General features: G+C 56.5%; 51 protein-coding genes and 4 pseudogenes (1 of these 55 running past the window's edge). 43 read left to right on the top strand and 12 right to left on the bottom strand.

Annotated elements, in window-relative coordinates:
- The 19 genes from NKH30_RS20780 to NKH30_RS20690 form a co-directional block, all read left to right on the top strand.
- Window positions 1-863, top strand: the 3' portion of a protein-coding gene (locus NKH30_RS20780) for a UDP-glucose dehydrogenase family protein (protein WP_352996840.1). The gene continues 457 nt to the left of window position 1, outside the view; 863 of the gene's 1,320 nt are visible here — the last part of the coding sequence; its start codon lies off the left edge, out of view; it ends in the stop codon at window positions 861-863.
- 40 nt (window positions 864-903) lie between these two features.
- Window positions 904-2,181 (top strand): sugar transferase, encoded by a 1,278-nt coding sequence (locus NKH30_RS20775; RefSeq protein WP_352996838.1) that lies wholly within the window; start codon window positions 904-906, stop codon window positions 2,179-2,181.
- Between the two features lie 92 nt (window positions 2,182-2,273).
- Window positions 2,274-3,107, top strand: a complete 834-nt coding sequence (locus NKH30_RS20770) for an FkbM family methyltransferase (protein ID WP_352996836.1) — start codon at window positions 2,274-2,276, stop codon at window positions 3,105-3,107.
- A 61-nt stretch (window positions 3,108-3,168) separates the two neighbouring features.
- Window positions 3,169-4,263: a GDP-mannose 4,6-dehydratase gene (gene gmd, locus NKH30_RS20765; RefSeq protein WP_352996834.1), complete on the top strand. Its 1,095-nt coding sequence runs from the start codon at window positions 3,169-3,171 to the stop codon at window positions 4,261-4,263.
- Entirely contained in the window at window positions 4,208-5,029 is an 822-nt protein-coding gene (locus NKH30_RS20760) for a glycosyltransferase family 2 protein (RefSeq protein ID WP_352996832.1), read from the top strand. The genes gmd and NKH30_RS20760 overlap by 56 nt, the downstream gene beginning before the upstream one ends.
- A 165-nt stretch (window positions 5,030-5,194) precedes the next feature.
- On the top strand, window positions 5,195-6,169 hold the full coding sequence (locus NKH30_RS20755) for a UDP-glucuronic acid decarboxylase family protein (RefSeq protein ID WP_352996830.1): 975 nt from the start codon (window positions 5,195-5,197) through the stop codon (window positions 6,167-6,169).
- Window positions 6,170-6,364: 195 nt separating this feature from the next.
- Window positions 6,365-7,435, top strand: coding sequence for a glycosyltransferase family 4 protein (locus NKH30_RS20750; RefSeq protein ID WP_352996828.1), 1,071 nt, complete (start codon window positions 6,365-6,367; stop codon window positions 7,433-7,435).
- 55 nt (window positions 7,436-7,490) lie between these two features.
- A complete protein-coding gene (locus NKH30_RS20745) occupies window positions 7,491-8,723 on the top strand; it encodes a glycosyltransferase family 4 protein (RefSeq protein WP_352996826.1) in 1,233 nt (410 codons plus the stop codon).
- A gap of 38 nt (window positions 8,724-8,761) precedes the next feature.
- Window positions 8,762-9,760, top strand: a complete 999-nt coding sequence (locus NKH30_RS20740; RefSeq protein WP_352996824.1) for a glycosyltransferase family 2 protein — start codon at window positions 8,762-8,764, stop codon at window positions 9,758-9,760.
- The gene (locus NKH30_RS20735) at window positions 9,757-10,434 is read left to right on the top strand and encodes a class I SAM-dependent methyltransferase (RefSeq protein WP_352996822.1); all 678 of its coding nucleotides are present in this window, start codon (window positions 9,757-9,759) and stop codon (window positions 10,432-10,434) included. Before NKH30_RS20740 ends, NKH30_RS20735 begins: the two co-directional genes overlap by 4 nt.
- Before the next feature lie 104 nt (window positions 10,435-10,538).
- Entirely contained in the window at window positions 10,539-11,465 is a 927-nt protein-coding gene (locus NKH30_RS20730) for a class I SAM-dependent methyltransferase (RefSeq protein ID WP_352996820.1), read from the top strand.
- On the top strand, window positions 11,462-12,538 hold the full coding sequence (locus tag NKH30_RS20725; RefSeq protein WP_352996818.1) for a CgeB family protein: 1,077 nt from the start codon (window positions 11,462-11,464) through the stop codon (window positions 12,536-12,538). Before NKH30_RS20730 ends, NKH30_RS20725 begins: the two co-directional genes overlap by 4 nt.
- A gap of 64 nt (window positions 12,539-12,602) precedes the next feature.
- Window positions 12,603-14,087, top strand: coding sequence for a DUF8712 domain-containing protein (locus NKH30_RS20720; protein WP_352996816.1), 1,485 nt, complete (start codon window positions 12,603-12,605; stop codon window positions 14,085-14,087).
- Window positions 14,084-15,139, top strand: coding sequence for a CgeB family protein (locus NKH30_RS20715; RefSeq protein WP_352996814.1), 1,056 nt, complete (start codon window positions 14,084-14,086; stop codon window positions 15,137-15,139). Before NKH30_RS20720 ends, NKH30_RS20715 begins: the two co-directional genes overlap by 4 nt.
- Complete coding sequence (locus tag NKH30_RS20710) at window positions 15,136-16,659, top strand: lipopolysaccharide biosynthesis protein (RefSeq protein WP_352996812.1); 1,524 nt, start codon at window positions 15,136-15,138, stop codon at window positions 16,657-16,659. The genes NKH30_RS20715 and NKH30_RS20710 overlap by 4 nt, the downstream gene beginning before the upstream one ends.
- On the top strand, window positions 16,660-17,808 hold the full coding sequence (locus NKH30_RS20705; protein WP_352996810.1) for a glycosyltransferase family 4 protein: 1,149 nt from the start codon (window positions 16,660-16,662) through the stop codon (window positions 17,806-17,808). It abuts the gene before it with no gap.
- Between the two features lie 142 nt (window positions 17,809-17,950).
- Window positions 17,951-18,844, top strand: coding sequence for a class I SAM-dependent methyltransferase (locus NKH30_RS20700; protein WP_352996808.1), 894 nt, complete (start codon window positions 17,951-17,953; stop codon window positions 18,842-18,844).
- Complete coding sequence (locus NKH30_RS20695) at window positions 18,780-20,060, top strand: glycosyltransferase (protein ID WP_352996806.1); 1,281 nt, start codon at window positions 18,780-18,782, stop codon at window positions 20,058-20,060. Before NKH30_RS20700 ends, NKH30_RS20695 begins: the two co-directional genes overlap by 65 nt.
- A 546-nt stretch (window positions 20,061-20,606) precedes the next feature.
- Window positions 20,607-21,437, top strand: coding sequence for a glycosyltransferase family 2 protein (locus tag NKH30_RS20690; RefSeq protein ID WP_352996804.1), 831 nt, complete (start codon window positions 20,607-20,609; stop codon window positions 21,435-21,437).
- 46 nt (window positions 21,438-21,483) lie between these two features.
- Here NKH30_RS20690 and NKH30_RS20685 read toward each other — a convergent pair.
- Window positions 21,484-21,626, bottom strand: a pseudogene (locus NKH30_RS20685) (IS66 family transposase); the annotation flags it as partial.
- Window positions 21,627-21,788: 162 nt separating this feature from the next.
- Here NKH30_RS20685 and NKH30_RS20680 point away from each other — a divergent pair.
- From NKH30_RS20680 to NKH30_RS20640, 9 genes and pseudogenes are all read left to right on the top strand, one after another.
- Entirely contained in the window at window positions 21,789-21,998 is a 210-nt protein-coding gene (locus NKH30_RS20680; protein ID WP_352996802.1) for a transposase, read from the top strand.
- A gap of 150 nt (window positions 21,999-22,148) precedes the next feature.
- Window positions 22,149-22,572: pseudogene (locus NKH30_RS20675) on the top strand (transposase domain-containing protein); the annotation flags it as partial.
- A gap of 119 nt (window positions 22,573-22,691) precedes the next feature.
- Window positions 22,692-23,165: a hypothetical protein gene (locus NKH30_RS20670; protein ID WP_352996800.1), complete on the top strand. Its 474-nt coding sequence runs from the start codon at window positions 22,692-22,694 to the stop codon at window positions 23,163-23,165.
- 303 nt (window positions 23,166-23,468) lie between these two features.
- A complete protein-coding gene (locus tag NKH30_RS20665; protein ID WP_352996887.1) occupies window positions 23,469-23,924 on the top strand; it encodes a hypothetical protein in 456 nt (151 codons plus the stop codon).
- Between the two features lie 532 nt (window positions 23,925-24,456).
- Window positions 24,457-25,266, top strand: coding sequence for a tyrosine-protein phosphatase (locus NKH30_RS20660; protein WP_352996798.1), 810 nt, complete (start codon window positions 24,457-24,459; stop codon window positions 25,264-25,266).
- The gene (locus NKH30_RS20655; protein WP_352996796.1) at window positions 25,266-26,051 is read left to right on the top strand and encodes a polysaccharide biosynthesis/export family protein; all 786 of its coding nucleotides are present in this window, start codon (window positions 25,266-25,268) and stop codon (window positions 26,049-26,051) included. Before NKH30_RS20660 ends, NKH30_RS20655 begins: the two co-directional genes overlap by 1 nt.
- Window positions 26,052-26,105: 54 nt before the next feature.
- Window positions 26,106-28,490 (top strand): GumC family protein, encoded by a 2,385-nt coding sequence (locus tag NKH30_RS20650; RefSeq protein WP_352996794.1) that lies wholly within the window; start codon window positions 26,106-26,108, stop codon window positions 28,488-28,490.
- Window positions 28,378-29,637: a tetratricopeptide repeat protein gene (locus NKH30_RS20645; protein WP_352996792.1), complete on the top strand. Its 1,260-nt coding sequence runs from the start codon at window positions 28,378-28,380 to the stop codon at window positions 29,635-29,637. Before NKH30_RS20650 ends, NKH30_RS20645 begins: the two co-directional genes overlap by 113 nt.
- The gene (locus tag NKH30_RS20640; RefSeq protein ID WP_352996790.1) at window positions 29,634-30,953 is read left to right on the top strand and encodes an O-antigen ligase family protein; all 1,320 of its coding nucleotides are present in this window, start codon (window positions 29,634-29,636) and stop codon (window positions 30,951-30,953) included. Before NKH30_RS20645 ends, NKH30_RS20640 begins: the two co-directional genes overlap by 4 nt.
- 222 nt (window positions 30,954-31,175) lie before the next feature.
- On the opposite strand, the gene NKH30_RS20635 is transcribed toward NKH30_RS20640, so the two are convergent.
- The gene (locus NKH30_RS20635; protein WP_352996788.1) at window positions 31,176-31,970 is read right to left on the bottom strand and encodes an FkbM family methyltransferase; all 795 of its coding nucleotides are present in this window, start codon (window positions 31,968-31,970) and stop codon (window positions 31,176-31,178) included.
- Between the two features lie 728 nt (window positions 31,971-32,698).
- A pseudogene (locus NKH30_RS20630) lies at window positions 32,699-33,393 on the bottom strand (ISNCY family transposase); the annotation flags it as partial.
- Between the two features lie 268 nt (window positions 33,394-33,661).
- Here NKH30_RS20630 and rfbA point away from each other — a divergent pair.
- The 8 genes from rfbA (at window position 33,662) to NKH30_RS20590 (ending at window position 41,708) form a co-directional block, all read left to right on the top strand.
- Complete coding sequence (gene rfbA / locus NKH30_RS20625) at window positions 33,662-34,546, top strand: glucose-1-phosphate thymidylyltransferase RfbA (protein WP_352996786.1); 885 nt, start codon at window positions 33,662-33,664, stop codon at window positions 34,544-34,546.
- On the top strand, window positions 34,547-35,101 hold the full coding sequence (gene rfbC / locus NKH30_RS20620) for a dTDP-4-dehydrorhamnose 3,5-epimerase (RefSeq protein ID WP_352996784.1): 555 nt from the start codon (window positions 34,547-34,549) through the stop codon (window positions 35,099-35,101). It abuts the gene before it with no gap.
- A gap of 37 nt (window positions 35,102-35,138) precedes the next feature.
- Window positions 35,139-36,209, top strand: a complete 1,071-nt coding sequence (gene rfbB, locus NKH30_RS20615; RefSeq protein WP_352996782.1) for a dTDP-glucose 4,6-dehydratase — start codon at window positions 35,139-35,141, stop codon at window positions 36,207-36,209.
- A complete protein-coding gene (gene rfbD, locus NKH30_RS20610; protein ID WP_352996780.1) occupies window positions 36,206-37,084 on the top strand; it encodes a dTDP-4-dehydrorhamnose reductase in 879 nt (292 codons plus the stop codon). The genes rfbB and rfbD overlap by 4 nt, the downstream gene beginning before the upstream one ends.
- Before the next feature lie 499 nt (window positions 37,085-37,583).
- Complete coding sequence (gene cysD, locus NKH30_RS20605) at window positions 37,584-38,489, top strand: sulfate adenylyltransferase subunit CysD (RefSeq protein WP_352996778.1); 906 nt, start codon at window positions 37,584-37,586, stop codon at window positions 38,487-38,489.
- Window positions 38,490-38,491: 2 nt separating this feature from the next.
- Window positions 38,492-40,429, top strand: coding sequence for a sulfate adenylyltransferase subunit CysN (cysN, locus tag NKH30_RS20600; RefSeq protein WP_352996776.1), 1,938 nt, complete (start codon window positions 38,492-38,494; stop codon window positions 40,427-40,429).
- Window positions 40,430-40,439: 10 nt separating this feature from the next.
- On the top strand, window positions 40,440-41,228 hold the full coding sequence (cysQ, locus tag NKH30_RS20595) for a 3'(2'),5'-bisphosphate nucleotidase CysQ (RefSeq protein WP_352922116.1): 789 nt from the start codon (window positions 40,440-40,442) through the stop codon (window positions 41,226-41,228).
- 234 nt (window positions 41,229-41,462) lie between these two features.
- Window positions 41,463-41,708 carry a type II toxin-antitoxin system VapB family antitoxin gene (locus tag NKH30_RS20590; RefSeq protein WP_352996774.1) on the top strand — a complete coding sequence of 82 codons (246 nt, stop codon included), beginning with the start codon at window positions 41,463-41,465 and terminating at the stop codon, window positions 41,706-41,708.
- A gap of 144 nt (window positions 41,709-41,852) precedes the next feature.
- Here NKH30_RS20590 and NKH30_RS20585 read toward each other — a convergent pair whose 3' ends face one another.
- Window positions 41,853-43,439, bottom strand: a complete 1,587-nt coding sequence (locus NKH30_RS20585) for an adenylate/guanylate cyclase domain-containing protein (protein ID WP_352749070.1) — start codon at window positions 43,437-43,439, stop codon at window positions 41,853-41,855.
- Window positions 43,440-44,107: 668 nt separating this feature from the next.
- Here NKH30_RS20585 and NKH30_RS20575 point away from each other — a divergent pair.
- Window positions 44,108-44,341: a DUF6429 family protein gene (locus tag NKH30_RS20575; protein WP_352542802.1), complete on the top strand. Its 234-nt coding sequence runs from the start codon at window positions 44,108-44,110 to the stop codon at window positions 44,339-44,341.
- A 130-nt stretch (window positions 44,342-44,471) separates the two neighbouring features.
- On the opposite strand, the gene NKH30_RS20570 is transcribed toward NKH30_RS20575, so the two are convergent.
- Window positions 44,472-44,906 (bottom strand): hypothetical protein, encoded by a 435-nt coding sequence (locus NKH30_RS20570; RefSeq protein ID WP_352996772.1) that lies wholly within the window; start codon window positions 44,904-44,906, stop codon window positions 44,472-44,474.
- A gap of 41 nt (window positions 44,907-44,947) precedes the next feature.
- On the opposite strand from NKH30_RS20570, the gene NKH30_RS20565 reads away from it, so the two are divergent.
- A complete protein-coding gene (locus NKH30_RS20565) occupies window positions 44,948-45,328 on the top strand; it encodes a helix-turn-helix domain-containing protein (protein WP_352542800.1) in 381 nt (126 codons plus the stop codon).
- A gap of 676 nt (window positions 45,329-46,004) precedes the next feature.
- On the opposite strand, the gene NKH30_RS20560 is transcribed toward NKH30_RS20565, so the two are convergent.
- Genes NKH30_RS20560 through NKH30_RS20545 form a run of 4 tightly spaced genes read right to left on the bottom strand, consistent with a single transcriptional unit; the run spans window position 46,005 to window position 50,339 of the window.
- Window positions 46,005-46,829, bottom strand: a complete 825-nt coding sequence (locus NKH30_RS20560; RefSeq protein WP_352996770.1) for an ABC transporter permease — start codon at window positions 46,827-46,829, stop codon at window positions 46,005-46,007.
- 2 nt (window positions 46,830-46,831) lie between these two features.
- The gene (locus tag NKH30_RS20555; protein ID WP_352996768.1) at window positions 46,832-48,112 is read right to left on the bottom strand and encodes an ABC transporter permease; all 1,281 of its coding nucleotides are present in this window, start codon (window positions 48,110-48,112) and stop codon (window positions 46,832-46,834) included.
- Between the two features lie 5 nt (window positions 48,113-48,117).
- A complete protein-coding gene (locus tag NKH30_RS20550; RefSeq protein WP_352996766.1) occupies window positions 48,118-49,167 on the bottom strand; it encodes an ABC transporter substrate-binding protein in 1,050 nt (349 codons plus the stop codon).
- Window positions 49,168-49,172: 5 nt separating this feature from the next.
- Complete coding sequence (locus tag NKH30_RS20545; protein ID WP_502911495.1) at window positions 49,173-50,339, bottom strand: ABC transporter ATP-binding protein; 1,167 nt, start codon at window positions 50,337-50,339, stop codon at window positions 49,173-49,175.
- Between the two features lie 314 nt (window positions 50,340-50,653).
- Between NKH30_RS20545 and NKH30_RS20540 the strand changes: the two genes are divergently transcribed.
- From NKH30_RS20540 to NKH30_RS20525, 4 genes are all read left to right on the top strand, one after another.
- Window positions 50,654-52,042, top strand: coding sequence for an aminotransferase-like domain-containing protein (locus NKH30_RS20540; protein ID WP_352979913.1), 1,389 nt, complete (start codon window positions 50,654-50,656; stop codon window positions 52,040-52,042).
- Between the two features lie 10 nt (window positions 52,043-52,052).
- The gene (locus NKH30_RS20535) at window positions 52,053-53,303 is read left to right on the top strand and encodes an NAD(P)/FAD-dependent oxidoreductase (RefSeq protein ID WP_352996762.1); all 1,251 of its coding nucleotides are present in this window, start codon (window positions 52,053-52,055) and stop codon (window positions 53,301-53,303) included.
- Window positions 53,304-54,068: 765 nt separating this feature from the next.
- The gene (locus NKH30_RS20530) at window positions 54,069-54,236 is read left to right on the top strand and encodes a hypothetical protein (protein ID WP_502911493.1); all 168 of its coding nucleotides are present in this window, start codon (window positions 54,069-54,071) and stop codon (window positions 54,234-54,236) included.
- 253 nt (window positions 54,237-54,489) lie between these two features.
- Window positions 54,490-55,089, top strand: coding sequence for a sulfotransferase family protein (locus NKH30_RS20525; RefSeq protein ID WP_352996760.1), 600 nt, complete (start codon window positions 54,490-54,492; stop codon window positions 55,087-55,089).
- A 310-nt stretch (window positions 55,090-55,399) separates the two neighbouring features.
- On the opposite strand, the pseudogene NKH30_RS20520 reads toward NKH30_RS20525, so the two are convergent.
- Window positions 55,400-55,652 (bottom strand): annotated as a pseudogene (locus tag NKH30_RS20520) (alpha/beta fold hydrolase); the annotation flags it as partial.
- Window positions 55,653-55,974: 322 nt separating this feature from the next.
- Here NKH30_RS20520 and NKH30_RS20515 point away from each other — a divergent pair.
- Window positions 55,975-56,889 carry an alpha/beta fold hydrolase gene (locus NKH30_RS20515; RefSeq protein WP_352996883.1) on the top strand — a complete coding sequence of 305 codons (915 nt, stop codon included), beginning with the start codon at window positions 55,975-55,977 and terminating at the stop codon, window positions 56,887-56,889.
- Window positions 56,890-57,160: 271 nt separating this feature from the next.
- On the opposite strand, the gene NKH30_RS20510 is transcribed toward NKH30_RS20515, so the two are convergent.
- The gene (locus NKH30_RS20510; RefSeq protein WP_352981433.1) at window positions 57,161-57,292 is read right to left on the bottom strand and encodes a hypothetical protein; all 132 of its coding nucleotides are present in this window, start codon (window positions 57,290-57,292) and stop codon (window positions 57,161-57,163) included.
- 5 nt (window positions 57,293-57,297) lie between these two features.
- A partial coding sequence (locus NKH30_RS20505; protein WP_352996758.1) for a hypothetical protein occupies window positions 57,298-57,671 on the bottom strand: 374 nt, incomplete at its 5' end.

Here is a 57,671-nt window from a genome sequence, read left to right as displayed (position 1 = left end):
TTCGCGAAGGATCGGCGATCGAGGACTTCAAGCGGCCCGACCGCATTATTGTCGGGACCGATGCCGAACGGGCAAATGCCGTCATGGGCGAGATCTACCGGCCGCTCTCGCTGAATGCCGCACCGATATTCTATACGAGCCGACGTACGGCGGAGCTCACCAAATATGCCGGCAACGCGTTTCTGGCCATGAAAATCACCTTCATCAACGAAATTGCCGATCTCTGCGAGCGGTTGGGGGCCGATGTGCAGGACGTTGCACGCGGCATCGGCATGGACAATCGCATCGGCGCAAAGTTTCTTCACGCGGGGCCGGGCTATGGCGGCTCCTGTTTCCCGAAAGATACGCTAGCGCTGGTCAAGACCGCGCAGGACGCGGCAAGCCCGGTGCGGCTTATTGAAACGACGGTCTCGATAAACGACCAGCGCAAACGGGCGATGGCCCGCAAGGTAGTCGAGGCCTGCGGCGGCTCGGTTCGTGGCAAGACCATCGGTATCCTCGGCCTTACGTTCAAGCCGAACACCGACGATATGCGCGATGCCCCGTCATTGGCCATCATTCAGGCGCTCAAGGATGCGGGCGCTTCGGTCAAAGCGTATGATCCCGTAGGCATGGAGCAGGCGCGCAAGATGATCGAGGGCATTGCGTTCGGGGATAGCGCCTACGCGGTAGCCGACGGCTCGCATGCGATCGTCATCGTCACCGAGTGGAATGCGTTTCGGTCGTTGGATCTGAAGCGGCTCCGTGCACTCATGGCGACGCCGGTGATGGTTGATCTGCGAAACGTCTACCGCGGCGAGGACGTCGTTAGGGAAGGCATAGCCTATTCGAGCGTCGGCCGAGAGCGGCATCTGGTCAGGTGAATGTATCCGTTTTCATGAAGCCTGCTTGGCGGGATTCACTATGAACACCACCACTATCCATTTACCGAATCGACGACACCTCCTCCTGCGGATGCGGTTTCAGCTACTTGGCGGGTTGACGTTCGCCATTCTGATGCCCGCTGTGTTGCGCCTGTCATTCGACCAGCAAGCAATCTGGTCATCGAATATGCAGGTCACGATTTTTGCAGCGTTTGTCGCTCACACCACAGGTTATCTGTTTTACAAGCGCATTGGCAATTTCCCGGGTGTTGCAGCAGCTGGCTACATCCTGCCTACCTTCGGCTTGACCTACGGCCTGGTGTTCGCGACGATCTTTTTCTTCAGGTTCGACTACAGCCGGTTCCAGGCCGCGGCGAGCTTCATCCAATCGACGTTGTGGTATTTTGGTTTGAGCTTGGCCACGCGGCGCCTCGATGCACACCGGCTGGCGATCATTCCTGGCGGAGACGTCGACCGGCTGGAGAGCATACCGGGTGTGAGCTGGCACAGGATTCAATCGCCTGACAGGGTCGTCGAGTACGCGACCGGCGTGGTGGCCGATCTTCGAGCCGACCTTTCAGATAAGTGGGAGCGGTATATTGCCGACAGCGCACTCTCGGGAACGCCGGTCTATCATGTCAAACAAATAAGCGAGTCGCTCACGGGCAGGGTAGAGATAGAGCATCTTTCTGAAAATACTCTGGGCTCCTTGAATCCAAATCAGGCTTATCTGAAAGTAAAGCAGGCGATAGACGTGGCTTCTGCATTATTTGTGCTTGTCGTTTTCTCCCCATTGCTGCTGTTCGTGGCGATTGGCGTGAAGATCGATTCACCTGGACCGGCGCTATTTAGACAGAAGCGAATGGGCTACAGAGGGCATCCCTACGAGGTCTACAAGTTTCGGACGATGAAGCTCAGCGACACGGCCGTCGACGAGAAGGAAGCGGCCATCACAAAGGCCGGCGACACACGCATCACCCGGTTCGGACAGTTCTTGAGAAAATCCAGGATCGATGAGTTGCCGCAGGCCTTCAACATCCTGCGCGGCGAAATGAGCTGGATCGGCCCGCGGCCGGAAGCACTCGTACTGTCGCGCTGGTATGAGGCGGAACTGCCGTTCTATCGATACCGGCACATCGTTCGGCCTGGCATTACCGGATGGGCGCAAGTCAACCAGGGGCACGTTGCTGCCGTGGATCAGGTTTTAGAAAAACTTCATTACGACTTTTACTATATCAAGAATTTCTCTCCTTGGCTCGACGTGCTGATTGTGTTTCGTACCATCCGAACCATGGTTACAGGATTCGGCGCGAGGTGAGAGTTGACAAAAATGCGCTTAGCTTGGTCTAAAAAGACAGAAGGTTAGAGGCGTGAAATACTGGTGCATAGCAAATGAGAGCCGTTAGGCAAATGGGCCGCTTTTTGGCGGAGCATCCTCTTACCCGAAACTCGCAGCTTCGCGCGTGGCGGAGAGTGTTGCGATGGCAGATCGAAAGTCGACTAAAAGAAGAAGTGATCGTTCCATGGGTTGGTGGTCAGAAGTTGGCGGTCCGTCGTCATATGACGGGTGCAACCGGAAACATCTATGCGGGACTTCACGAGTTTGCGGACATGGGTTTAGTTCTTCACTTTTTGCGGCGTGGTGATCTTTTTTTTGATGTTGGTTCGAACGTTGGAACTTATAGTGTTTTGGCGTCAGGTGTATGTGGAGCTACCACTTGGGCATTTGAACCGCATCCTGAGACTGTACTTCGCCTTGAAAGAAACGTTGCAATAAACCACCTTTCCGATAGGATAAAGATTTACCAGCTCGCGCTTGGTTCAGAAGCCGCTGAGGTATCTTTCACTATTGGACTTGATACTATGAATAAGGTTTCCAATGATGGGACCGGATCTTTGAAAGTAATCCAGAAACCTCTAGACGCCCTGGTCAATGATGCTTTCCCAATCATGATCAAGGTTGACGTTGAAGGCTATGAAGAGGATGTTGTTCGAGGTGCGCTTTCGGTGTTGGCAAATAGCCACCTTAGGGTGGTCGAACTCGAAACGGTGACGCCCTGGACCTTGAAGACGATGAAGGATCACGGTTTCGAGCAGGCTTATTATAACCCAATTTTGAGAACGCTGAGCAGCCAGTCCAATTTTGCCGGTCCCTCGAACACCACCTTTATCAGAGACCCGGATTTCGTTGCCGATCGGGTCAAGTCGGCTGAAGCAATTCAAATTTTTGACAGATTGATCTGAATTATCTCGGAAGTGGTATGCCTCATGGGGGCAGTAATAGCCGATGGAGGGAAGTAGGCAATTGTCTCGTAAGATCGCACTTATTACCGGAGTCACCGGCCAAGATGGAGCGTATCTGGCCGACCTCCTTCTTAAAAAAGGTTATGAGGTTCACGGCATCAAACGACGTTCTTCTTCCTTTAATACCGGCAGAATCGACCATGTTTATCAGGATCCTCACGATTCTGACGTGCGGCTCAAATTGCATTATGGAGACATGACAGACGCGACAAATCTGATTCGTATCGTGCAGGAAGTGCAGCCGGACGAAATTTACAACCTGGCTGCTCAGTCTCACGTTCAGGTGAGTTTCGAGACTGCTGAATATACCGCCAATTCCGACGGGATGGGTGCCCTTCGTTTACTGGAGGCTATCAGACTGCTAGGGCTCACCGCGAAAACGCGCTTCTACCAAGCCTCGACATCCGAACTATTCGGTAAAGTGCAGGAGATTCCCCAGTCCGAGACGACGCGGTTTTATCCGAGGTCGCCTTATGCAGTTGCGAAGCTTTATGCATATTGGATTACGGTGAACTACCGCGAGGCGTACGGCATTCACGCCTCGAACGGGATTTTGTTCAACCATGAAAGCCCAATAAGGGGCGAAACATTTGTAACGCGCAAAATCACCCGAGCGGTGGCGGCAATTTCGTGTGGACTGCAGGAGCAGCTGTTCTTGGGGAATCTGGACGCAGAGCGTGACTGGGGTCATGCCCGTGATTACGTGGAAGGGATGTGGCGCATCGTACAGCAGGATGATGGTGACGATTTTGTGTTGGCCACCGGCATAAAGCGCTCTGTTCGCGAACTTGTGGAACTTGCATTTGCCGAGGTTGGAATCACAATTGCCTGGCAAGGTGCGGGGGTCGATGAGAAGGGACTGGATATCAGCTCCGGAAAAGTCTTGGTAGAAGTGGATCCACGCTATTTCCGTCCTACTGAGGTCGAAATTTTGATTGGCGATCCTGGAAAGGCCGAAAGAGTGTTGGGTTGGACCGCCACGACTTCATTCGGTGAAATGGTGAGCGAGATGGTGCGTGCGGATCTTCAGGCAGTTGTGCGTGAATCTGAGCATCGTAGGCTCGACGAAGAGCATTTCAGGTTTGCTACGCAGTGAACTCCAAAACGTGGTACATCGATTAGTGAAAATCTCCGTTCTCACCGTGTGCAGAAACTCGGCGGCCACTATTCGTCAAGCGCTCGACAGTTTTTTTGCACAAGAACACGCAGAGAAGGAGCTTGTCGTTGTGGACGGAGCTTCTTTTGACGGTACACTCGACATAGTTCGCTCCTATGCAACGGACGGTCTGATCCTCGTCAGCGAGCCCGACAAAGGCATGTATGACGCGCTCAATAAGGCATTGACTATTGCTAGTGGCGACGCTGTCGGCGTTTTGAATTCGGATGACGCGTTTCACGACGATTCAGTGCTCGGCCGGGTCGCCCAAGGTCTGACCTTTTGTGATATTGTCCATGGTCATCTCAATTTTGTCGATGACCATGATAGAAAGCGCGTTTCGCGCAGGTGGCGAGCTGAGCCGAGACCTGCGAACGGGTTTCGCTCCGGTTGGATGCCAGCTCATCCCACCTTCTACGTTCGGCGAAAAGTGGCAGAGATTGTCGGACCATTTGATCTCAGTCTTAAGGTGGCATCGGACTACGATTGGATGCTGCGTGCTGTGGAACTCTATGGTTTCCAAACTGGCTTGATAGATCACGTTATGGTCGACATGATGCTGGGGGGGAAAAGCACCGGTGGTTTACGCTCAAAAATCGAGCACAATATCGAGGCCCTGCGATCTCGCAGGAAATGGCTAAGAGCCGGCACAGTCGACTTTGCGCTAATCGCGAAGCCCGCGCGCAAGCTGACGCAATTCATCTGACGTAGAACAGTTGTTTGACGTGGCCAGAGACGGGGCATCGGCTGTCTGCCTAAGCTAAAGGTAGTGATGTATATCGTTATTTAGTTTAATCCGACCTACTCAAAACGAGGATGGGTCGGTCGAGATCATGATAGTATTTTCCTCTACTCAGCGAGCCGACCGAAAATGACACGTCTGTATGACAGCCGAAAACGCATACTAGTTACGGGAGGCGCTGGCTTTCTCGGTTCGCACTTAACGGATCGGTTGCTTAGTGAAGGTCATGAAGTAATATGTGTTGACAACCTTTTTACCGGTACCAAGAGAAATATCGATCATCTGCACAATCATTCGAGATTTGAGTTTATGCGGCACGACGTGTGCTTTCCACTCTATATCGAAGTGGATGAAATCTACAATCTGGCATGCCCTGCCTCCCCAGTGCATTATCAACATGATCCAGTGCAGACTACAAAAACCTCAGTACATGGTGCGATCAACATGCTGGGGTTGGCAAAACGACTAAAATGCAAAATTCTACAGGCTTCGACGAGCGAAGTGTATGGTGATCCAAGCGTACACCCGCAGACAGAAGACTATTGGGGGAACGTAAATCCAATTGGTCCTCGATCATGCTACGACGAGGGAAAGCGTTGCGCGGAAACGCTGTTTTTCGACTACTACAGACAACACAGCCTTAGAATTAAAGTGATGCGTATTTTTAACACCTACGGCCCTCGTATGCATCCAAACGATGGTCGGGTTGTATCAAATTTCATCATGCAAGCTCTGGGTGGAGAGTCACTTACTTTGTACGGGGATGGAAGCCAAACTCGCGCCTTCTGCTACGTTGATGATCTGGTTGACGGCATGATTCGTTTGATGGACTCTGACGACACAGTCACGGGGCCAATAAATATAGGGAACCCAAGTGAGTTCACGATCAGGGAACTCGCAGAAACCATATTGCGAATGATTGGTCTCAGAGGACAGGGAATTGTTTACCTCCCGCTTCCCGGGGATGATCCTAAGCAGCGTAAACCAGATATTGCGCTAGCGCAGAAGTTGTTGGGATGGACCCCGGGTGTTTCTTTGGGTGAAGGTCTAAAGCCAACGATACGCTATTTTCGGGATTTTCTGCAGAATGGAAATGTAGTTTAGTAACTCTTCTCGCTTGTAGTCTGCATTGGCAGATGGATTGGTATCTAGCCGGTTGTAACGATGGCAGGAGAGAGGGCGTGCACTGTAGTTGGGCGTAGCCAGCCGCCGTAGCGGTACACTCTAAATTAGAGTCATTTTCTTAGTTAGACGTAGACACGGACGCCAAGCCACTTGAGACTAAAACGAAATAATACTGTGCTAGCTCTCGTTGCAGAGGCGTTTGGGGGATATGGGGGCATCGCCCAGTCCACTCAAGATTTACTATCTGCTATTTCGTTCAATCCGGCTATTGATAAAATCGAGGTCCTGCCAAGGATTGTGCGCGATCAAATCGGCGACTTGCCCGAAAAGATCACACAGCATCCGGCGATTTGGAACCGTTTCTCGTATAGCGTTGTTGCCTGGCGGCTGATGTCGTCTACGCGTCCTAAAATCGTCTACTGCGGCCACGTCTTTTTGGCGCCCTTGGCGGCAGCGTTGGCTAGAGCATACGGTGCAAAACTCGTCGTTCACGTACATGGTCTAGAAGTATGGGGGAGACTCAATTTGGCTCGAAGGTGGGCCTTGAGAATGGCGGACATGGCGCTTTGCGTCAGCAACGATACGAGGGACCGATTGGTCGTAAATGCTGGCCTTTCGGCGGAAAGGGCAGAGGTCATATATAACACCTATTCGGATAGATTCGTCCTAGGCGACCGAACCGCTGCAAGGGAGGCTGTCGGCTTCGGTAGTGAGATCGTGCTGCTGACGGTTAGCAGGCTTGATGCGAACCAGAGGCATAAGGGGCATGATCAAGTTATTTCTCAAATTTCTCTCCTCAGGTCACGGGGAAACAATGTTATATACGTAATTGCAGGCGATGGTGATGATAGCTTGCGGCTTCAGCAGGTTGCAAAAAGCCAAGGGGTCGACCAGTATGTAAGGTTTCTGGGGCGTGTACCCGCTGAGCAGTTGCCGTCGCTGTATCTTGCGGCGGATATCTATGTCATGCCCTCCTCGCGCGAGGGATTCGGGATAGCCTTCATTGAGGCTATGGCATGCGGAACACTCGCGATAGGCTTAGCGATAGGCGGAGCGACAGAGGCGCTATGCGCCGGAGAACTGGGCATGGCGGGTTCACCTGAGGACTTTCCAAAGGATCTGGCATTGGCAATCGAGCGCTTACCTATTGATCGTCACCTTTTGGCAAGCAGGACAAAAGCGCGCTTTGGGATCGATGCGTTTCGTTCGAGAGTAAATGTGGCGATGACGAGGTTCATCAAGTGAGTGTGTCGATCCAGAGGAACCGAAAGACGACTAGTTTTGGTACTGCGGGGCGCAGATGATAATTGCTCAAAGATTAGACATTATAGAGCGTTCTGATCCACCACCGATTGCCTATCGGGTGGCCTTCGTCTGTACTCATCCAGTTCAATACGTAGCTCCCCTTTTTGCATATCTCTCAAAATACGCAAACATCGAAGTCACCGCTCTCTATCTCTCTGACTTTTCAATTCGCGGGGAGCATGATCGGGGCTTCGGACAATCTATAAAATGGGATATAGACTTGCTTCAAGGATATAAATCGCAATTCCTGGGATCAGCAGCCGCACGAAGAAAGATCGGCGGTTTCTTTTCAATGGTCGGTCCTCAATTGTGGGGTGCGATTCGAGGAGGCGAGTTCGACGCCGTTGTAATTCATGGCCATAATCTGGCCGCGCATCACGTCGCACTTATGGCTGCGAAATCCACGAAGTGCCTCACTTTCGCGCGGGCCGAGACCCATCTCGGTTTGAAACGCTCCGCGTGGCGCGGGCTACTACGGACTCCATTGCTAAAGATGTGGTACAAACTGTTTGACGGGTTCTTGGCCATTGGCAGCAGAAACTCGCGTTATTTTGCTGCGATGAGTATTCCGCAGGAAAATATATTTTTGATGCCGTACGCAGTGGACAATGACAGGTTTCTCTCGGCCGCCGAAGAAGCCCACGGAAATCGCCAGGAGACTCGCCGGAGACTCGGAATTGAAGGGAACGCTCCGGCAATTCTGTTTGCGGCTAAGTTCGATTATCGCAAACGCCCCTCAGACTTGGTCGAGGCATTCAGTCTGCTCCAGCGGCAGGGGGTCCAGGCATATTTGGTAATGGCGGGTTCTGGTGTGCTCGAGCGACAGCTAAAGACGATGGTTGCCGATCGCGGAATTCGGGATGTCGTATTTCCTGGTTTCATAAACCAAGCCGAGTTGCCGGACGTTTATGCAGCCTGCGATGTGTTTGTACTGCCCTCAGAGAACGAACCGTGGGGACTGACCGTCAATGAGGCGATGTGCGCTGGTTTGCCAGTAGTGGCTTCGCAAGAGATTGGCTGCGTAGAAGATTTGGTCCATGACGGTGAGAACGGGGCAACATTTACCGCGGGCGATGTAAACGGACTTGCGGCTGCGTTACATCCGATCCTTGTTGATTCAGATTTTCGCGCAAAGTGCCGCGCCTCCAGTCTCGCCAGGATCAGGAATTGGAGTTACCGGGAATGCGCAATCGGACTTCGCAAGGCTCTTGAAGCCAAATTGCCATAGCATAGTACAATCCAAAGATGTCGTCATAGGGGTCAATATTGCCGATCAAAGAGAGCGACATATCGATTGTTATTCCGACGTACAAGTATCGCGACAAGATCGGGCGTGCGGTAAGGTCGGCGCTGGCAAGTGGTGCAGGCGAAATAATCGTAGTCGACGATTGTGGCAAGGATGGCACAATTGAAATGCTATCGGAGTTTTCCGACTCACGTTTGATAGTCCACGAGAACGAGCGAAACTTAGGACTTTGGGAGAATCATCTTAATGCTTTGGGCATGGCAACGAAGCCTTGGATCAAATTCATTCAAGCTGATGATTATTTGCTCGTAGATGGGCTGGCGGCGTATGCAGCTGCCGCTGAAACTGGAGTATCTGTTGTTTGGGCTGTGCCAACAGTTATCGATGACGCGACCGGCAAGAAATGGTTTTTTCATTTCCTAAGAGAACCTATCCGAGTTTGCTCGCGTACCATGCAGGATATTTGCCTATCATCTGGATGGATACTGGGCTCTCCTTCGCACATGATGTTGAGATCTGATGTAATTGAGCGTGATTCCTCAGCCTGGCGGACAGGAGTGTCAGCAGACGTGATTGTGGGTTCAATTGCCGCAGCCCGCGGCGACGTAGTCCTCTTGCCTGCTGGACCTCTTGCACAAGGCGCCCATCCATTACAGGATGCGAAAACGCAAGGCGCCCTTCTTGGTCTGAAGCGTAGCGTTCGCACGATAGCCTTCCTTAGAAATCGCGATGAAGAAGGCCTTCGAAGATTTGCGAATCACTGGGCCATATTAAACGTAAGTGGAATGTTTCGAACGACTTTGCGAGGTCTCATAAGCCGCGATGTGCCAACCTTTGAACTTCTGTACCAATTTTCGCGATTAATTACAGATTTTACAATCACAGATTGGCGAAGTGTGGTGCGAGATCGGGTGGAAATACTGGAAGCAATGCGATGCCGGCGAAGGAGTGCTATGCCGATAGAGCTTGACAGCGTTTTCCAAGCGTTAGCATGCGCCAAAAGCGAGGTAACAGCTTGACCATCGCACCACCATATCAAAATTACGGCAATGAATTGGTACTGTCGTTGGTCCCAACGGTGGCAAAACGAATTCTCGATGTTGGATGTGGCGCAGGCGACAATGGGCGGAGGTTGCGGGAAATTCGGCGGGACATAGATGTCTTCGGGATAACGCACAGTGTTGAGGAAGCTGCCATGGCGGCCCCCTTCCTGTCTGGGGTAGAAGTTCTCGATGTGGAATTTGACAGCTTGTTACCGCTCGGAACAGGCTTCGACGTAATAATTTTCTCCCATGTGCTTGAACACTTGAGAGACCCAGTCGCTGTTCTCCGTCGATTCCTGCCACTCCTTACTGAACAAGGATTTGTCGTTATCGCTGTGCCTAATACGCTTGAGTGGAGAACAAGGTTTGCCTTCCTAAGAGGTCGCTTCCAATACGGAGACCGCGGTATACTAGACAGAACGCACCTGCGCTTCTTTACGTATGCAACTGCGGTTGCTGAGCTGATTGAGCCAGTTCGAGAACTTGAGTTGTTACAATCCCGGGGACGCGGCTCGGCACCACTAGGCCCCTTCCGCAATCGGTTCCTTGCCCGCCCACTTCGGGCTCTTATAGATGATTTAGCGGTTAGAAAGTTCCCAAATTTATTTGCCAGGGAGATTGCTCTGGTCGCAAAGAGGCGAGGTCAATAACCGACCAATGGTTTTCCATCGTCTTAAGGACGTAGAGCATGCTCGTCCAGCTCTCGAGCCTCCTCATAGTGTCTTTGTTTCTTTAGCCTGAAGGAGGTAACGATTTGTCCCAGATATTATGCTGTCCTGTTCACCACATCGACATAGAAAGTGAAGCTGGACATTTTAGTTGCCCAAGGTGCGGCGTCGTAGGGCGAGCGGTCGGCCCGGTGCTGTCCTTCTTGTCAGAAAAAGATAACTTCTATGAAGGTAAATATAATAATCGCACAAAATACAAACCTTGGGACGACGGATTTCTAGCAACCCTTCCGCTTCGAATTGTCTTGCAAGGCTATCCTACCGAGGTTGCAAAATTTGTACCGGCGGGCTCGACTGTGGTGGAAATTGGCTGTGCTGGGGGAATCGACTGGTTCGCCAGCCGCTACCAAATGATTGGGGTCGACCTCTCGTTGACAGCACTTCATATAGCAGCTGAGAACTATGATAAAGTGATTCAATGTAACGCAATGCGACTGCCAATCAAATCGGAAGCTGTTGATGCGGTAATTAGTTCTTGCCTATTCGAGCATTTGACTGATGAAGACAAAGATGCTTTGCTTCGAGAGGCAAATCGGGTGCTAAAACCTGGGGGCAAGCTTGTCTTTTTCTATGATATAGAGACCGAGAACCCGTTGATTTTGGCCTATCGCAAACTCCAGCCGAAATTATACGAGAGGCTTTTTTTGGAGGGCGACGGGCATCTTGGCTACTCAGATATTCAGGGGAACCGAGTTCACTTCGATCGCACTGGGTTCGATATCTGCCGAGAAATTTTTCACGAACGCACGCCTATGCTTGGTAACTCCGTCTGGCAAAAATTCGCCCAGTGGCCAGGAAGGATGGGCAAGGTCGGATTAGCGGCGAAGTTAGCTACGTCTGGTATATTTCGGCTGCCTTATTTGGCAGTCTTGTCGCTAACGGACACCGCGATTGGTCGGTTTTTTCCCGCTCGATATGCGAGGGGTATGACGACGGTGGCAAAAAAACGATGAAAATTTTGGTAATCGGACAGTTCTATGCCGAGGGATTTGCGACCTTTATTGCTGACGAGCTGGAACGTCTACGGCACGATGTGGTGAGGTATGATCCTGGCCTGTCGTTACCTCCAACTGGGTCCAAAGCGGGATTTTATCTTAATCGGGCCATCGGATTGGGATATCAGACGATCAGGTCGGCTACTCGAAGGATTGGTTTTGGTGGCGACGCCAGGTCGTTGCGGCGTCTGGTAGAACGGTCAGGGTTGATAGACCTCACGATCTGTTCCCACGATTATCTCAGTCCTTCAGACGCCGTGGGCGTAAAAAAAATTACGAAAGCGCCTTTAGTTCTTTGGTATCCCGATCCGGTATGGAGTTTTCGTAAACATATGTTCCTAAATGCACCTTTCGACCATATATTCTTAAAAGATCCGTACTTGGTAGATTTACTCAGGCGAAACCTTCGTGCCCCTGTTGCGTATCTTCCTGAAGCCTATAGCCCATCTTCGCTTAAGAGTGTTGAAACCAGTTCCCAAGTCGATGACAAGTACACTGCGGACATATGCACAGCAGGCAACCTATACGCCTACCGTGTCGCCTTTTTCCAGAACCTTTCAGACATGAATATTAAAATTTGGGGTTTGCCAGCGCCGCTTTGGATGAACCTCGGTGACGTAAAGCCAATGGTTCAAAACCGTTTCGTCGCGCACTCAGAAAAAGTGAGGGCATTTCGCGGCGCCAAAATTGTGATAAATAATCTGAATCCTGCAGAGGTGTGGGGAACAAACGTACGCACATTTGAGATTTGCGGTGCCGGAGGATTTCAGGTTCTGGACTTTCGACCCGGACTTTCACAGCTCTTCGAACTGGACCGCGAGGTTGTGGCGTTCCAATGTGTCGACGACTTGAGGAAGAAAGTTTGGCACTACCTGAATTCACCCGACGAGCGCCGGGAGATCGCTGAGGCAGGCCAAAGGCGTGCCGCACGGGAACATACTTACGCACACCGGTTGCATCTGCTTTTGGATACTGTAGCCGGCAGGAGTAGCGGGTTTCCCGAGCCGAAAATAACCACCTCGGTCCATTAGGAGATAAGTTCTGCGCGCTCTAGATTCAATCGGAGGCGAAACGGAATTCTCCGGTACCAAAAAAATGACGCAATTCGCCGTCTTTGCGTTGTTGATTGGTACTGGCTGTGTGAGTGCCGTTGGTGCTATAATAGTTGAAAGTGAGTCAACAGCAGTGTTTAGGCTGGTGCTCGCGCTGTTTGCGTTTTACGTTTTTTGCGAATGCAGAGTTTATATCTCAAGATCGGACGATTTAGGTCTGCTTTCTCCTGTGTTATTGGCGTCATTTTGTCATTTTTTTCTCGGCTATATTTTGCCGTCCGTTGCTACGATTTATGATCCTTGGATACTAGACAGGTTCTCGCTGTTGGCTTCGACCGATGACCAGACCAAGGCTCTGTTGATTTCTATGTTAGCAACGTTTTGCATGTGGCGGGGCTATTATCTCGGCCGACTGCTGATCGGTCCTATACGACATCAGCTTAGGTTGACCGTGAGTTTGCGGAAGGGCTTACGGCCAGCCCTTATACCTGTGATTATGCTGCAGGCATTGTACGTCGTTTTGGTCTTGATCGCGGCAAGCCGAGGAATCTTTGGATTTGCTGGATCGGGAGAGGCTCGCCAAGCCAACGTCGATTTTCTAGAAATTCTGAACATTGGCATGAGCGGGGGCGCGCTGTCGCTGTTTCTTCTTCTGACACATTGCTTCCGCGTACGTGCCGAAGGGCAATCCGCTGTAACTCTCAGCGTGCTATGTGCCTCGCTTCTGTTTGTCAGTGTAGCATTCGGCGCGATATCTGGCTTCAAGTCCCAAATTGTTATGCCATTTGTTTTACTAACGATGGCGCGATTTGTGGCAACTCGACAAATCTCATTAGTCTATATTTCACTGGGGTTCGTGGCTATGATTCTGGCCTATAATGTGATCGAGCCGTATCGGGTATACCTCAACAACAACTCGGTTGTTGGGACAAGGGATGTGGGTACTCTCTTCGAGGCCCTACAACAATCGAAGGAAGACCAGCCCCTTGACGAGAATGATATTCCCCTTGGATCGCAGATCATATCACGATTTGATTTGACAGGCATGACTTCTGTCGGATTGGCCCATGCCACGTATATAGGTGTCGATCCGGAGATTTCGAGTCGAATGGGTGAAAGTATCTATCTGTCGCCAATTCTGGCGTTTGTGCCGCGCTTCTTGTGGAGCGGAAAGCAATCCTACTCTACTGGAGTATGGTTTAATCAAGCGATAATTGGGAAGTTAGATGATGCCACAACATCGGTAGGGATGGGGCCGGTAACGTTCCTATATTTTGTGGGAGGTGTGGCCGGTGTGGCCGCCGGCTTTGCCTTGTTGGGGATTTTGCAGGCTCTGATATTTGAGGGCTTGGCTCGCTCAGGCGCCGGCGGGCTCATTATTTACCTAAGTGCAACGACTATGTTAGTTATGATTCCGTCCGATTTCGGGCCTGCGCTCACTGGAACGTTGCGGATTATTCCAATTGCCTTTGTGGCGCAGTATCTGTTGCTGGCCGCAGACCGACCATCCGGGCGGTTCCCGCGATGAGACGCATTGGGATACTGGGACATTCCGATCCCACCAGCACTGTACGCTACTTTGAACGTGCCGCTGCATCGGCGGGGCACGAGTTTGTAAAAATGGAATCCGTAGACCGCGCCTCTTCCCTGAATGGGTTAGATTGCCTTATCGTGGTCGACCCGTTCCTAACTGACCCCGCGGTATTTCGCAGTGCCCCATGCCCAGTTGTTGGCTATTTGATCGATGTGCATCAGCAGCTTATGCCTCGTCTGGCGTATGCACGTTACTTTGATCACGCCTTTATTGCCCAACTTGACTTTCTTTACGCGTTTCAAGCACTTCCTCACCCAAGCGTTCACTGGCTGCCACTGGCGTGCGATCCGACGCTGCATTTTACAGCGGATCTGAAGCGAACCTATGATGTCGGCTTTGTCGGTAAGTTCGGGTCAAGCGAATCTGAGCGCAGTCGTGTTTTGACGGAAGTCCTGTCGAAATTCCCTACCAACGAGACGCGACGGAAGTACACCCCTCAGGAAATGGGACGAGTGTATAGTAGCTCAAAGATCGTATTTAATAAGAGTATCAATGGGGATCTTAACATGCGAGTATTCGAGGGCATGGCTTCCGGTTCTATGCTGATTACGGATCGTATTAGCAACGGGCTTGATAAGATTGGAGTAGATGGCGAGCATTATGTTACGTATAGCTCGTCGAGTGAGGCCATCGAGAAAATTCGGTATTTTGTAGAGAATGATAGAGAGCGGGAGGAAATAGCGCTGCGAGGTCAATCGCACGTGCTTTTGGAGCATACATACCAAAAGAGATTATCCCAGATTTTGGGCAAGATTGATGAAGGCGGCGCAGTTCGGTCGCCCGCTCGACGGTGCTCGAGCAGAACTGAAGCCGTTTGGCGGAGCGAGTGGATGAGATTGAGAGGCGCATCACCAAGGGAAGCTTTCAACTTGCTGGTAAACGGCCATCTGTCGCAACGAGTCCTCATTAACGGCGCGGTTGGCCTTGCCCGCGGACTCGTAAGATCAGCACGCCAAAATCTTTCAACCTGGTCATCACTGACTTGACGGCTAGCAGAAACCGACGATTGCTTACAAACGCAGCAGCAATGCTCGCTCTCGGGTTTTTCCAGAGAGCTGCCGGTTTGATCAGCATATCCATACTAGCTCGGTTGCTCGACGGTAGAGGCTTGGGCGCATTTGCGTTCACACAAGCGGCCAGCCAAACTTTCTATGGTCTTTCAAGACTGGGCACCGACGCAGGAATACATGTTCGGCTCGCCGGCGTGGAGTTGCCCGTTGACAAGAGGCACGCGGAGGCAATCCTGGGCGAAGGACTGACGATATTCGTCCTCATTGTAATAGTCGTTCCCTTGGTAATGATATTGGGGGCGGACTGGATTGCCCAGAATATTTTTGGGGCCCCTGAGCTTGCGGATTTTTTGATTGCCGGAGCGGCATTCTTTGTCGGGCAAACGTTGAGCCAATATTGCTACACCGTCTACGCTGGACTTGGAGCGTTTCGCACATATTCCAAGATTACGGGCGTCACGTCCGTCATAGCCGTGTTTTCTGTCACCATAGGCGGATTTGTCTTTGGCGCAAGCGGAGCAGCATGGGGACTAGTGGGCGCACAAATTTTGGGAACCATTAATCTCGCCATTGGTCTAAAGCGTCTATTTAGGCACCTAGGCCTAAAGGTCACCGCCCGTCGACCAGCCCGAGAAACTATAGCAATATTTTCGATTGGTATGCCGTTCTATGCGGCAGGACTGCTTCTAATTCCCGCGGAATTCATCAGCAACGGTATCCTAACGCAGGTTATCGGCGTAAAGGGTCTCGGTGACCTACGCGTGATTCAAACGCTGATGTCGATCGCTACCGTCGTTCCTATCTCACTTTCCGGACCGATGATTTCATTCTTTGCCGATCGCCATGGCTTTGCTGAAGGCCCGGGGGCCGTTCTCTTGCAATTGAAGGCGATCTGGATCGGGGCCTTAGCTATGGCTGTCTGCCTGGCGGGGCTCTGGCCCTTTCTGGTGCACCTGTTATTTGGCAACGGCTTTGGCACAGCTCAATCGTTCGGAATGTTGGCACTTGCAGCGTTCATACCGACGATGATTCTGACAGTGCTGACAGGCGCGCTGTTCGGTTTGCGAAAATCTGCATACCTTTTTGTCATTGGAGCTTGTCAGGCCAGTACATTGGGTATTGGCGCATGGCTGCTAGTTTCGGAGTATGGCCTTTCAGGTCTTCTCATCGCTCAAACTGTCTCAGTATCAGTTGCCGCTCTGCTGTCTTTCACTGTTTTTTCGCGGCAATTTAGGCCAAGAGCATTACGCCCTTGGATGGTGCCGATGACAGCGATGACTCTCGTTGTATTCGCGCTTCTTCTCGGTGACGCATATTCTTCTGAGTCGACGATAGTGCGCCTCGCTGTTACATTTTCTACGTTGATAGCTTGTGGCCTGGTGGTCGCTAACATGGTTATAAGTCGGGAAGAGAGAATTCGAATTAGTGACGCGCTACGTGCGTTGCTCACCGTTCTGCGAATATGGTCGCGATTTTCACTGAGCAAGAAGACCTGAATGAGAGTAGCTATAGCGTCACTCGGTCGGTTCCATGTTCTAGATCTGGCACGAGAGTTGGGTGGTCTCGGAGCCGAAACGAGATTTTATTCGTACGTTCGCCGCAGCCGGGCCAAGCAGTTCGGCCTAGCGCCAACTTTCCATCGTGGGCTTCTGCCGTTCGTCGCTCCGTTGATTATTTGGCAAAATTACGGAGGGGCGTTTTTACCCAATTTTCAAGAGAGAACAATTGCCTATGCCCTTAATGCGGCTGTGATTGCTCGACTGGAGCCATGCGACTTCTTCATTTGCATGTCAGGTATCTATCTTGAGGCCGCTCACTATGCACGTCGTCGGTTTGGCGCCCAAATATGGCTAGAGCGGGGAAGCCGTCATATCATTTCACAGCGGAACATTCTGCGTGATCTCTGCGTGCCGCGAATTCCGAGCGACTTCATCGTAAATCGAGAGTTAGCAGGCTACGAGATGGCTGACCGTATTGTTGTGCCGTCTGGCCAAGTAGTCGACAGCTTCGTGTCGCAAGATTATACTCTCGCATCGAAACTATTTCGCAATCCGTACGGTGTCGATCTCGGTCAATTTCCTCTTCGTGCTGACTTACCGCCTAGCAAACCAGCGACTGTTCTCTTCGTTGGTGGTTGGAGCCGCAGAAAAGGTGTTGACGTGCTCACCAAGGCTATTCACCGACTTAAAGGTGTCCGGCTGCTTCACGTGGGTTCCCTAGTTGACGAGGCCTTTCCTTTCAACGACCCGCAGTTTGAGCACGTAGATCCCGTACCGCAGTGGAAGCTACAAGACTACTATCGCGAAGCTCACGTGTTTGCACTTGCCTCGCGCGAAGAAGGGCTTGCCTTGGTACAAGCGCAGGCGTTGGCATCTGGCTTGCCAGTGGTTTGCACCTCTATGACGGGTGGAATTGATCTTGGTTTGTCAAAATCGCTTCGTGAGCGGGTCCATGTTGTCGAGCCAAACGATGTTTCTGGCTTTGCTGATGGTTTGTCCCGCGCACTCAAAGTTGCTCGCGATAGTAAGGGATCGGAAAGTCTGTCAGATGAGGATCGTGAGCTTCTCTCATGGAGAGCTTATGGAAGGCGGTATTTTGACGAATTGAGTAAGTCGCATAGCAAGGCGGATGCATCCTACATGTAAGCGGCAGACCTCGATTGTACAATTGTATATCGGCGAGTCGTTTTCCGCGCATCACGTGTTTACTAGACCTACCGCTTCGGTAGACTGTTCGAGCTGATTTGTGTATTGTAGGCTCTATTTGAAGTGATAACAGGGGAACAGTATGGCTATTACAAATATCGAAGAAAGGCTTCAGTATTTCGCCAGCCAGGTTCGGCGCCGATGGAAGAACGTATCTAACGAATGTCCGAATTGTAAAGGGTTAGCATACAGAACGCTTGACAGAAAGTTAGTTGTGATCGAGCTTCGAGAATGTATGCGATGCAAGCTGATGTATCGATTTCCTGCAGATACAAATGATGATAACTACGAATTTTACCAAAAACAGTATAGTCAAGGATTTACAACCGACCTACCTGATAAGGATACTCTTACGGAGTTGTGCCGTTCCAATTTTGCTGGGCACGAAAAGTCGTACGCTGGATTGATCGAGTTAATAGAGCGCCTTGGCTTTGGACCAGGCGCACGCATCTTCGATTTTGGCTCCTCCTGGGGCTTCGGGAGCTGGCAATTTGGGCATCGCGGATTTGATGTAAAAGCCTATGAAATTTCGTCTATGCGCGCGGAATTCTCCAAGAGAGAGCTAAATGTAAACTGTGAGACAGATATTTCTATATTGGAGTCAAGTGATGAGTTCCATGGATACTTTGATATATTTTTTTCTAATCATGTTTTCGAACATATTCCTAGTCCGAGACGTGCCATTCAACTTGCTAGGCGACTTGCCAAAAAGGGGGGGGTATTTATTGCAGTAACTCCAAACGGGTCGTTGGATTTTCGCTCAGTTGCTCCGAGAGCTTGGCACCATTTTTGGGGAAAAGTGCATCCCAACTTAATTAGTGATTTGTACTGGAAAACGGCTTTCGAAAACGATCCATATTTCATTGGCGGGCTTCCAATGGAAAAACGTGAAATTGATAATTGGACGCTAAATGGAGGACAATTCCTCGGCGATCGGTCAAATGCAGAGCTTCTGTGTGTGGCGAGATTATTGTAATGGCCAGTCGGTACTGAAAGGAATGGGCAGGAGCGGGATGCGCGTCATTCAGGTTGTGGGTTCGATTGACAACAAAGCTGCAGGTCCCAGCTATTCTGTTACAGGGCTCGCCGAGGCGCTATGCGCTCGTGGAGTAGATGCCGAGATATTTAGTACAAGCGTTTCAAAGAGCGGCGATGAACGAGGGAACTCGCGCGTTTTCTCGACAGATTTTTCCAATATACCTGGCGTGCGGCGTTTACTTTTCTCCAAAAGCCTCGCCGCAGCGATTGAAGTCGGTGCTGCTGCGGGAGCCGTCCTTCACGCCCATGGCCTTTGGCTTATGCCAAATATTTATCCTGGCACGAGCGCTTTGCGTCACCGGTGCCCGCTTGTCACCTCACCGCGGGGCATGCTTGGAAAGGAGGCATTGCAGTTTTCGGCCCGAAAAAAGCAGATGTTCTGGATGCTCGCGCAGCGCCGCGTACTGATGAGGTCCGACTGTCTTCACGCAACGAGCATGGAAGAATGTGAGGCAATCTGGGCACGCGGGATCCTTCGACCTGTTGCCATTGTACCCAACGGGGTCGACATACCACCGGACCATGAAAATGCAAGGCACTCGAAGAGGTCAGATGCGGCTGGAGAATCGCGTACGGTGCTGTACCTGGGCCGCCTACATGCTAAGAAAGGCGTCGACACTTTACTTCAAGCTTGGGCAAAATTGCAGTCAGAATTCCCCGCGTGGCGGCTGAGAATTGTTGGCCCGCTAGAAGGGCCTCAGCATTTGGAGCTTCGAAAACTTGCGGGAATGTTGAGGCTGGACCGCGTAACATTCGAGAATGCTTTATTTGGAGACGACAAACAGGACGCCTATCGCGAAGCGGAATTGTTTGTTCTACCCACGTTAAACGAGAATTTCGGCATGGTCATCGCTGAGGCTCTAGCAAGCGGCACGCCGATAGTAACTACTAAGGGAGCCCCCTGGCAAGGCGTTGTTGACAACGCATGCGGCTGGTGGGTTGATCATGGGGCGGATTCGATAGCAGGCAGCATGGCGTCCGCCATGATGTTGCCTCGGCCGGAATTGCGACGAATGGGTTCTCGCGGTAGAGCTTGGATGAGTCGGGATTTTTCTTGGACTAAAGTGGCTGCCAACATGGAGCAAGTTTACAAATGGACCCTAGGTGAGGCTGAGCGGCCCGAATCAGTTGTTCTGCCCGGTGAAGCCAATTAGCAGTCGCTCGCGCTCACGCCTTAGTCTGGTGCCGCCTCCGAGCTATTCCGACAAGGCTGCTCGCCTTGTATGGACGCTGGTGCAGGCAACACTTTATAAGTGGTCGCCGGTTGCGATGCATGGTTGGCGCCGAATCCTGTTGCGTGCGTTTGGCGCTAAAGTGGGCGACGGTGTGCACCTCTATCCTAGTGCCAGAATCTGGGCACCCTGGCACTTGGAGCTAGGCGAGGGCAGTTGTTTGGGCCCTCGGGTAACATGTTATTCAGTTGGGACTGTTCGGCTCGGTGCTCACTCGATTGTTAGCCAAGGGGTTCATTTATGTGCTGCAACTCACGATCACCGTGATCCGATGTTTTCACTTATGATTGGGCCTATCGAGATCGGATCTGGCGCTTGGATTGCGGCGGATGCCTTTATCGGGCCCGGCGTCACCGTGGCAAATCGCGCGGTAGTTGGCGCAAGGGCGGTGGTTGTTTCGAACGTGGACGAAGCTACTGTCGTGGTCGGAAATCCAGCACGGGTTGTGGGTAAACGTTAGGCAATGACATGCCATCAGTCTTGATTCTAACCTACAACGAGGCAGTCAACATCGCAGATTGTATAGCATCAATCCCTTGGCGCGAGCATATCCATGTACTTGATTCAGAAAGTACAGACGGCACTGCAAAAATAGCAGAGGAGATGGGCGCGAAAGTTGTAACGCGACCTTTTACGGACTATGCGGATCAGCGCAATTTTGGTCTAACTTTGCCAGATCTTGAGGAGTGGATCGTTATGCTTGACGCGGATGAAAGGATGACGCGTGAGTTGGCAACAGAGATCGAGCATTGCATTCAGTCAGCAGATGCAAGCAGCGCTATGTTTCTGGTTCGGAGAAAGGACCTATTTATGGGTCGCTGGCTTCGGCGCTCATCGGGATATCCGACTTGGTTTCCTAGGGTATTTCGCCATGGAAAGGTCCTGGTGGAGCGCAAGGTAAACGAAACTTACCGTGTCGAGGGTTCTGCCAGGCAGCTTGAGGGACATATTCTACATTTTCCATTTAATAAGGGCCTAGACTGGTGGCTTGAAAGGCACAATCGGTACTCGACAATGGAAGCTAGGCTGGTTAAAGGAACACCAATTACGTTCGGCACAGTAAAATGTTTAGTGTCTAGAGATCCAAGAGCCAGGCGCGAGGCACAGAAGAACTTGGCCTATAGGATTCCTGGGCGTCCGTTTCTAGTCTTTATTTACCTTTATATCTTCCGCCTTGGAATATTTGACGGTGTTGCAGGGTACCAGTTTGCCTGCCTTCGGCTGGCTTATGAAATAATGATAGACGCGAAGGCTGCTCATTTTTCGCATCATTTTAGACCTAATTCTCAATCGCAGTGAGCTGTTTAGAATATAGGGAGCAGCTCGGCCTAAGCACACGCGTCTAGATCAGAGCATGTAGTGGCTTCAGCGTCGCGGCACAGGCTCTGACCTGGTCGCCAGTGTTAAAAGACTGAGGTCGATGCCCTCGCGGGCATAGGGCTCGCTTAGCCGGTTCAGCGGGCGGTGCTGGGCGAACTGACGTGCCAGTGAACTTTATCCAGCAGCGAGAGCCTCGACCGTTTCTGTTACGCCCCGGGGCGCGGGTTGAGCGTAACCGCCCGGTTGTCACCGCCTGCCTGACATCGTCGTGATGGCTTATGACACGGGTTTAACGACGTCGTTGGCGACGTGTCTTATGCGAGGTTTGCGATGCGTGTCGAGATTCTTGGTGCTGAACGGCGTCACCGCTGGGGTGATAAGAAGAAGCTCGACATCGACATGTCGCCTGGAATTGAGGGGGCGACCGTGACTGAGGTTGCCGAGCGGCATGGTGTGACGCGGCAGCAGATTTACACCTGGCGGCGAGAGCTGAGGAGGAAGGGGCTCCTGTTGGCCGTCCGTGGCCGACTGGACGGCTAGGCTGACGTCAGCGCAAATGGCGATGTGATGGGAAGGAATTGACTGGCGACGCCCCAATTGGGGTGCGCCGCCGGCGCGTGTCGGGTAACTTATCTCTCTGAATCTAATGGTTTTTATGTCTACTCGCCGTGACTAATGGCAGTTAGGTGCATGTCGAATGTCGCCGAAAATTTTCCGGCGATCCTGCCTTTCTGAAGGCGATGATCGCCGACTTGCAGGCGGAAAATGCGAAAATGTCGGCGACGTTGCAGGCGCATGACCAGTTGATCCAGGCCTTGCGGCTGCGCATTGCCCGGCTGAAGAAACAGGTCTTCGGCAAGTCTTCGGAAAAGATCGAGCGGGAAATCCAGCAGCTGGAACTCGCCCTGGAGGATCTTTTGATCGCCGCGAGGGAGAGCAATGCCGGGCCATCAATGAGGCCGACGAGGCAGCGTCTGTCGCGCCTATGACGAACGCGCCCGAAAGGATCACGCGCCGTCGTCCGCGCGTATCGCACAAGGCAGTTCGCGAGCGCAGGGAGCTCGATCCCGGCGGCTGCTGCTCCGCCTGTGGCGGTGAACTACGGCTCGTGGGCGGAGTGCTTTGAACGTCAGGTCAATAGCCGCTACAAATATAGGCAGTGATCGTTGGCAACTCGTTTGCTGGCTGCGATGGATGTGTCACAGAGAAACCTGTACTTAGCGGGGTTTGAATTTGTCGATTAAAAAATTAGGCTTGTTTGCGTTTCTGGCCTTAGCATTTGGGGTTGGGTTCCTAATTATTTTTGTTACGAGGGGCACCGACCTCGGCGCGCAGGTGCCCACGCCGCCGCCGGCGCAAGTGCCATTTGATGGCAAGCTCGTTGTCCAATCAATCGACGATTTGCGTGTCGGCAGCCGCAAAATCGTGCTGTGCGGCGTCGCATTCACCAAGCCCCAATCCATACGCGCCATGGTCACCGAGGCCGCACGTCGGGATTATCAAGGCCTTTCCTTGACATGCAAACCGGTCGGCACTGGGACACCTTGCGACGGCAGCGTCGCAACGAAATTTGGTGACGCCCTCGTTGTACAGTGCCTCACTTCCGATGGCGCGGATCTGGCTGCAAAGCTCGTCGAGGACGGCATCCTGTGCGGGCAGCCCACTCAGGCGGGCTCGACCTATAAACGCTGCTCACCAGCCTCGTAGCTTCCACCTCGGGTGAGGCGAAAGGTCGGATGGACGAAGGCCCCTGGTCGGCACGACGCTTCCTGATGATGTCAGCTGGCGCGAGGATCTTTGAAGCAGCTCGTTGTAAACATGATACGTTCAAATTCTCTTATGGTGTGCTCTCTCAACCACACCGAAACCAAAAATTATCTCGCATGTGCGAAATAGGTTGGAATCAAGCCGAAAAGCTGTTACGCGCTGGTTGCAGTACCTTATGGTTGGGTGGGCCTGAGGTAAAGTTGGACAGAGGGATCGAGACGGATGAATTTTGTTTTGAAAAATGTGTTGGCCGGATTCGTAGCTTCGGTCGGCTTCGTTCCGGTATCGTCTTTCGCCCAGGATGCCTCGTGCACCTGTGCAACGGCCTATTCAGGCGTAAATCCGATTGGGTCACTCGGTCACGTCAATGGCGACGTAATAATCTCGCAAGTGGCTGGCTATGGCCCGGCAAAAGCCGGTGGCGCGCTGGATTTCGGCAGCCGTGTCGTGGTTGGCGCCAAAGGCTCGGCTTCGGTTCAGGTCGGTGGCTGCAATCTGAGCGTGCCGGCCAATTCTACCCTCGACATCTCCCGTGTCGAGAACAAGATTTGCCTTAATGTGCTGGGTTCGGAGCAGACCGCCCAAACGGACAATTCCAACAACAAGAGCAACGTCCCGCTCTTGATCTTTGGCGGCATGGCTGTTGGGGCCGGTATTCTGGCCGCGACGGCGGACAAGGACCACGGCGTCAGTAACTAAGTTGGCTGGCAAACGGGGCGGCAGAGTTGCCTTAGCCATATGTTGGTATCGGAGCCGGTGTATCGGCTAGATAACTGAAGCCCTAGGCGATGCCGGGGTGTCTGAGGCTGCCCGGAGTGAGGGTCGGAGTGTTAATCTATCCCGGCGCACGCACCTTGTGACCGACACGCACTCCGCTGCGTGTCGGTGCGAGTTGTAGATCCGGCGTTCCGAAAAATCGACGATCAAAGTCCATCCTGTGGAGGGCGGCATGTGTGTAGCGCTCGATACATCAGCTGTAGGTAGTGCCGCTGGCAGCGTGGGACATGGCCTTATGCCACCAATTCTGTCGGGCGTCGCGGTAATCGCCGGTGCGGCGCTGATCATCGGCCTGCATGATGACGACGACGACACTGTCAGCCAGTAGCCGGGGTCTGGCCTTCACCGTATTGCATCAACTTGACAAATGCGTCATTCGCTATCCTGCGGGTGACGCATTTGTGTATTTTGGAGATGACGTCGACATCTCGCTTCGCTGCTGTCATAAACGCCAATGATCGATCTGCATTCCCATATTTTGCCGGGCCTCGACGATGGCTCACCCAATCTTGCCGAATCGTTGGAAATGGCCCGCCTGGCGGTGGCCGACGGGACGACCCACATGGCGTGTACGCCGCATGTTACGCCGGGCGTACACGAAAACAGGACGTCGAATATCGTTCGAGCGGTTCAAGAACTTGACCATGCGCTGCGTCGCGCCGCAATACCGCTTGCTCTTTATGTCGGTGCCGATATTCACGTAGCGCCCGATCTTCCCGACCAACTGGCGCTCGGCAGTGTGCCGACTTTAAACAAGTCCCGGTATTTTCTATTCGAACCGCCGCATCACGTTTTGCCTCCACGTTTAGAAGATCTTGCACTGCGCCTCATAAAGGCCGGTTTTATTCCGATTCTTACCCATCCTGAGCGTCTGACTTGGATCAAGGCGAACTACGACGTTGTCGAGAGGTTGAATGCATTGGGCTGCCTTATCCAGCTTACCGCAGACTCGATTGTTGGTGCTTTTGGACGCACGGCGCTTTATTATTCGGAAAAGCTGATTGACGAGGGCAGGGTGGATATCATCGCATCGGACACGCATAGCGCTACGCGCCGGCGTCCTGGGCTCTCGCAGGCGGTCGCTGCTGCTGCCAAGCGATGTGGGGAAGACGAGGCCCGCAATATGGTGTTAAGACGTCCGGGCCAAATATTGGCGAACTGGCCTATCGAGCCGGTCGGAAGAGCACGCCCGAAAAAACCAAGCGCCGGCAACACCAGCCGCTTTGGAGGATTGGGCCGCTTGTTCAAGAGCGGGACTGCGTGATGGGCGTTTTTCGTTTTACAATAAATCCTATTATGGGCAGGGTATTCGTCGTGCTCGCTTCACTGGCAAGCTCTGCGTGCACAAGCACCTCGTCGACGAAACCATCTTCGTCAAATTCGGTCGATGCGCTCCAACTAACATCATCATCGACGCCACTTTCGGGCGGCGGTGCTCTGCAGGTGGTAAAGGATCTGCCTGCGCCGCAAAACACCCAGAACGGCAACGAGCAGCCTTTGTCTCCGAACGACGTGCTCGAGGTAAATGTGTTTCAGGTCGATAACTTGAACAGAACGGTTCAAGTCGACTCTGGTGGCCAGATTTCGCTTCCGCTTATCGGCACCGTTACCGCGGCAGGGAAGACCGTCCGTCAGTTGGAGCAGGAAGTCGAAACCGCTTACGGTGCCAAATATCTGCAGTCGCCTGATGTGACGATTTTCGTCAAGGAATCCGTCGGACAGCGCATAACCGTCGACGGCGAAGTTAACCGAGCTGGGATCTTTCCGGTATCGAGCAATTCCTCGCTTCTGGACGCGATCGCGCTCGCTGGGAATTTCAGCCCGATTGGGGATGCAAGTAAGGTCTTCGTCTATCGAAATATCGGCTCGAACACGTTGGTTGCAAATTACGATGTGGAGGCGATCCGTGCAGGCAAGATCCGCAACCCGCGCATCTACGGAGGTGACAAGGTTGTCGTCTTTGCCTCGAAATCGAAAATCGCGATGAACAATCTCAAGGACGCCCTCGGCATTGCCTCGAGTGCAGCCCGACTTGCCGTGATTCCCTAGAATGATTCATCACTTTCAATCAGAATACCGACAAACTTAGGATCACCTGGCGCTATGCTCGATCGTAACAGGCAGCATCAAATTTCAGGCCCTGGACATGGTCAGGCGCTGTCTGCGGATCTATATTATGACGGCGCTCAAAGCTATAGCCCATACGGACGTGATTATTCGGAGCAGGACGGGGGGTTCAATCCCCTCAAGTTGCTTTTTTACGCTGTCCAGTACCGTTGGCTGATTGTCATGATGGCGGCCGCAGGGCTTGTCGCTGGCGTCGTCGTGACGATGATGCAGACGCCAAAATATCAGGCAACAACTCAGTTAGAAGTCTTGGTCCCTTCAGCAAAGGTCTTCCAGGACATTGAGGTGGTCTCTGAAAACAGCGACGTGCGAGCCTTTCTGACCGCTCGCGAAAAGCTGAAAAGTCGCGCGCTGGCGCAGCGCGTGGTGTTCCAATTGGGCCTTAGCGAAAAGCCGGACTTCCTGTTTCCAACGCCAGACTTCTCACTTGGCAATATTTTCTATCGCGCGTTCAGAATTTCCAAATCGCCTTCCGTTCAGGAACGAACTCCCGAGGAACGTGAAGCAATTGCGATCGGACGCGTCTTGAATGATCTCGCGGTCAATCTGGTCACCAACACAAGCCTGTTGTCAATTACGTTCACCGATCAGAGCCCTAAGTATGCAAGCGATGTAGCCAACCAAGTTGCGCAGAGTTTCATCGACCAGCGCCTCGATCAGACCAGTGAAACGTCCGATTTAGCACGGCAGTTCATACAGGAACAGGTTTTGCAGGTGAAGCAAAAGCTCCAGAAATCTGAAGAGGAGCTGGTCGCTTATGCGAAGGATGCAGGCATCACGATAACCGGCGATGACAAATCGCTAATAGGATCGAACATCGAAGCCCTGAATACCGCGCTTGCGACAGCCATCCAGGACCGGCTCGACGCAGGACGGGTGGTGGACCAGATAGACAAAGGCCGTGGTTCGAGCCTCAGCCCGGTCCTGGAAAGCAAAGGGCTGCAAGCGCTCAGCGAAAAACTGGCGGACTTGACTAGCCAATATCAACAGAAGTTGGGCATATTGAAACCCGGTTTCCCGGAAATGCAGCAGCTACAGTCGCAGATCAGGGAGTTGCAGCGGCTCTATAACAATGGAGTGCTGGCTATAACGGATTCATTGCGGTTGAAATACCAAGAGGCACAGAACAAAGAATCGGACTTAAAGGCCAAGCTCGCGGAAATGGAAAGGCAACAGGTTGTCTTCAATGACAAGAACATCAAATACACCATCCTAAAGCGGGAAGTTGACTCGAACCGGTCACAATATGACAGTCTTATTGCAAAGTTGAATGAAGTCGGTGTTAGCTCGGAGCTAAAAACCCAAAGTGCTGCGATAGTTGATTTCGCGGCGCAACCCAGCGCTCCTTATTCTCCTCGCATGAGCAGAAATCTTGCAATGGCGCTGACGCTTTTCATGGCTCTGAGCGCATCAATCATTTATGTCATTGAGTTGTTGAACAACACCTTCACCAATCCTGAGCAGATCGAAAAGGAATTGGGGTTGGCGATGCTCGGCATCTTGCCGCTCGTCGACGACCGAGAACTCACAGCCAGCATCGCGGATCAGAAGTCAGGATTGTCGGAGGCCTACCGTTCGCTTCGAACGTCGTTACAATTCTCTGGTGCTGAAGGCGCGCCACGATCGTTGCTCGTCACGAGTTCCGAGCCATCGGAAGGCAAATCGACGACGTCGTTCAAGCTTGGGCAGGACTTTGCCGCGCTCGGTGCGAGGGTCCTCGTTGTCGACGGCGATCTTCGAAAGCCCAACCTTCATCGGCTGTTTGGTCTCGACAACACGATCGGGCTCAGCAATCTCCTGACGAACACCGTCCGCAAGGAGGATTTGGCGAGCATCTTCAGGACGACCAAGTATCCCAATTTGACCGTTCTGACCTCGGGAACAATTCCACCAAACCCTGCTGATCTACTCTCATCGCCGAAGATGGCTCTAATCTTGACCAATCTCGGCAAGCGTTTCGATCTTGTTATCATTGATGCGCCGCCGATCGTCGGTCTTTCGGATGCCCCCATTCTCAGCCGGCTTGCTGAAGGCACGTTGGTAGTCATTTCTACCAATCAGGTAACGCGTAAGTCGGCAAAAACGGCGCTGAAGCGCCTGCGTGCCGCCGGCGCGAATGTTGTTGGAGCCGCCATGTCGAAGTTTGCAGTGAACAAGTTCGATTACAATTACGCATACAAGTACATGAACTACCAGTACTACAACTACGGCACGGATAGCAGTACGCCGAGGATTGAGGGCAAAATCGATGATGGAGCAAGCCAGCCCGCTTATGCAAAATCTCAGACGCTCAGTCGTTTGGTTCGTCGCGTCCGTTCTAGTGTTGGTCGCTTCCTCGATCGGGCTAAGTCGATTTCTTGAAACAGAAACCCCAGCCGCTTCCCTTGATCTGGATCCGTTCAACGTCGAGGCCTTGATTGCTGAAATCACTAGCGACCTGAACGATACGACCGATGCTCCTGATCTTGACGCTTTGGTTGCGAAGGCCCGAGGCGCGCTTGCCTTCGATATCGCGGACGCACGTCTCTATAGCCTAATCGGAGAAATCAAATACCGACAAGGCGAGAAAGATGAAGCCTATGAGCTTTTCGATCAAGCTCGAAAATTGTCCAAGACAGAAATCCATGCGCTTCGGAGGTCAATTGGCCGATCAGTCGAGACAGGCAATCTGTCAAAGGCCGTGGCCGAGATTGATACACTATTGCGGCGATGGCCGGATCAGTTTCCGGCTATCGCCGACGGTCTGCCGACGATCCTGTCGAACTCCGATGGATACCAAGCCGTGCTGATAGCTATCAGAGCGGAAGCCCCCTGGAGAGCCAGCCTGTTCGCCGCTCTTGGCAAAACTCCCGAAGGACTAGACACCGCAGATCGCCTGTTGCTCGATTTGGCCGGATCAAGCACGCCACCAAAATCGAGCGAATTGTCTGCTGTGATCAGCGGCTATATTGGTCAGAAGGAATATGGGGCAGCGTATCGGCTGTTTCTTTTCAGCCTTTCCGATCAAGAACGAAAGTTGGGCGGATATATTTTCAACAGTACCTTCGAGCCGATATTTAGTGGTAAGCCCTTCGATTGGCAACTGCGCGATCAATCGGGGTTGGAAATTGCGTTCGCGACATCCCAAGATGCGGTCGAAGGCGAGGGTGGGGCGACGGTCCGGTTCTTGAATACACCGGTTAAGAATACTGCTCTTCAGCAGTTAATTGAACTCCCGCCAGGTTCCTACAAAATTTCGTTGATTGCTTCCGCAAGAAGCTTGAAGCTTCCAAAGGAGCTATTTTGGGCGATCAAGTGCGTCGATCAGGCAGGCGAAATAGCGCGGTTCAATATTCCTGAGGGTACATACAATCGTCAGAGTTTCAGCTATAATTTTTCGGTTGGATCAGCTTCGTGTCCGCTACAGTTGCTGAGGCTGCAGACCGCCGCCATTGCCGAGAGCTGGCGATTTCGATATGTCGGTACGTTGGTAATGCACAAATTGAGCATCGAGAGACTTCCATCTTGAATGACCGGCCGTCGGAGTGGGACAAATATCTCCTTGGGTCGGTGTTGTTTATTTCACTGCTGATCGGCGGTGGTACTGCAAGCGGCCTCTATACCGACACTCTGATCGAAGTCGCGGCAATTGTCTCGGCGGCGGCTGTCTTTTCGCAAGCCCCTGGCCAGAGAAGCCCCCATTCTGTTTTCTGGCTGCTGATCTTCGCCGTCGCATTGGCGGTTTTGCAACTGGTCCCGTTACCAGCGGCGATATTCAGTGGCTTGCGACCAGAACTGCTGCTGGGCGACCCCTGGGTTGGAGACACCCGGTTTCGCTTCATCAGCGTCGGCGTCGGCCGCACGATCGAATGTCTGCTCAATCTCGTAGCTGCCGCGGCATTTTTTCTGGCCGTGTTGCGCTTGCGTGTCGAGCAGGTCAATGCACTTCTTCCGTTCTTTTTCATGGGTGTTATTTGCAATGGTTTGGCAGGAGCGATACAATATTCGTTTTCCGACGATGTCGCCATTATAGGGCTTCTGCCGTTTACCATCAATGCCGGGCTTTTTGCTAATGTGAATCATTTTTCGGCTTTGCTTTTTGTGTCCATCCCCTTCGTCGTCTACTTTGGTCTGTTCCGCGGACATCTTTTGTCTGGATCCTTCGGCTTGATCGTGCTTTTGCTGCTTCTTTTGGCCGCCGGTTCGCGGGCCGGTGTTCTACTCGGATTGGCGATCACGGTGTTGTCCGTCGTTTTTCTATCGGCCCGTTCCAGGACAAGCGGGCTGAGCATTCTGGCAATTTTCGTCGGACTTTCAATCTACTCGATCGGCGCGTGGACGAAGCTCGACGCGGACGTGATCGACCCGGCTTTCGGGCGAGGAGAATTTGCCCGAACCACGATCGACGGGATCAAGGACAATTGGGCGACGGGTGTTGGGTTCGGAAATTTTCAAAAGGCCTATCAGATATATGAAAGGGAGGGCATGATTTTCAAGCAATATGTGAATCATGCTCACAATGATTATCTTGAAATAGCCTTCGAGGGCGGAGTTCCAGCTGTCGTGCTGATGACAGGTTATTTCGTACTGCTTCTGGCTGCATTGGCTAAGGTTCGCCGCGACCCGTTTCAGAAGGCGGCTTTTCTCTCAGTGTCTTTTCTTCTCATTCATTCGTTGGTCGACTATCCGCTACGAACTGAGGCGCTGGTGATGACCTTTGCGTATATGAATGCAATCATCTTCCACAAAGGATTTGCGGAACGTTTGAGCCATAATAATGGCGAGCTGATCGAGATCGATCACAATGGTGACAAGTTGTTTGTTCCCATCGGTACTTCGTCTTAAGGCCTGTGTATAGCCCCGCGAAACGCCGCGGCCTGCCCGTCGCGGTTCCCTTTCACCGCAATGAATTGCGCGCCGGGCGGTCTACGGCGACAACATCCTCGCTTATGCTAGTTAGAAGGTTAGAAGCACAAGGTGCCATTGCTTGATGCACGCGCGGCTTCAAAACCGGCAGGGCTGTCCCAAGGAGGACGACCGAATTATCGGTCACCGGGTATTTAGAAGTCATCCACGAAATAGAAAACCTCGCCTCACCGCAACGAAGTTGCTGTAGTGGAAAAACTCTCGAAATTTGTCATAACGGAATTCCCGCAGCCCATCAGGGAGAAGAACGGACACATCGTAGCCATGGCGCTGAAGCAGAGAAATTGCCCCTCCCAATGTCGATCCGGCATCTGCCCACGGATAATTATACTCAAACTGGATGACGTCAATTGCCCCACGAGCGATGTAGCCGATGGCGCCGCGCAGGACATGATAATCAAACCCCTCCGCGTCGATTTTTAACAGATCGACATGCGGTATACGCCTTTTTCCTAGCTCTTGATCCAAGGTGGAAACTTGGACTTGCACGCAATTCGCGTCACTTCGAGCATGGCCGACGATCAGGCTGGAAGTCTCGCCCGTGTCAGGCTCCGCGAAGAAGCTCGCTTGCCCGGGGGCGTCGCTTACCGCGATCTCGACCACTTCCAATCCAGGATACTGACTCAAATTTTCACGCAGCACTGCCGCCGTTGCTGGGGACGGCTCAAATATCATCCCCCGCGGATTCGACATGCGGCCAGCCATTGCGAGTGACCAGGCCCCGACGTTGCCGCCCACATCGACGAAATAACCGCACGTTGGGGCAAGTCGCTCAACGAGCCATCCTTCCCCGTTGCGCTCGTGATCAATGCCGGCGCTCAAGCTCAGTCCGATTATTCTCTCGCACTGATGGCGGACTTTATTCGCGACAGAAATCAGCGTTGGGCGGCGGGACGCCCAGAGCGCGACCAAGCCCACGACCTTGTCTAAACGCATTTGCATCCTCTCAGCTTTGGAACAAAAGACCGCGGCAGTAAGCGGGTTGGGTTGCATATAACATAAATCACCCAGAGCAACACAATCACCCGAGCCGACGCCCCGACGCTCAGGGCGCGCGGTCGTCGCGTGGGAGGACGCATCAAATCGGCGTGTATGGACCACGCCGACGGTCTGCCCCTCAAACATCCGCTAGAGCGGCTCGCGCTCTGGTTGAATGTCGTCCTTAAGAATGAGGAAATCAGACTCGATATTCTGACCGTTGCGATCGAGAGATATCGCGAAGCCTCGTTCGACAGATTTGCGGTAACTGGCGACGGCCGGACTTGGACCAGGCAAGTCGAGTTTTGAGGGTGTGCCAGCCTTTGAAGATGGCAGGGCGGTGTGCGGGCGTGCAGCTGCACAGTTCTTCTTGCTAACTTCGGCCGATGCCGCCAGGTCCAGGTCCAGGCGCTTTCCGTCCGTCTCCCGCCTTGGTGATGCCGCCCATGCTAACTTTCTCGCCAGTTGACTGCTCTCCAGAAAAACGGGGCCGAGATACCCAAAACTGGCGCGGCTTTCGAATCTGCAATCGCCAGTCTCGGTAGCGAATTTCAGGACTACAATTGGTCTACACTGTTCAAGTTGAACAACTCTTCGACCGCGCATTCAGCCGCTCGACCCGTTCTGTCGAACTCCCAATGCTTCGGCCACTTGCTAAAGCGTGATCTGGTCCGCAGGACGATCGGCATTGCCAATCGCTCGCTCGCCTGCTCCAGATAAGCCAAGGTCGCACGGGCGATTGCGATCGGCTCGCGGTAGAGTTGGACCCGATTGGGTTGACCGCGCGTGAACTGGATCTTGCGAGCCCGCTTCTTGGCTGCGCGGCAATGATTGCGCCATGCCGAGCCGGCACTGCCGACTAAGATGTCAGCCCGCTTCAGCAGGCGCACCATGACCCGCACGGCACCCCAAAGCAGGCTGCTGTCGCTCGGCTCGTGCATAAGTGCCCAGGTCACGTGCTGTCCAGCCGCACGACTGCGCCGTCTTCGAGCTTCGCCTGCCGAGCGCTCGACAGCAGTACCCGATTGACCTGCTCCCAAGTCTCGGACCGGATCTCACTGATGGTCCTTTGCAGCACCGCCTTGTGCGGGCTCCATGGCAAAGGCAGGCGAGCAAAGGCGCGAAACGAGGCGGAGTCCTCAAGATGGAACGCCAGCTCGTTGCCGGTACTGCTTGAGGATCGCACAGCGCAACGCCGCTTCGGCAGGCAGGCCCTGCCGTCCGGTGGCATTGACGTCGACCGCACGAGATCGCGCGCCACCAAGCCAAGCAGGCCCCGACACTCATCCAGCCACTGCGACATCGCCTTCAACTCGTGACCGATCTCGTGCGTGGCGAAAAGATCGAATATGCTGGCTTGGACGGTGCGTTCTTGGCGCATTCTCGGCTCCGACGATGGCAAGGCCTTGGACTCAGTCGTATGATCCAAGACATCTGAAACCGCCGGGCCTTGCTCGCGCACAGCCACGATTTACCCGACAGAATCAAGCGTTTGCCGCCTATGGATGGAAACTAGGCTAGGCTAGCCTCACTCTCTGAAAAAACGGCTGATCACGACACCAATTCAGGGCCAAGATTGACAAGCCCCTGCGCGGAACATAAGCACGAGCAAATTGCGTTGGTGGAGAACGAACTTTTAGGAGAATTCGTTGAAGGGCATTATCCTGGCCGGGGGCAGCGGAACCCGGCTCTATCCGCTGACACTGGCGGTTTCCAAGCAGATCTTGCCGATATATGATAAGCCGATGATCTATTACCCGCTAAGCGTGCTGATGCTCGCCGGCATTCGTGAAATTCTGGTCATCTCGACCCCGCGCGACCTGCCGGTTTTTCAAGCCTTGCTCGGCGACGGCTCGGTATTCGGGCTCGATCTGTCTTACGCGGAGCAGTCGCATCCGAACGGCCTCGCGGAAGCCTTCATTATCGGCCGCGATTTCATCGGCAGTGACGGCGTCTCGATGATCCTGGGCGACAACATCTATTTCGGCGAAGGGCTGTCGCAGCTTTGCCGCAGTGCCTCATCGCGCCAAAGCGGTGCATCGGTGTTCGCTTATCATGTCGAGGATCCGGAACGGTATGGCGTGGTCTCGTTCGATAAGACCACCGGCGCGGCCTTGACCATCGAGGAAAAGCCGCCGCAGCCCAGATCCAACTGGGCCATCACCGGCCTTTATTTCTACGACAATGACGTGGTGAATATCGCCCCTACCATCCGCCCCTCGGCGCGTGGCGAGCTCGAGATCACGGCCATCAACAACGTCTACCTCGAACGCGGGCAGCTGCAGGTTCATCAACTCGGCCGCGGCTATGCCTGGCTCGACACCGGCACACATGACAGCCTGCATGAAGCCTCTTCCTTCGTCCGTACGATCGAGCACCGTCAGGGTATCAAAGTGGCCTGCCCGGAAGAAATCGCTTTCGAACAGGGCTGGCTGACGGCGGACAAGGTCTTGCTGCGCGCCACCCACCTGGGGAAAAACGAATATGCCACCTATCTGCGCAGGCGCGTTGCCGAGTTGACGGAGAACAGGTAGGTGCTTGAGATCAGACCGCTCAGTCTCGCAGGCGTGCTGGAAATCATGCCAAAACGCATCGGAGATGCGCGGGGATTCTTCGTCGAAACCTACAATGAACAATGGTTTTCGGACGCAGGGATAGAAGTGCGTTTCGTTCAGGACAATCACTCTTATTCCGCCGCCACCGGTGTGTTGAGGGGGCTTCATTATCAAGTTCCGCCCCGTGCTCAAGACAAGCTGTTGCGCGTCGTCCGAGGCAAGGTGCTTGATGTAGCGGTCGATATTCGCCGCAGTTCAAAGACATTCGGAAGATGGGTGGCGCTTGAGATCTCTGCCGAAAAGGGCAATCAGGTCCTGGTGCCGAAGGGCTTTGCCCACGGTTTCCTCACGCTCGTACCCGAGACGGAGGTGCTGTATAAGGTCAGCGACACCTATTCACCGGAGCATGATCGATCAATTCGGTTCGACGACCCCGTCATCGGCATTGAATGGCCCTCAACGGTCGGTGGATTTCAGCTTTCGGACAGGGACCTTAAAGCGCCAATTCTCGCCGCTGCCGAGGTGTTCGCGTGACGATCTCTGTCCAAGGTGATTGTGTCAGGAGAGTGGTATGAACTTTCTAGTGACGGGAGGAGCGGGCTTCATCGGCTCGGCGGTGTGCCGGCATTTGTGCGGCAACCCGGCTTACCGAGTGACCAACTTGGACAAGCTCACCTATGCCGGTAATCTCGCGTCGCTGCGAGCGATTGAGAATTCCCACAATTACAGGTTCGAGCACGCCGACATTTGCAACGACAAGGCAGTCCTCGAGGTGTTGCATCGCGATGAGATAGACATCGTCATTCATTTGGCTGCTGAAAGTCACGTTGACCGGTCGATCGACAAGCCTGATGTCTTTGTCGAGACCAACATCGTTGGAACCTACCGAATGCTCAATTCGGCGCTGGAATACTGGCGCAGGCTGCCCGGCGAGAGAAAAAGCCGGTTTCGTTTTCATCATGTCTCCACCGACGAGGTCTTCGGCGATCTGCCTTTCGACAGCAGTGTCTTCACCGAGCAGACACCCTATGCGCCATCCTCGCCCTATTCGGCATCGAAAGCGGCCTCGGATCACCTGGTGCGTGCATGGCATGACACTTACGGTCTGCCGGTGGTGCTATCGAACTGTTCGAACAATTACGGGCCTTTCCATTTTCCCGAAAAGCTGATCCCGCTCGTCATTTTGAACGCGCTCGAGGAGAAGCCGGTGCCGGTATACGGCGCCGGCAGCAACGTACGGGACTGGCTCTTCGTCGAAGACCACGCTCGCGCCCTGGCCATGGTCGGGACCCGAGGCGTGGTCGGAGAGAGCTATAATGTCGGCGGCGGCTCGGAACGCACTAATCTGCAGGTGGTCGAGTCGATCTGCAACGTTCTCGACAACAAGCGGCCGCGTTCCGGTGCTCGGCGCTATCGCGATCTCATCGCCTTTGTCGCCGACCGCCCGGGCCACGATCGCCGGTATGCGATCGACGCCTCCAAGATCGGGCGCGATCTTGGTTGGGCTCCGCGCGAGAGCTTCGATAGTGGCTTGGCGAGGACGATCGACTGGTATCTCGAGAACGAATGGTGGTGGGGGCCGATCCGCCGCGAGCGCTATGCGGGCGAGCGGTTGGGCGAAGTATACGAGGGAGCAGCATGAGACTTGTCGTCACGGGGCGCGACGGCCAAGTCGTTAAGAGCCTCGTGGAACGAGCGGGTGCCTGGCCGGGCTTCGAGGTCATAGCGGTCGGCCGGCCTGAGCTTGATCTGGCGAAGCCGGAATCAATCGCCCCAGCGCTGGCAGCCGCCCGGCCGGATCTCGTCGTTTCCGCTGCAGCGTACACCGCCGTCGACCGGGCCGAGGACGAACCCGACCTTGCCTTCGCCGTCAACGGAGCCGGAGCTGGTCATGTCGCCGCTGCCGCTGCAAGGCTCGGCGCGCCGGTGATCCACCTGTCGACCGATTATGTTTTCGACGGCAGCGGTGAGGGCGCCTATACGGAAGCAGACGAGCCTCGCCCGCATAGCGTCTATGGCGTCTCGAAGCTCGCCGGCGAGCAGGCGGTCGCCCACGCCAACCCGCGCCATCTGATCCTGCGCACGGCGTGGGTCTACAGCCCGTTCGGAAGGAATTTCGTCAAGACGATGCTGGGCCTGGCAGCCGGTCGAGACGAGGTAGCGGTGGTCGCCGACCAGTGGGGAAATCCAACTTCGGCATTGGATCTTGCCGACGGGATTTTGCAAGCTGCTCTGAAGCTCCGCGACAACAGCTTTGCGCCTTTTGGCGTCTACAATTTGGCCGGAACCGGCGAAACCAACTGGGCCGATTTTGCCCGCGATATACTGGACACGAGCCGGGCGCTGGGTGGCCCCTATGCACGAGTGCGGGATATCCCCACCGCCGTTTATCCGACCAAGGCGAAGCGCCCGGGCAATTCTCGTCTGTCGACGGCAAAATTTACCGCCACCTTCAAATGGATGGCGCCGGACTGGCGGAAGTCAACGAGAGAATCGGTACGCCGTCTCCTGAGCTGAAAGACGAGACGGGAGTTGACAACATGACCAGAGGTGCTCCACCGGAACATGTTGCGGAGTGCCAGACCGACTCCGCGCTCGCCGGTGAGGTGGCACTGAAGCACAAAGCAAGACAGCCATCACGAAACCTGTTCTTGTGGTACTCGGCTGCATCGCGACAGATTTGGCCGGCAGGCAATCCGTTGCGCTCAGCGAAGACATACACATACAACGGCCCAGGCGGTCGTCTTCCCTTGTCCGGGCAATATTTTCCTGTCCTTAAAAGACGCAACTTGTCTCTGAGCAGGAATTTCCCGATTTTGCCGGCTGTATGGAAAATTCATTCTCGAACCATTCGGCCGCTGGCTTGTCTTGCATTGTTCTGGGCGGGAACGATCTGCTAGAACGCCCGCACGAGAATAGATTGTCCAGAAGTGCAGCTTGAACCGGCGGCTGACGATCGCGCCCGTTGATGATACAGGCCCTTCCGTGGATCGGTACGAAAGAACGCTTACAGTCCATGAACATCGCACTTACGCACCTTCAGCGGCTTGAGGCTGAATCCGTCCATATCTTTCGCGAGGTGGCCGCGGCGTTCGCCAAGCCGGTGATGCTCTATTCGGTCGGCAAGGATTCGTCCGTGCTCATGCACCTGGCGATGAAGGCATTCTATCCGGCCAAGCCGCCCTTTCCCTTTCTCCATGTCGACACGACCTGGAAATTCCGCGAGATGATCGCCTTTCGCGACCAGATGCAGCAAAAGCTCGGCTTCGACCTCCTGGTCCATGTCAATGAAGACGGTGTGCGCGACAACATCAACCCTTTCGACCACGGCTCCAACACCCACACGCATGTGATGAAAACGGTGGCGCTGCGGCAGGCACTCGACAAATACGGGTTTGACGCAGCCTTCGGCGGCGCGCGGCGCGACGAGGAGAAGTCGCGCGCCAAGGAGCGCATCTTCTCGTTCCGCAACGCCCAGCACGTCTGGGATCCGAAGAACCAGCGGCCGGAGATGTGGAAGATTTTCAACACCCGCGTCGCTGCCGGTGAATCGATCAGGGTGTTCCCGTTGTCGAACTGGACCGAGCTCGACATCTGGCAGTACATTCTCCAAGAAGACATCCCGATCGTGCCGCTGTATCTGGCCAAGGAGCGGCCGGTCGTAGAGCGCGATGGCATGCTCATCCTGAGGGATGATGAGCGCATGCAGCTGCGGCCCGGCGAAGCAGTGGAGAACCGGATGGTGCGGTTCCGCACGCTCGGCTGCTATCCGCTGACCGGCGCGATCGACTCGGAGGCCGACACTCTGGAGGCGATAGTCGGCGAAATGCTCACGGCGCGCACTTCCGAGCGGCAAGGTCGCCTGATCGACCGTGACGAAGCCGGCTCGATGGAAAAGAAGAAGCGCGAGGGGTATTTCTGAGTATGCGCCACATCATGGCCAAGAGCCTCGCCCCGACCGACGGCGTCCGCGACTATCTGGCGGCGCAGGAACGAAAGTCGCTGCTGCGCTTCCTGACCTGCGGCTCGGTCGACGACGGCAAGTCGACGCTGATCGGGCGCCTGCTTTCCGACACCAAGCAGATTTTCGAGGACCAGCTGGCCACGCTCGAGCGCGATTCGCGCAAGCACGGCACCACCGGCGACGACGTCGACTTCGCGCTGCTGGTCGACGGCCTCGAGGCCGAGCGCGAGCAAGGCATTACCATCGACGTCGCCTATCGCTTCTTCGCCACGCCAAAGCGCAAGTTCATCGTCGCCGACACGCCCGGCCACGAACAGTACACGCGTAACATGGCGACGGGTGCATCGACGGCGGATCTCGCCATCGTGCTGATCGATGCCCGCCAGGGCGTGCTGCGTCAGACCAGGCGGCATTCGATCATTGCCTCGCTGCTTGGCATCCGCCACATTGTGCTCGCCGTCAACAAGATCGATCTTGTCGGCTTCGACGAGGCGGTTTTTGAACGGATCGTCGCGGATTACGCACAGTTCTCACGTGAGCTCGGCTTCCAGATGATCATGCCCATCCCTATGTCGGCCCGCTATGGCGACAACGTTACCGGCCGTTCCGACAGGACGGACTGGTATTCCGGCCCGACGCTGATCGAACATCTCGAGACAGTCTCGGTCGACGAGGCCGCGCTCGAATTGCCGTTCCGGTTTCCGGTCCAATATGTGAACCGTCCCAACCTCGATTTCCGCGGTTTCGCCGGCACTATCGCCTCCGGCGCGGTTGCGCCGGGCGACGAGGTGGTCGTCGCCAAATCCGGCAAATCCTCCCGTGTCAGGCGCATCGTTTCGCATGGCGGCGACCTTCAGCAGGCTATCGCCGGCCAGGCCATCACTCTTGTCCTCGACGACGAGGTGGAAGTCTCGCGCGGCAATATGCTGGTGTCGCCGGCAGCACGGCCGCAGGTCGCCGACCAGTTCGCCGCCAACATCGTCTGGTTCGACGAACATGCGCTGCTGCCTGGCCGCTCCTACATCCTGCGCACCGAGACCGACCAGACCAGCGCCACCGTCACCGACCTGAAATACCGGGTCAACGTCAACGACTTTGCCCATGAGGCGGCCAAGTCGCTTGAAATGAACGAAGTCGGCATCTGCAATATCTCGACGCGGTCGCCGATCGCCTTCGATCCGTTTGCCGAAAACCGCACCACCGGCGCCTTCATCCTGATCGACCGCATCACCAACGCCACGGTCGGTGCCGGCATGATCCTGCATTCGCTGCGCCGCGCTGAAAACATCCACTGGCAGTCGCTCGATGTCGGCAAGCGCGCCCGCGCCGATATGAAGAACCAGCGGCCGGCCGTGTTCTGGTTCACCGGGCTTTCCGGCTCGGGCAAGTCGACCATCGCCAATCTGTTCGAAAAGAAGCTGTTCGCCACCGGGCGCCATACCTACATTCTGGATGGCGACAACGTCCGTCACGGCCTCAACCGCGATCTCGGCTTCACCGACGCCGATCGTGTCGAAAACATTCGCCGCGTCGCCGAAGTGGCACGCCTGATGGCCGACGCCGGGCTGATCGTCGTCGTGTCATTCATCTCGCCGTTCAGCGCCGAGCGGCGCATGGCGCGCGAATTGATGGCCGACGGCGAATTCGTCGAGGTGTTTGTCGATACCCCCTTCGAGGAATGCGCCAGGCGCGATCCGAAGGGTCTCTATGCGCGGGCGTTGAACGGCGAGATCAAGAATTTCACCGGCGTCGATTCACCGTATGAGGTGCCGGAAAAGCCCGAAATTCATCTCAAGACACTCGGCAGATCGGCCGAGGAGATGGTGGACGCCCTGGAACACTGGCTGAACGAGCGGGACATTGCCGAAGACCAATATGACAGCGGCGGCGGTATCTGACGAGGAAGCGATGCTCGCCGTCTTCGAGCACCTTGCCTTGGCGGCAGGGCGCGAGGTGATGCGCGTCTTTCGTGCCGGCTGTGCGGTCGACAGCAAGTCGGACAGTTCGCCGGTGACGGAGGCGGACCGCGAGAGCGAAAAGATCATCCTTGCCGGGCTGCGCGCCGCATTTCCAGAGATTCCATGCGTGGCAGAGGAGGAAGCCTCCACCGGAATCATGGCGCCGGATCTCGGCGACGCCTTTTTCCTGATCGATCCGCTCGACGGCACCAAGGAGTTCGTCAACCGGCGGACCGATTTCACTGTCAACATCGCGCTGGTTCGCCATGGCGTGCCTGAGATCGGCGTTGTCTTCGCGCCTTGCACCGGCCGCTTCTTTTCCGGCCGGCCGGGCAAAGCGGAAACGATCGAGATCAATGACGACTACGAGATCGTCGATCGCCAGCCGATTTCGGCAAGGGCCGGTATGGTGCCGCTGACCGTCGTTGCCAGCCGCTCCCACAACACGCCGGAAACCGACGCCTATATCCGCGCGCTGGGCGCTGCCGAGATCGTCTCGGTCGGCTCGTCGCTGAAATTCTGCCTTGTCGCCGGCGCCGAGGCAGACGTCTATCCGCGCTTCGGCCGCACCATGGAGTGGGATACGGCCGCGGGTGACGCGGTGCTACGCGCCGCCGGCGGCATGACGCGCACCCTGGATGGTGAGCCGCTCGCCTACGGCAAGCGCAACCAGAGTGACGACGAGGATTTCGCCAACCCGCATTTTATCGCAAGCGGCAAGGCTGCTGGATTTGGCTAGACGGTGATTGCGCAGTTCCAGACCCGTACGAAAGTGCGGGTGTTGCACGTGACTTATGCAAGCGACCTCAGATACTGCTCGAGATCTGTAAACACAGCGGTACGATCCCATCCAGCCGACAGTTGGGTCGGCGTGGCCGATTCGCTTCGTGTGCGGTCGATGCTGCGGGGCCTTCACACGGGTGTATCCAAATTGCTGTATACCGATAGACTTGAACGGCTATACGAGCGAGTGATGGCGTTCCACATCAAAAATCCCGAGACCGACGCACTGGCCCGCCGGCTCGCCGCAGTTAAGAGGACTGGTCTGACAGAGGCCGTCCATGCCGCGCTCAAGCATGAGCTTGAGCGCGAACAGGCTAGACCGTCCCTGGTAGAGATCGGCGTCAGGTTCTGCCGTGATCTGCGAGCCCGGGGCAAGCCTGATCGCGGCAGGCCCGCCGACAAGGCGTTTCGCGACAGCCTGTACGAGAATGACTGATGTTCACCGACGCCTCGGCCCTGACGGCGCTGATGACCAACGAGGATGATGCGCGAACTCCTGGCCGGGACCCGGCGCGCCTGAACGGTGTTGAACCGGACTTTACTTGGCTGGCCACGGTCCAGATTGATCACGTTCAAGAACCTAAAGTGCGGCGGGCTTGCTTCGGATGGTTAAGGCCAGGAGCGCCTCCGAAAGTCGTTTCTTCGCCCGCTCCACCCCGTTCTCGTCGATTGCCTCAACATCGAGGAACAAGTCGAGACCAGTCGCATGCTCGCTGATGACCTGAGGGCGCTGGGCGAGTTCACCCAGGAGGCCCTCGACTTCGTAGGGGACAACCTCCCGGCTGATCCCCTTCATGGCAATGGGTGCTAACGGACGCGCCCGGACAAGGTCGCGCACGAGCGCGTAAGTCTCATAGCTGAGGCAGATGCCGCCGGGCTCGGCAATCGACTGCAGCCGGGCCGCCAAGTTCGCCTCGGCTCCAATGATCGTGTAGTCCATCCGATCATCGGAACCGAAGTTCCCAACATTGCAATAGCCCGTGTTGATGCCCATGCGAGCTCGGAAGGGCCGTTCAACTCCGCGGTCATGCCACACCCTGTTCAACTGCTCCAGCCGACGCTGCATGTCGACAGCCATGCGCAAGCAGGCTCTCGCGTCTTCCTCGACGCCTTGCGTCTCGGGGTCTCCGAAGAACACAAGAAGCGCATCGCCGATGAACTTGTCGACGGTGCCGCCGTGTTTGAGCGCGATCGTCGACATCTCGGTAAAGTACTCGTTGAGGAGAAGCGTCAGATCCTCGGGCTGGAGCCGTTCCACGATCGCGGTGAAATCCTTGACGTCGGAGAAAAAGATCGTGAGCTTCTTGCGCTCGGTCGCGATGGTGACGTCCTTCTGGCCGCTGAAGATGCTTTTGTAGATTTGAGGCGAAAGGTATTTGGCGATCTTCAATGAAATCGCGGCCAGGAAGTCGTTTGCCTCCGAAAGCTCCTTGTTTATGCCCTGAATCAACGCGGACTGCCGACGCTGCAGGAGAATGAACGTCAGGCCCGCCGCGGCCGCGAAACCGAAATATAGGAGCAGATACTTGAAGGTCAGCACGTTCGCAGCGATGGGCTGATTGACTGATATCTCCTGGATCCCTCGGACATCCCCTACCTTCCAGTCCGTCTTGGGGCTGTCCGGGTGTGAGTTATGGCAGGTCACGCACACTTGTCCCATTATGACAGGGGCCGCGGCGCGGACCTGCCGGTCAAACAGTGAACCCGAGACCTCGATGATCGGCTCCTTCGGGTTGGCGCGCAAAGCCAAGATTGCATTCCGCTCGAACGCATCGAGCTGATGGGGCGCGCGACCTTTGAAAGGCAGATCCGAGACGAACCGATATTTGACCGAGCCGTCGTGAGCGCTGATGCGCTTGCCCAGTTCGATCGAGAGGGTTGCTGGAATGGGGATCGCGCCTGGCACGTCCCGGTAGTTGTGCGTCGCAGTTACGGCGCCGTTAGCTTGCAGCACGCGTCCCACGACGTCGCTGCCGTAAAATCCGCGCATTTCGTCGATGATGCGGCTGATTTCGCTGGCTTGCCTGCGCAGCATCCGTTCCGATAGGTCTCGGAGGTCGAGCCAGGCTGCGACGGGCAGACCGATAAGGCCGATGACCACTGCCGCCACCAGGAGCGGTCCCATAGTGCGCTGCTGACGCGCAATCTGTTCACCCAGTCCAGCCATCGTGCAGGCGCCCGCCGTCTTAGTATGTGAACTATAGCTCATTCCCGGCACGGCACCAGAGTCAGTCTTGGCTCGATGAAAACACGTCAGCCCTGCAACGTCGGACCGACCTTGAGCGGTTGTTGCGAAGCCCCGACCGCTCACAGCGGATTTCGCATTCTGGCGCCGGACGGGCAATGAATCAGTGAAGGGGATGTCGCAAACTCGCTTGTGGCCCGGAATGCGCTCCGCGATAACCGCTCAGGAGTCAAAAATCACCTCTGACAAGGTTGAGACTTGCAGTCGGACAGCGGGTCGGAAAAGAAAGCGTCCCGCAAAACGTATCCGCGCGTCGGTCGACAATGGAATGGGCCACCGCGGCGGGGCGGCGCGCGTTGCCGGCAGCATGACGCGGACCTGGATAGTGCGCCGCTCGCCTGCGGTAAGCGCAACCTGAGCGAAGACGAGGATTTCGCCAATTTGCATTTCATTGCCAGCGGCAACGCTGCCACGGCCGCTTAGGCATCATGATGAACTCCAATCCCGTTCCCGGCTCGTCGGCCCCCAATGACGCCGTCGCGGACGCGACGCCTGAGTGAGGCACTTGTTCTCAGGCGAACGCTCGCGGCAGGGAATAACCATCCGGTGTGGATCGTGGCAGCGGCCTTTTCGCGTGTTAGACTGCTTGCATGGAGATCGACGCCGACAAGATCGACGAAGCCGTTCTGGGCCTGCTTTGGCTGACGCTGCATGAAGAGAGGCGCGCCTGGAAGGGGTTGGATTGGAATGCTCTGGATCGCTTGCACGAGAAGGGGCTGATCGCAAATCCGGCAAACAAGGCGAAGTCGGTGGTTCTGACAGATGAAGGACTGCGGCGTGCTGAGGAGCTATTCCGAACACTGTTCACCCGCCCGGCGCCCTGAGCCAGATTGCGGGACGGGTGCCTGCGAGCTGATAGCGCACATGGCTGAATTTCGCGCTGACCGCAGGCGGGACGGCCAGTGCTCTCGCCGTGGCGGATAAATTGGTATTCGAACGGGCGCATCCAGTCTGTTAAAGGCAGTGGCAGAGAACACCGCAGCCGCGGCCCTCAATCAACGGCATTGTCGCGAGGTCCACCATCCGCAAGATGCTTTCTGCCGGCGAAGCGGCCTGCGACCCGGAGAACCGGCTTATTGCGGGCCAGCTCGAGAGGAGTTGGAAGCCACGCTCAGGCGCGTGGAGACCTGCGAGGCCCGGCTGAGCGAAGTCCAGCGTGCGGAGCCTGTCGACGCGGTTCCGGACTTCACGGGCCTCGCCCAGGATCTCAAGGCCACCTGGAATGCGCCGGGTGTCGACATGCGCTGTCGTCAGCAACTGCTGCGCGCGCTCATCAAGGACATCGTGGCGGATGTCGATGACGATGCGCGCGACGTGATCTTGACCATCCACTGCCATGGAGGCCAGCACTCGCAGGTACGGGTTCGCAAGCCCAAATCCGGAGAGCATGGCCAGCGTACGCCTGAGGAGGCTCTGGCGATCATGCGATCATGGCAACCCGGTGGTCGGATGCCGAAATCGCTGCCACACTCAACCGCATGGGCATGCAGACCGGTCAGGGAAAGACCTGGACCGCGCGACGCGTCCAATCGCTGCGCACGGTGCACAAGATCAGCGGCTATCGCTCGTCCGACAAGAATGGCGAGTGGATCACTATGTCGGATGCGGCCGCGAAGCTCGGCGTGTCGCACGTCAAAATCCGCCGGTTCATCAGGGATGGCCTCTTACCCGCCGAGCAGGTCATGCGCGGCGCGCGCTACCAGATCCGCGCCAGCGACCTCGAAGACGAACGGATCAAGGCCGAACTGGCGCGCAATACTCCGGGTCGCATCCACGACGATAACCAGGAATCGCTGTTTTCCGCCATTTGAAAAGGAGGTGCATAATGAATCTGGGGGTTCTGTGTAGTCGCGGGCGCGATTGGGCAGGCACCCACGGGTCGCGACTACATTGAAGCCTGATTGAACTGAACCGCGGGATGGCGGGCGGGGCTATGGGGATTTAGGGCTCGACAGTGTGTCCGAGGCGCCGGCGCGGGCTCGCCGATCGCTCTTGGGCGGTCGCCCGTCGTCGCGATACAGGACCATCTGCGACGCGAGAGACGGCGCCATTTGGGTCGTTGACGCAGAGGTGCAGCGTACCGCGCACCGGCGACCGGACCGGGCTCAATCCATTCGCTGTCCTGCCGCCAACGGCGCCATCACCCAACGCGTCAGTCGCCTTCGTGTTGTCGCACCTTGCGTTAGCGACTGCATCTTCTGCGACTTGGAGAGAACATCGGCAAGCGCTATCCGCGGCCAAGATGGTCCGGCAATTCAGCCGCTGTCGTGGCGGCCGGGAGCGCACTTGCAGCTTCTGGCATCCTAAAAGCGATGGCAGACATTCAAGCAGGTGGGATTGAAGTCTCAACTGATCCAAAGGCGAAGATCCCGAACGGACCTTTCAATGACCGCGTCGTGCCCATCCCGTCTCTTCCGACGATCGCCGACCAGGGACCTGGGAACACTACCATAAACTGCGGGAACATTGGAGCGGCAAGGCCACGAGTTACTCGCTCGCGCTTGGCCGCTGGCTACGCCGTACCAGAAGGTTGGCCACGACCAGGAGCACTATAGACAGCGCCATCATCAGGGTCGCGGCGGCGGTGATTGCCGGGGAGAGCTTCTCGCGCAAGCCGATGAACATTTCGAGCGGCATGGTGCGTTGGTTGGCGCTGGCCAGGAACTGTACCACGACGACCTCGTCGAACGAGGTAACGAAGGCGAAAGCGGCGCCTGACAGCACGCCGGGCAGGATCAGCGGCAGCATCACCCTGAAGAACGATGTGACGGGCTTTGCTCCGGAGATGGCGGCAGCGCGCATCAGATTGCGGTCGAAGCCGGTGAGGCTCGCTACCACCGTGACGACGACGAAGGGACTGGCGAGCGCGGTGTGCGCCAGGATGATGCCGGCATAGGTGCTGGCCAGGCCGACGCGGGCATAGAACAGATAAGAGCCGACGGCGGTGATCACCACCGGCACGATCAGCGGCGACAGCAGCAGCGGCATGACGATGCGGCGGCCGGGAAACTTTTCGTCGGAAAGCGCAATCGCTGTCAACGTGCCGAGTATCGTCGCGATCAGCGTCGTCCCGAACGCAACGATCAGGCTGTTGCCGATCGCCGATTGCCAGCGTTGGGTGCCAAGCACGACCGCGTACCAGCGCGTCGAAATTCCCTCCAGCGGAAAGATGAAGAAGGCGCCGCTGTTGAACGACAAGGGGACGGGAACGAGGATCGGCACGAGCAGGAACAGGATCACCATGCCGCACCATAGCCACAGCAGGATGATGCGGATTCTTTCGCCTGTCGTCGGATAGGGAGACAGCAGCATGGCTACACCAGCTTGAGACGGTCGAGGCCGAGGATGCGGGCGAAGATGCCGAACAGCGCCAGGGTGAAGACGAGCAGGATGAAGCTCAGTGCTGCCGCCATCTCCCAGTTCAGCTCGACATTGACATAGTTGGCGATGAAATTGCTGATCAGCTGGTCGCTTGCACCGCCGATGAGCGCCGGCGTGATGTAGTAGCCGAGGCACAGAATGAAGGTGAGCAGGCAACCGGCCATGACGCCCGGAAAAACCTGTGGAAGATAAACGCGGCGGAACGCGGTGAAGGGTTTTGCGCCGAGCGAATAGGCGGCTTTCATCTGCGAGGCCGGGATCGTGCGCATAACGCTATAGATCGGCAGCAGCGTGAACGGCAGCTGGATATGGGTCATGGCGATGATCAGTCCGATGCGGCTGTACATCAGGTCAAGCCGATCGTCGGCAATGCCGAGCCACAAAAGCAGGTCGTTGACCAGGCCGAATTTCTGCAGGAGCACGGTCCAGGCCGCGGTTCGCACCAGGATCGACGTCCAGAATGGCAGCAGCACCGCGACGATGAGGATGGCGGCGAGGCCCTTGGGTACCGAGGCGATGAGATAGGCGAGGGGGAAACCCAGTATCAGCGTGGCCAGCGTCACCGCCGCGGCGACGAAGAATGTGCGCATGAACACCTGCAGGAAGATCGCCTGTTGCGGCGGCACTCTTTCAATGCCTCCATCGGCGTTCCAGCGCAGATCGAGCGCGCTCAGCAGGTAGAACGACGTCACGCTATGGGTGCCGCTCTCGATGACCGGCCACGTGTCGGGCGCCGACCAGAACGGCACGGCTTTCATCACCTCCAGCGGCGGCCTGTCGGCAGCCTCAAGTTGGCGTACCGTCTTGAGCACCTGGCTGCGCGCACCGGGCAGGCGGGCGTTCAGGCTTTTGGCGAGTTCATATGCCGTGCCCATGGCCTGATTGTCCCTGAGGTCGGCGGCAAGGGCCAGGAAGGCGGCATCTCCTGGCAGTCCCGCGCCGTTCCAGCCGCGCAGCGCCTGGCTGGTCTGCGGCAGGGCGTCGGCAATCGTCGGGTCATAGACGGCGCGCGATAGCAGCATGACGATCGGGATGCCGAAGCTCAGCGCCAGGAGCACAAGCAAAGGCGCCGCCAGCGCCAGTGACCGCAGCCGATCGCCGAACTCGGCGCGCCGAAGTTTTGCCGTGACCGATTTCGCCGCCTTGGCGCCGGCGGCCGACCGGTCGCGCGCGAGGCGCGGCCGTTCCAGCTTCGTGGGCTCAAGCGCAGTCATTTTTCCTACTGCGCGAGCCAGGCGTTGAAGCGCTTGACCAAATCCTCGCCGTAATCGCCCCAGAATTCGGTGTCGGCGACCAGGTAAGCGCTCATATGGTCGGGCGCATTCGGCAATTTGGGTAAGGCGTCCGGCGCGACAAAGGACGCTGCATCGGTGCGCACCGGCCCGTAGGTGATGTAGCTGGCCAGCTTGGCGTTGATTTCCGGCTGGCTGATATAAGCAAGGTACTTGTAGGCCAGGTCCGGACTCTTGGCCCCCTTCGGAATGGCGATCATGTCGTATTCGAGGATTTGGTTGTTCCAGACGATCTTGAACGGCGCCCCATCCTTGTCGATGGCGTTCTGGATACGGCCGTTCCAGGCGGTGGTCATCACCACTTCCTTGGATGCAAGGAGCTGCGGCGGCTGTGCGCCGGCATCCCACCAGACGATGTCTTTCTTGATGGTGTCGAGCTTCTTGAAGGCGCGGTCGACGCCTTCCGGCGTGGCCAGCACATTGTAGACATCGGCCGGCGCGACGCCATCGGCCATCAGCGCCCATTCCAAATTCTGCGCCGGGAACTTGCGCATCGCGCGCTTACCGGGAAACTTGGTCGTGTCGAAGATGTCGAGCACCGAGGTCGGCGCCTCTTTCAGCACGTTGGGATCATAGGCGAGCACGTCGCCATAGGCGTCGAGGCCGACGCCGCAGTCGAGCGCGGAGCCTTCGAGGAATTTTTCGCGCGGCGCGATCTTGGAATAGTCGAGGCGCTCGAGAATGCCGGCGTCGCAACCTTGCAGGACGGTCGCGGTCTCGACCGTCACCAGGTCGATCGGCACGTTGCCGGTGTCGACCATGGCTTTGACCTTGCCGAGATCGCCGAGATATTCCTGCTCGACGATCCTGGCACCGGTCTCCTTGCTGAACGGCTCGAACCATGCCTTGCGCTGGGCATCCTGCCAGGCGCCGCCGCTGGCCATGATCGAAAGCTCGTCGGCGAAGGCGACATGTCCTGAGGTGATGAATGCTGTGGCTGCCGCAAAGGCGAACAGCCGGGCTCTTGTAATTTTCATTGTTGTTATTCCCCTGTTTTCGAGATGGAACCGTCCGTTGCGGCATCTGCCGGAAAGGCACGGCAGTCGTTGGGCGCGCAGGAAACCGTGACCGGTCCCCCGTTGCCCATGGTCATTTCGGGGCCGACCTTGACGGTCAGCACCTGTCCGTTTTCCAGCCGGGCCAAAAGACGCTGGTGGTCGCCGAGATAGATGCGGCCTTCAACCGTGGCGGCCAGCCCATTTGCTCCGTTCGAGGCGGGCGCAAGCTTCAGCCGCTCCGGGCGGATAGCGACATGGCAGGCATCGCCCTCCGCAACACCGATGGCGAGCGCTGTTACCGAACCGCCGCCGTCCAGCGCGACGCGGCACTCCTTGCCAGAGACGCGCTCGACCTTGCCGAGCAGGGTGTTGTTCTCGCCGATGAAGCTCGCGACGAACGAAGTTTGCGGCGCGTTGTAGAGATCATCCGGCGAACCGAGCTGGGCAATCCCGCCATTGTTAAAAACGGCGACGCGGTCCGACATGGTCAGCGCCTCGCTCTGGTCGTGCGTCACATAGACTATGGTGACACCGAGCATCGTGTGAAGTTGCTTGATCTCGAGCTGCATGTGCTCGCGCAGCTTCTTGTCGAGCGCACCGAGCGGCTCGTCCATCAGCACCAGGCTCGGCTCGAACACCAGCGAGCGGGCAAGCGCGACGCGCTGCTGCTGGCCGCCGGAAAGCTGTGCCGGCCGCCGGTCGCCGAACTGCCGCAGCCGCACCATGTCGAGCGCGCGGCCGACGCGGGCTGCGACTTCCGTCCTGGTAATCTTGCGGACGGAGAGCGGGAAGGCGACGTTCTCCTCGACGCTCATGTGCGGAAACAGCGCGTAGTTCTGGAACACCATGCCGATGTTGCGCTCGTAGGGCGGCAGCCTGTCGACCGACCGGCCTTCAAGCGCAATGACGCCGCTGGTCGGCCGTTCGAACCCTGCAAGCATGTTGAGCGTCGTCGTCTTGCCCGAACCGGAGGGTCCAAGAAGGGTGAGGAACTCGCCGCGCGCAACGCCGAGGTTCAGCCGCGATACCGCGAACGTGCGGCCGTCATAGGATTTCGCGACATCGATGAATTCGACAAATCCTTGGCTGCCGGCATCGGCTGCCCGTGCAGGACCGGCGCTGTCACGCGACAGGGCTATCGCTTCGGCCATCACGGACGCAAGTCCGTCGATCTGCGGCAGAAGCTGCATGTCGAAACGAGGTGGCGTTTACCGTGCATGTATGGGTCTCGCATGACGCTGCCGCACAATGGCGGCAAACCAAACTTGTATGCTCACACAATCGATCGCAAAAGAACCATAGATGCAGACAAGTTTGGCCGTCAAGCGGCTTTCTTCGGGATTGTGTGAGATTGTTCGGGCCGGATTTAAAAATACCTGCCGGACAAGTGCTATTGTCTGGAGCATTGTCTTATGCTAGATGCGCCGATAGCCAGAGCGTCAACACACCGAAACCGCCAATCCGCATGCTTCAGGACCTGCAACTCGCCTCGGATGAAGGCCCGGTCTATCGGCGTCTTGCGGACGCTATTGCGGAACGGATCACGGCCGGCACACTTGCAGTTGGAGACCGGCTGCCGCCGCAGCGCGAGATTGCCCGCGCGCTGGGCATCAATGTCACCACGGTGACGCGCGCACTGTCGACGCTGCAGCAGCGCGGCCTGCTCGAAGCGCGGCCCGGACGCGGCACAACGGTCGCGGCCCGCAATGGCGGCGAAAGGCCAGGTTTCGTGTCAGCGCCGAGCGACGACACCGGCGTCATCGATCTTTCCGTCAACAGACCTGCGACCTCGGCCTATCTCGATGCGCTTGGGTTGCTGCTGCCGCGCCTGTCGAAGGACCGGCACTATGCCACGCTTCAGGACTATCATCCGCCCGAGGGGCCGCTTTGGGCGAGGATGGCAATCGCCGAGTGGATGCGACCGGTGGCGGGGGAAGGCGATCCCGGCCGCGTGGTGCTGGCGGCGGGCGCCCAGCATGGGCTGGATTGCGTGCTTGGCGCGGTGACCAGGCAGGGCGAGGTCGTGCTCGCCGACGAAGTGACCTATCAGGGCATCAACGCACTGTGCCGGGTGCATGGGCTCGACCTCAGAGGCGTCGCGATGGACCGTGGCGGCATGCGGGCCGACGCGTTCGATGTGGCCTGCGCGCAGCTCCGCCCACGCGCGGTCTTCCTGGTGCCGACCCTGCACAACCCGACGACCATCACGTTATCCGAAGAGCGCCGGCACGAGCTGATAGCTGTCGCCCGCCGCCACAACGTCCTCATCATCGAAGATGACGTCTACCGCCCCCTGGCAGACAATCCGCTGCCGTCGCTTGCCAGCCTCGAGCCCGAACTGACGATCCATATCGGCGCCATGTCGAAATGTCTTGCCCCAGGGCTGCGCCTCGGTTTTGTGATCGCGCCACGCGCCATAGCCGGCCAGGTCGCAGCGGCGTTGCGTATCAACTGCTGGAGCATCAGTCCCTTGACGGCGCTGATCGGCGCGCGGCTGATAGAAGAGGGCCTGGCGGCGCGCATAATAGAAACGCAGAAGCAGGAGCTGCGCCAACGCCAGGCCATCCTCACTGAAATCCTCGGCCGCTACGATGTCCAGAACCACCCAACCTCGACCCACGCCTGGCTGCGCCTTCCGGAGCCGTGGCGGGGCGCGGGTTTCGCTCGCACCTGCCTGGAACGTGGCGTTGCCGTGCTCCCGGGTGATGCCTTCGCCGTTGGGCGCGAGCCGGTACAGCACGGCGTGCGTATCAATGTAGGCGCTGCGCGCTCGCTCGACGATCTGCGCACGGCCCTGAACTCGATGGCCGAACTGTTATCTGCCGGCCATCTTCAATTGCCTGGTTTCGTCTAGGAATTTAAAGATGGCAGCGTCGGAAACGGTCGAAATCGCCATCGTCGGTGCCGGCGTTGTCGGACTGGCAACTGCACTCCGGCTCGCAGCTGAGGGTTGCGAAGTCCTGCTCATCGACCCCAATGAGCCGGGCTCCGGCGCCTCGTTTGGCAATGCCGGAACGATCGCCGAATATGCCTGCATGCCGGTCGGCAATCCGGCTCTGCTGCGCGCGCTGCCAAAGCTGCTTCTCGATCCCGACAGCCCTTTTTCCTTGCGCTGGCCGGCGCTGTTGCAGCTTGCGCCATGGCTGGTTCAATTCGTGCGGCAATCGCTTCCCGCCGCCACCCGCGCCAATGCGCTGGCGCTCGCCGGTTTACTGGCCGAGGCCCTGCCGGCCTGGGAAGAGATGGTGGAGGAGGCTGACCTGACAGACCTGCTGCGCCGCAACGGCTGTCTCTACCTGTATCGCCGCGAGAGCGATTTCGCCAAGGCCGCTGGGGGCAGGGCGCTGCGCGCCGGGTTTGGCGTCCATCAAGAGGTTCTGACGCCGGAAGCGGTGGCCGCGCTGGAGCCTGGCCTGCCCGCGACCGGGGCCAGCGGTCTGTACTTCCCCGACTCGATGAATGTCACCGATCCCGAGACAGTGATGCGGCGGCTGCTCGATGCCGCGGCCGACCGCGGCGTTTCGGTGGCGCAGGCTGAGATAACCGGACTGCGGGTTGAGGCGGACGGTGTCAGGCTCAGCGGTTCCGGCTTTAACATCAAGGCGAACACGGTGGTTATCGCCGCGGGCGCGCAATCGCGGGCGTTGGCCATACAGGCCGGCGACAGGATTCCGCTCGAGACCGAACGCGGTTATCATCTCGAATTTCCGACCGAAGCGCCTCTGCTCAATCGTCCGGTCTGTCCGGTTGATCTCGGCTTCTACATGACGCCGATGGCCGCCCGGCTGCGTGTCGCCGGAACCGTCGAGCTCGGCGGACTTGCAGCGCCGCCAAATGCGCGCCGGCTGGCGCTGCTCGATCGCGGTGTCAGGCAGTTCTTTCCACAACTCGGCCAGCCTTCATCCGAATGGCTGGGGTTCCGGCCATCGCTGCCCGATTCCCGCCCGGTCATCGGCCCGTCGCGCGGCAGCTCGAGGGTGATCCACGCTTTAGGCCACGGCCATCTCGGCCTGACGCTGGCGCCGATCACGGCGCGCCTGATTGCCCAGCTGATCATTGGTCGCGGCGATCCAGCGCGCATAGCACCCTTTGCGGTGGACAGGTTCGGCGCCTGAAGTCCACGCGGTCTGCGAAAAGACAACGTCGCCTGGGTTCGGAGGTGGGAGAGTGAATTTTCTGCCTTGGCAATGGTCAGCTCGCACGCGGAAAGCAGACCATCTGCCAGGGTGGCGCAACCGCGACCTCAGCAGCGGCACCGGCATTGTCAGGTTTTGGCTGCCTAAGCGAGTGGGACACCAGAGCCATTCTGGGTCGATGTTCACGCTTTGTGCTTGGAAGTCGCGTAGAAAGGCAATGTGGAATGCACAAAGCAGCACGAGGAGTGGACCCCGATCATAACGCGTAGGCCCCGCTAACATCGGCTGGGTCCGCAATTCAGCTAATCCGGCCGTGCTTCCGACGTGACAGCGTCCAGGAGCAGGGTAACCTCGACATTGACGCTGGTGATGGCTTGCAAGTGAAGGGGCTGATTGGCCCAACGGGCGATGGAGACTACCAACGGGTAGTCCTCAACCGGCACCTCATGGATCTTGATCGACGTCCCCGTACGATCCAACAGCAAAAGCAAAGGAGTCGTCCCCTCGTCAGATTTGCTCGCGATGGCGGCAACTCGCTGAACATCCACATGGCTGTCACGCGAACATTGAAGAGTATTCGGCCTCCAGATTTATCGGCGCAGTCGCCTGCTACGGTATCGAAGCTGGCCGCCGGAAAATCTGCCGCTTGGACAATCATCTCGATCAAAACCGTCTCAAGTTGTGGCGTGCTACCTCGGCTGATCGGCATCGTCTATCCCGGAGAGTCTGGGCAGGGCGATGGGCATGACCTATGACGCGTTTGGCCGGCGCACGGCCACCACCAACACGCCGGCCGGCGGCGGCTCTGCCGTTACCACCTTGTATACCCGGTGTGGCAGCGTGATCTGCCAGCGCGATGCAGGCGACATTCGCCAATCTGTTCAGAGGCGTATTCCGTATCCACAGCTATGATCAAATGCTCTTCCGATAAAGGTGTAGGACGCGATGCCCGTGACTTGCCGTGTCGCCAATTTTAGAAGTTTTAGAATAGTCGCATGGGGCCCGCGAAGGCCAGACTCCGCCAGTGCCTGAAGGTCAGCTAGTGAGGCGCGCAACGAAGGACCGGCAGTGGCCGCAAGACGGACTTTCGCAAAAACAGCTGTTATAGTGCTCGGCTGGCGGAGATAAATGATCCGGTTCGGCGCAGGCACGGTGGAGGGCTATCATGCCGCTCAAGGTCATCGGAACGGGTTTCGGGCGCACCGGAACTGGCTCCATGCGAGAGGCGCTCAACCTGTTGGGCTTCGGACCCTGCCATCACATGTTCGAAGTCGATGGGAGCGCCATTCAGAAGCAGCGCTGGAGGGCCTTAGCCAAAGGTGCGTCGGCAGACTGGGAGAGTCTGTTTGAGGGCTACTCATCCTGCGTGGACTGGCCCTCCTCTTATTATTGGCGCGAATTGATCGAAGCGTATCCGGAAGCACGGATCGTTCACACGGACCGCTCGTCCGAAAGCTGGTGGACAAGTATCGAAAGCGCGTTTCAGGTGACGCGCCGCGGTCAGGTCGACCCGGACTCTCTGGGGGAGACCCTCGTTTTCGGCAAGGTCTTTGGAGGACGCGTCGATCGCGCTCACGCGATAGCCGTCTACGAATCACATCGGCACGACATACTCACCACTGTGCCGCCTGGCCGACTGCTCGTGCATGCACTCGGGCAAGGATGGGAGCCGCTATGCCGCCATCTTGGCGTCCCGATCCCGGAGCAGCCGTATCCTATGCGGAACAGCGCCGAGGAATTCCGGCGGCGGGCCGAGACACGCTAAACGGGTCTGCTTGAAGCAAGGCGAAGCCGCCCTCCACGGCCGAAATGCGGCGCGATGCGATTGTTCACTGTGCCGTGCGGGTTCGAACCCGGCACGACGGCGAAAGTGACACGGCCGGATCCGGTTGTGCCCGCCACTCAATCCACGACTTCTCTACCTCGGGGCAAAGCGACGCCAACGCCACAGCTAAAGCAGATGGCCGGAAAGGCAGTTCAGTCAGTGGTCGTCGCCTGCGGCCGGCAAAGATGGACGTGGCGGGCCAAATTCCGCCACGTCATTTTGCGAACGCGAACGCGTCCCCAAGATACGTTCAGCCCTCGATGGAGGCCAGCAAGTCGTGGTTGATGACGTCCGCGTGCGTCGTCAGCATGCCGTGCGGGTAACCCATATAGACCTTCAGAGTGTCGTTCTTAAGAAGTTTGACCGACAGCCTGCCCGAATCCTCGATCAGCACGACCTGTCATCGTCGTCATGCATGACCAGCGTGGGCACGGTGATCTTCTTCAGATCCTCAGTGAGAAGGCCTTGATGGCTTCATAGTGAGCCTTGGCGCTACTCATCATGGTAAGACCATATGTCCGCCTCTGCGATGAGGTGGCTCGCCCTACAGTGCGCGTCCGAGCGTTGCTCGGGGCGGGCCGAGCCGATCCTCACCACAGGAGGACGAGCCACCTCATCGGCAGAGGCGACATACAGTCTTCCCAACATGCCCTGATGCTACCAATTCTGAATCACGCAACACAACAAAAGGCCTTCTTCGTTCAATCGACGGCGATTCGAGCTATTAGGGCCGTCTGCGAGTCTTTATGCTCCTCATCGAAGCGGATCGGCAGCGACACGCCGACGTCGGCATGGCTCAGTGCAACAACGTTCACGGAGGACGACATGTGTAGGATGATCATGGCAGTGCTAGGTCTGCTGCTCGCTAGCTTGCCGGCCACGGCGCGGGTCGTCCCATTCCCGCCAGGCTTCAAGACGCAATCGATCGAAACCAACGGCACGAGCCTTAATGTCCGCATCGGGGGACAGGGCCCCGCCGTCGTGCTGCTACACGGCTTCGGCGACAGTGGCGACATGTGGGCGCCTGTTGCGGCAAAGTTGATGCAAGATCACACCGTAATCGTGCCAGACCTGCGCGGCATGGGACTGTCCGCCCATCCCGACACCGGTTACACAAAGAAAAACCAGGCCGTCGACATTGCCGGTATGCTCGACCATCTGAAGATCGAGAAGGCCGACCTCGTCACCCACGATATCGGCAACATGGTGGGTTACGCATTCGTCGCCCAGTATCGCGACCGAGTCACCCGCTGGGTTGTGATCGATGCGCCGCTGCCGGGCATCGGCGATTGGGACAACATCATCCGCTTGCCGTTGCTGTGGCATTTCAACTTTCGTGGTCCCGACATGGAGCGGCTGGTAGCAGGGCGCGAGCGTATCTATCTCGACCGTTTCTGGAACGAGTTGTCAGCCAATCCGAAGGCCATCGACGAAGCAACGCGCAAGCACTACTCCGTACTTTACGCGCGACCTCACGCCATGCACGACGCCTTCGAGCAATTCGCCGCCTTTAACCAGGATGCGGCGGACAACAAGGAGTTGTTGGCGAAGGGCGGCAAAGTCTCGATGCCGGTGCTAGCCGTTGGCGCTGAAAAGTCTTTCGGCACGGCCCAGGCAGACGATCTACGCTATGTCGCGACCCATGTGACTGTTGGGATCGTACCGGGCTCCGGTCACTGGATCATGGAGGAAAACCCGGACGCCACGGTCAAGCTCATCACGGACTTCCTCGCCAAGTAGCCTATCCGCTGCCCGCTAAGGCCGGCGCGCAAACCCGACGGAGAGCTACAATGACCAGCCGGCCCATGCTGGCCAGGACATCTTCTGACGCCGAGCAATTGTGTCGTCCTGAGCATCGACCACTAGCCGATCCAAGATGGCGTCCGTTGCCCTGATGGATCGGCGGACCCTGGTGTCCAATATCGTCGCTGTGGCGAAAATCGCGAAACTCTACAGCGCGCCCGCTGGTGGAGAGCATCTTTTGGCCGCCGTGCAAGGAAGCCGTCGAGGCTCATCGAGTCGACGGGATTTGTGCCGGCGCCTGGCCGATGAACTCCAAATAGAGATGCAGCTCTTCAGGCGAGAAGACGGCCCGCCACGTTCCGTGGCGGTCGCTGGCGATGCTATGGGCAAGAACGGTCATGACGATCACTCCTCTTGCCCAGCTTCGCCGATCTGCACGCGAGATTTCCATCCCCAGAAACGAGTATTGACTTCCGTCTGCGGATGCCTGCGCCGGCAAGTGGCCCGTAACGATAAGGACGGTTCTCGCTGTTTGAGGACCGCGACGCGTTGGCGAGTCCAGTCTGAGCGATCAAGCCCGCGCTCTGGACGAGCTCCCATCCTCACAGAATGTTCGCCCACCGGGACAAACGTGACGCAACGGAACGGATGGTTCACCCGTAAAGTCTTGGGGAGGTTGCGAAAGGAGACCAGCATATGACCTGCGAACGAGATGTCGGCACGTTCGAAGAGCCCGTGACCGTTTTGCTGTCCTCGGGCAAAGTCAGTGTTTCGAGCAC

The organism is Mesorhizobium sp. M1273 (assembly GCF_040318195.1).
In the GTDB taxonomy this organism is placed as follows: Bacteria; Pseudomonadota; Alphaproteobacteria; order Rhizobiales; family Rhizobiaceae; genus Mesorhizobium.
This window is presented reverse-complemented; position numbering and strand designations above follow the sequence as displayed.

Bases quoted from the DNA above. Each gene is read 5' to 3' on its own strand.
- NKH30_RS20590 (WP_352996774.1), top strand. From the start codon at position 41,463: ATGGCGTTCCACATCAAAAATCCCGAGACCGACGCACTGGCCCGCCGG.
- NKH30_RS20775 (WP_352996838.1), top strand. From the start codon at position 904: ATGAACACCACCACTATCCATTTACCGAATCGACGACACCTCCTCCTG.
- NKH30_RS20585 (WP_352749070.1), bottom strand. From the start codon at position 43,439: ATGGCTGGACTGGGTGAACAGATTGCGCGTCAGCAGCGCACTATGGGA.
- NKH30_RS20745 (WP_352996826.1), top strand. From the start codon at position 7,491: ATGATAATTGCTCAAAGATTAGACATTATAGAGCGTTCTGATCCACCA.
- NKH30_RS20725 (WP_352996818.1), top strand. From the start codon at position 11,462: ATGAAAATTTTGGTAATCGGACAGTTCTATGCCGAGGGATTTGCGACC.
- NKH30_RS20770 (WP_352996836.1), top strand. From the start codon at position 2,274: ATGGGCCGCTTTTTGGCGGAGCATCCTCTTACCCGAAACTCGCAGCTT.
- NKH30_RS20705 (WP_352996810.1), top strand. From the start codon at position 16,660: ATGAGAGTAGCTATAGCGTCACTCGGTCGGTTCCATGTTCTAGATCTG.
- NKH30_RS20555 (WP_352996768.1), bottom strand. From the start codon at position 48,112: ATGACTGCGCTTGAGCCCACGAAGCTGGAACGGCCGCGCCTCGCGCGC.
- NKH30_RS20690 (WP_352996804.1), top strand. From the start codon at position 20,607: ATGCCATCAGTCTTGATTCTAACCTACAACGAGGCAGTCAACATCGCA.
- NKH30_RS20635 (WP_352996788.1), bottom strand. From the start codon at position 31,970: ATGCGTTTAGACAAGGTCGTGGGCTTGGTCGCGCTCTGGGCGTCCCGC.
- NKH30_RS20535 (WP_352996762.1), top strand. From the start codon at position 52,053: ATGGCAGCGTCGGAAACGGTCGAAATCGCCATCGTCGGTGCCGGCGTT.
- NKH30_RS20650 (WP_352996794.1), top strand. From the start codon at position 26,106: ATGCTCGATCGTAACAGGCAGCATCAAATTTCAGGCCCTGGACATGGT.
- NKH30_RS20715 (WP_352996814.1), top strand. From the start codon at position 14,084: ATGAGACGCATTGGGATACTGGGACATTCCGATCCCACCAGCACTGTA.
- NKH30_RS20510 (WP_352981433.1), bottom strand. From the start codon at position 57,292: ATGACCGTTCTTGCCCATAGCATCGCCAGCGACCGCCACGGAACGTGG.
- NKH30_RS20695 (WP_352996806.1), top strand. From the start codon at position 18,780: ATGGAGGACAATTCCTCGGCGATCGGTCAAATGCAGAGCTTCTGTGTG.
- cysQ (WP_352922116.1), top strand. From the start codon at position 40,440: ATGCTCGCCGTCTTCGAGCACCTTGCCTTGGCGGCAGGGCGCGAGGTG.
- NKH30_RS20700 (WP_352996808.1), top strand. From the start codon at position 17,951: ATGGCTATTACAAATATCGAAGAAAGGCTTCAGTATTTCGCCAGCCAG.
- NKH30_RS20655 (WP_352996796.1), top strand. From the start codon at position 25,266: ATGGGCGTTTTTCGTTTTACAATAAATCCTATTATGGGCAGGGTATTC.
- NKH30_RS20645 (WP_352996792.1), top strand. From the start codon at position 28,378: ATGATGGAGCAAGCCAGCCCGCTTATGCAAAATCTCAGACGCTCAGTC.
- NKH30_RS20550 (WP_352996766.1), bottom strand. From the start codon at position 49,167: ATGAAAATTACAAGAGCCCGGCTGTTCGCCTTTGCGGCAGCCACAGCA.
- NKH30_RS20680 (WP_352996802.1), top strand. From the start codon at position 21,789: ATGCGTGTCGAGATTCTTGGTGCTGAACGGCGTCACCGCTGGGGTGAT.
- NKH30_RS20515 (WP_352996883.1), top strand. From the start codon at position 55,975: ATGTGTAGGATGATCATGGCAGTGCTAGGTCTGCTGCTCGCTAGCTTG.
- NKH30_RS20755 (WP_352996830.1), top strand. From the start codon at position 5,195: ATGACACGTCTGTATGACAGCCGAAAACGCATACTAGTTACGGGAGGC.
- NKH30_RS20660 (WP_352996798.1), top strand. From the start codon at position 24,457: ATGATCGATCTGCATTCCCATATTTTGCCGGGCCTCGACGATGGCTCA.
- NKH30_RS20570 (WP_352996772.1), bottom strand. From the start codon at position 44,906: ATGCTCTCCGGATTTGGGCTTGCGAACCCGTACCTGCGAGTGCTGGCC.
- cysN (WP_352996776.1), top strand. From the start codon at position 38,492: ATGCGCCACATCATGGCCAAGAGCCTCGCCCCGACCGACGGCGTCCGC.
- NKH30_RS20565 (WP_352542800.1), top strand. From the start codon at position 44,948: ATGGCAACCCGGTGGTCGGATGCCGAAATCGCTGCCACACTCAACCGC.
- NKH30_RS20560 (WP_352996770.1), bottom strand. From the start codon at position 46,829: ATGCTGCTGTCTCCCTATCCGACGACAGGCGAAAGAATCCGCATCATC.
- NKH30_RS20720 (WP_352996816.1), top strand. From the start codon at position 12,603: ATGACGCAATTCGCCGTCTTTGCGTTGTTGATTGGTACTGGCTGTGTG.
- NKH30_RS20575 (WP_352542802.1), top strand. From the start codon at position 44,108: ATGGAGATCGACGCCGACAAGATCGACGAAGCCGTTCTGGGCCTGCTT.
- NKH30_RS20545 (WP_502911495.1), bottom strand. From the start codon at position 50,339: ATGGCCGAAGCGATAGCCCTGTCGCGTGACAGCGCCGGTCCTGCACGG.
- cysD (WP_352996778.1), top strand. From the start codon at position 37,584: ATGAACATCGCACTTACGCACCTTCAGCGGCTTGAGGCTGAATCCGTC.
- rfbB (WP_352996782.1), top strand. From the start codon at position 35,139: ATGAACTTTCTAGTGACGGGAGGAGCGGGCTTCATCGGCTCGGCGGTG.
- NKH30_RS20540 (WP_352979913.1), top strand. From the start codon at position 50,654: ATGCTTCAGGACCTGCAACTCGCCTCGGATGAAGGCCCGGTCTATCGG.
- NKH30_RS20530 (WP_502911493.1), top strand. From the start codon at position 54,069: ATGACCTATGACGCGTTTGGCCGGCGCACGGCCACCACCAACACGCCG.
- rfbD (WP_352996780.1), top strand. From the start codon at position 36,206: ATGAGACTTGTCGTCACGGGGCGCGACGGCCAAGTCGTTAAGAGCCTC.
- NKH30_RS20525 (WP_352996760.1), top strand. From the start codon at position 54,490: ATGCCGCTCAAGGTCATCGGAACGGGTTTCGGGCGCACCGGAACTGGC.